Annotated in this window: 53 protein-coding genes and 2 pseudogenes (1 of these 55 cut by a window edge); 49 read left to right on the top strand and 6 right to left on the bottom strand. The window is 35.8% G+C overall.

Annotated elements, in window-relative coordinates; all coding sequences use genetic code 11:
• The 4 genes in view from GCWU000282_RS11665 to GCWU000282_RS11650 are tightly spaced (at most 59 nt apart) and all read left to right on the top strand, a layout consistent with a single transcriptional unit that may run on beyond the window.
• On the top strand, positions 1-1,039 hold the 3' portion of the coding sequence (locus tag GCWU000282_RS11665) for an ABC transporter substrate-binding protein (protein ID WP_035040655.1). Its footprint begins 272 nt before the window's first position; only the last 1,039 of its 1,311 coding nucleotides appear in the window; its start codon lies off the left edge, out of view; it ends in the stop codon at positions 1,037-1,039.
• A gap of 59 nt (positions 1,040-1,098) precedes the next feature.
• Entirely contained in the window at positions 1,099-1,977 is an 879-nt protein-coding gene (locus GCWU000282_RS11660) for a carbohydrate ABC transporter permease (protein ID WP_023355340.1), read from the top strand.
• Between the two features lie 56 nt (positions 1,978-2,033).
• Positions 2,034-2,864 carry a carbohydrate ABC transporter permease gene (locus GCWU000282_RS11655; RefSeq protein ID WP_023355339.1) on the top strand — a complete coding sequence of 277 codons (831 nt, stop codon included), beginning with the start codon at positions 2,034-2,036 and terminating at the stop codon, positions 2,862-2,864.
• 4 nt (positions 2,865-2,868) lie between these two features.
• On the top strand, positions 2,869-4,416 hold the full coding sequence (locus GCWU000282_RS11650; protein ID WP_023355338.1) for a glycoside hydrolase family 5 protein: 1,548 nt from the start codon (positions 2,869-2,871) through the stop codon (positions 4,414-4,416).
• Positions 4,417-5,075: 659 nt separating this feature from the next.
• Here GCWU000282_RS11650 and GCWU000282_RS11640 read toward each other — a convergent pair.
• A complete protein-coding gene (locus tag GCWU000282_RS11640) occupies positions 5,076-5,282 on the bottom strand; it encodes a type II toxin-antitoxin system prevent-host-death family antitoxin (protein ID WP_023355336.1) in 207 nt (68 codons plus the stop codon).
• A 200-nt stretch (positions 5,283-5,482) separates the two neighbouring features.
• Between GCWU000282_RS11640 and GCWU000282_RS11635 the strand changes: the two genes are divergently transcribed.
• Positions 5,483-5,731 (top strand): type II toxin-antitoxin system RelB/DinJ family antitoxin, encoded by a 249-nt coding sequence (locus GCWU000282_RS11635; protein ID WP_023355335.1) that lies wholly within the window; start codon positions 5,483-5,485, stop codon positions 5,729-5,731.
• Positions 5,724-5,987, top strand: coding sequence for a Txe/YoeB family addiction module toxin (locus tag GCWU000282_RS11630; protein ID WP_023355334.1), 264 nt, complete (start codon positions 5,724-5,726; stop codon positions 5,985-5,987). Before GCWU000282_RS11635 ends, GCWU000282_RS11630 begins: the two co-directional genes overlap by 8 nt.
• 140 nt (positions 5,988-6,127) lie before the next feature.
• On the opposite strand, the gene GCWU000282_RS11625 is transcribed toward GCWU000282_RS11630, so the two are convergent.
• From GCWU000282_RS11625 to GCWU000282_RS11605, 4 genes are all read right to left on the bottom strand, one after another.
• Entirely contained in the window at positions 6,128-7,498 is a 1,371-nt protein-coding gene (locus GCWU000282_RS11625; RefSeq protein WP_023355333.1) for an MATE family efflux transporter, read from the bottom strand.
• Between the two features lie 93 nt (positions 7,499-7,591).
• Entirely contained in the window at positions 7,592-8,368 is a 777-nt protein-coding gene (locus tag GCWU000282_RS11620) for a Cof-type HAD-IIB family hydrolase (RefSeq protein ID WP_023355332.1), read from the bottom strand.
• Positions 8,369-8,686: 318 nt separating this feature from the next.
• Positions 8,687-9,766, bottom strand: a complete 1,080-nt coding sequence (locus GCWU000282_RS17145) for a GNAT family N-acetyltransferase (protein ID WP_023355331.1) — start codon at positions 9,764-9,766, stop codon at positions 8,687-8,689.
• A gap of 59 nt (positions 9,767-9,825) precedes the next feature.
• Positions 9,826-10,107 carry a GNAT family N-acetyltransferase gene (locus tag GCWU000282_RS11605; protein ID WP_023355330.1) on the bottom strand — a complete coding sequence of 94 codons (282 nt, stop codon included), beginning with the start codon at positions 10,105-10,107 and terminating at the stop codon, positions 9,826-9,828.
• Positions 10,108-10,415: 308 nt separating this feature from the next.
• Here GCWU000282_RS11605 and GCWU000282_RS11600 point away from each other — a divergent pair, with 308 nt between their 5' ends.
• The 4 genes from GCWU000282_RS11600 to GCWU000282_RS11585 all read left to right on the top strand — a co-directional run bounded on the left by GCWU000282_RS11600 (position 10,416) and on the right by GCWU000282_RS11585 (position 15,945).
• On the top strand, positions 10,416-11,759 hold the full coding sequence (locus GCWU000282_RS11600) for a sugar ABC transporter substrate-binding protein (protein WP_023355329.1): 1,344 nt from the start codon (positions 10,416-10,418) through the stop codon (positions 11,757-11,759).
• An 85-nt stretch (positions 11,760-11,844) separates the two neighbouring features.
• Positions 11,845-12,753 carry a carbohydrate ABC transporter permease gene (locus tag GCWU000282_RS11595; protein WP_023355328.1) on the top strand — a complete coding sequence of 303 codons (909 nt, stop codon included), beginning with the start codon at positions 11,845-11,847 and terminating at the stop codon, positions 12,751-12,753.
• A gap of 13 nt (positions 12,754-12,766) precedes the next feature.
• Positions 12,767-13,615 (top strand): carbohydrate ABC transporter permease, encoded by an 849-nt coding sequence (locus GCWU000282_RS11590; protein WP_023355327.1) that lies wholly within the window; start codon positions 12,767-12,769, stop codon positions 13,613-13,615.
• Positions 13,616-13,713: 98 nt separating this feature from the next.
• Positions 13,714-15,945 carry an alpha-galactosidase gene (locus GCWU000282_RS11585; RefSeq protein ID WP_023355326.1) on the top strand — a complete coding sequence of 744 codons (2,232 nt, stop codon included), beginning with the start codon at positions 13,714-13,716 and terminating at the stop codon, positions 15,943-15,945.
• A gap of 53 nt (positions 15,946-15,998) precedes the next feature.
• On the opposite strand, the gene GCWU000282_RS16020 is transcribed toward GCWU000282_RS11585, so the two are convergent.
• Complete coding sequence (locus tag GCWU000282_RS16020; protein WP_023355325.1) at positions 15,999-18,026, bottom strand: methyl-accepting chemotaxis protein; 2,028 nt, start codon at positions 18,024-18,026, stop codon at positions 15,999-16,001.
• Between the two features lie 777 nt (positions 18,027-18,803).
• Between GCWU000282_RS16020 and GCWU000282_RS16015 the strand changes: the two genes are divergently transcribed.
• The 39 genes and pseudogenes from GCWU000282_RS16015 to GCWU000282_RS11390 all read left to right on the top strand — a co-directional run bounded on the left by GCWU000282_RS16015 (position 18,804) and on the right by GCWU000282_RS11390 (position 57,670).
• The gene (locus GCWU000282_RS16015; protein ID WP_023355324.1) at positions 18,804-19,727 is read left to right on the top strand and encodes a replication initiator protein A; all 924 of its coding nucleotides are present in this window, start codon (positions 18,804-18,806) and stop codon (positions 19,725-19,727) included.
• A 178-nt stretch (positions 19,728-19,905) separates the two neighbouring features.
• Complete coding sequence (locus GCWU000282_RS11570) at positions 19,906-20,268, top strand: DUF6075 family protein (protein WP_023355323.1); 363 nt, start codon at positions 19,906-19,908, stop codon at positions 20,266-20,268.
• A gap of 220 nt (positions 20,269-20,488) precedes the next feature.
• A complete protein-coding gene (locus GCWU000282_RS11565; RefSeq protein ID WP_023355322.1) occupies positions 20,489-20,698 on the top strand; it encodes a hypothetical protein in 210 nt (69 codons plus the stop codon).
• Positions 20,699-20,940: 242 nt separating this feature from the next.
• A complete protein-coding gene (locus GCWU000282_RS11560; RefSeq protein ID WP_035040650.1) occupies positions 20,941-21,714 on the top strand; it encodes a ParA family protein in 774 nt (257 codons plus the stop codon).
• The gene (locus tag GCWU000282_RS11555; RefSeq protein ID WP_023355320.1) at positions 21,711-22,694 is read left to right on the top strand and encodes a ParB N-terminal domain-containing protein; all 984 of its coding nucleotides are present in this window, start codon (positions 21,711-21,713) and stop codon (positions 22,692-22,694) included. Before GCWU000282_RS11560 ends, GCWU000282_RS11555 begins: the two co-directional genes overlap by 4 nt.
• A 118-nt stretch (positions 22,695-22,812) precedes the next feature.
• Positions 22,813-23,226 (top strand): hypothetical protein, encoded by a 414-nt coding sequence (locus GCWU000282_RS11550; protein ID WP_156913140.1) that lies wholly within the window; start codon positions 22,813-22,815, stop codon positions 23,224-23,226.
• A 13-nt stretch (positions 23,227-23,239) separates the two neighbouring features.
• Positions 23,240-23,773: a hypothetical protein gene (locus tag GCWU000282_RS11545; RefSeq protein ID WP_023355318.1), complete on the top strand. Its 534-nt coding sequence runs from the start codon at positions 23,240-23,242 to the stop codon at positions 23,771-23,773.
• Positions 23,774-23,816: 43 nt separating this feature from the next.
• Positions 23,817-24,314 carry a plasmid mobilization protein gene (locus tag GCWU000282_RS11540; protein ID WP_023355317.1) on the top strand — a complete coding sequence of 166 codons (498 nt, stop codon included), beginning with the start codon at positions 23,817-23,819 and terminating at the stop codon, positions 24,312-24,314.
• Positions 24,268-25,323 carry a relaxase/mobilization nuclease domain-containing protein gene (locus GCWU000282_RS11535; protein ID WP_035040647.1) on the top strand — a complete coding sequence of 352 codons (1,056 nt, stop codon included), beginning with the start codon at positions 24,268-24,270 and terminating at the stop codon, positions 25,321-25,323. The genes GCWU000282_RS11540 and GCWU000282_RS11535 overlap by 47 nt, the downstream gene beginning before the upstream one ends.
• Before the next feature lie 21 nt (positions 25,324-25,344).
• Positions 25,345-26,334, top strand: a complete 990-nt coding sequence (locus GCWU000282_RS11530) for a DUF3991 and TOPRIM domain-containing protein (RefSeq protein WP_023355315.1) — start codon at positions 25,345-25,347, stop codon at positions 26,332-26,334.
• A gap of 57 nt (positions 26,335-26,391) precedes the next feature.
• Positions 26,392-26,577, top strand: coding sequence for a hypothetical protein (locus GCWU000282_RS11525; RefSeq protein WP_023355314.1), 186 nt, complete (start codon positions 26,392-26,394; stop codon positions 26,575-26,577).
• Positions 26,578-26,682: 105 nt separating this feature from the next.
• On the top strand, positions 26,683-29,364 hold the full coding sequence (locus GCWU000282_RS17140; RefSeq protein WP_023355313.1) for a VirD4-like conjugal transfer protein, CD1115 family: 2,682 nt from the start codon (positions 26,683-26,685) through the stop codon (positions 29,362-29,364).
• A complete protein-coding gene (locus GCWU000282_RS16010; RefSeq protein WP_051384184.1) occupies positions 29,357-29,788 on the top strand; it encodes a hypothetical protein in 432 nt (143 codons plus the stop codon). Before GCWU000282_RS17140 ends, GCWU000282_RS16010 begins: the two co-directional genes overlap by 8 nt.
• Before the next feature lie 27 nt (positions 29,789-29,815).
• Positions 29,816-30,052 carry a DUF6133 family protein gene (locus tag GCWU000282_RS11510; RefSeq protein ID WP_023355311.1) on the top strand — a complete coding sequence of 79 codons (237 nt, stop codon included), beginning with the start codon at positions 29,816-29,818 and terminating at the stop codon, positions 30,050-30,052.
• 22 nt (positions 30,053-30,074) lie between these two features.
• A complete protein-coding gene (locus GCWU000282_RS11505) occupies positions 30,075-30,926 on the top strand; it encodes a conjugal transfer protein TrbL family protein (RefSeq protein WP_023355310.1) in 852 nt (283 codons plus the stop codon).
• A 12-nt stretch (positions 30,927-30,938) separates the two neighbouring features.
• On the top strand, positions 30,939-31,163 hold the full coding sequence (locus GCWU000282_RS11500) for a hypothetical protein (protein ID WP_023355309.1): 225 nt from the start codon (positions 30,939-30,941) through the stop codon (positions 31,161-31,163).
• A gap of 13 nt (positions 31,164-31,176) precedes the next feature.
• Positions 31,177-31,506 (top strand): hypothetical protein, encoded by a 330-nt coding sequence (locus GCWU000282_RS11495; RefSeq protein WP_023355308.1) that lies wholly within the window; start codon positions 31,177-31,179, stop codon positions 31,504-31,506.
• Positions 31,494-32,006, top strand: coding sequence for a prepilin peptidase (locus tag GCWU000282_RS11490; RefSeq protein WP_023355307.1), 513 nt, complete (start codon positions 31,494-31,496; stop codon positions 32,004-32,006). Before GCWU000282_RS11495 ends, GCWU000282_RS11490 begins: the two co-directional genes overlap by 13 nt.
• An 11-nt stretch (positions 32,007-32,017) precedes the next feature.
• Positions 32,018-32,854, top strand: coding sequence for a Flp pilus assembly protein CpaB (cpaB, locus tag GCWU000282_RS11485; protein ID WP_023355306.1), 837 nt, complete (start codon positions 32,018-32,020; stop codon positions 32,852-32,854).
• A 20-nt stretch (positions 32,855-32,874) separates the two neighbouring features.
• A complete protein-coding gene (locus GCWU000282_RS11480; protein ID WP_023355305.1) occupies positions 32,875-33,720 on the top strand; it encodes a ParA family protein in 846 nt (281 codons plus the stop codon).
• Positions 33,701-35,122: a CpaF/VirB11 family protein gene (locus GCWU000282_RS11475; protein WP_023355304.1), complete on the top strand. Its 1,422-nt coding sequence runs from the start codon at positions 33,701-33,703 to the stop codon at positions 35,120-35,122. Before GCWU000282_RS11480 ends, GCWU000282_RS11475 begins: the two co-directional genes overlap by 20 nt.
• Positions 35,123-35,141: 19 nt before the next feature.
• Entirely contained in the window at positions 35,142-36,074 is a 933-nt protein-coding gene (locus GCWU000282_RS11470; RefSeq protein WP_023355303.1) for a hypothetical protein, read from the top strand.
• A 5-nt stretch (positions 36,075-36,079) separates the two neighbouring features.
• Positions 36,080-36,961 carry a hypothetical protein gene (locus GCWU000282_RS11465; protein WP_023355302.1) on the top strand — a complete coding sequence of 294 codons (882 nt, stop codon included), beginning with the start codon at positions 36,080-36,082 and terminating at the stop codon, positions 36,959-36,961.
• A gap of 15 nt (positions 36,962-36,976) precedes the next feature.
• Positions 36,977-37,396 carry a DUF4320 family protein gene (locus tag GCWU000282_RS11460; protein WP_023355301.1) on the top strand — a complete coding sequence of 140 codons (420 nt, stop codon included), beginning with the start codon at positions 36,977-36,979 and terminating at the stop codon, positions 37,394-37,396.
• Between the two features lie 80 nt (positions 37,397-37,476).
• A complete protein-coding gene (locus GCWU000282_RS11455; RefSeq protein ID WP_156913139.1) occupies positions 37,477-38,001 on the top strand; it encodes a hypothetical protein in 525 nt (174 codons plus the stop codon).
• A 73-nt stretch (positions 38,002-38,074) separates the two neighbouring features.
• Positions 38,075-38,404, top strand: coding sequence for a single-stranded DNA-binding protein (locus GCWU000282_RS11450; protein ID WP_023355299.1), 330 nt, complete (start codon positions 38,075-38,077; stop codon positions 38,402-38,404).
• 25 nt (positions 38,405-38,429) lie between these two features.
• The gene (locus tag GCWU000282_RS16005) at positions 38,430-39,311 is read left to right on the top strand and encodes a C40 family peptidase (RefSeq protein ID WP_023355298.1); all 882 of its coding nucleotides are present in this window, start codon (positions 38,430-38,432) and stop codon (positions 39,309-39,311) included.
• A 19-nt stretch (positions 39,312-39,330) separates the two neighbouring features.
• On the top strand, positions 39,331-39,945 hold the full coding sequence (locus GCWU000282_RS11440) for a hypothetical protein (protein WP_156913138.1): 615 nt from the start codon (positions 39,331-39,333) through the stop codon (positions 39,943-39,945).
• Between the two features lie 192 nt (positions 39,946-40,137).
• The gene (locus GCWU000282_RS11435) at positions 40,138-40,971 is read left to right on the top strand and encodes a hypothetical protein (RefSeq protein WP_023355296.1); all 834 of its coding nucleotides are present in this window, start codon (positions 40,138-40,140) and stop codon (positions 40,969-40,971) included.
• 109 nt (positions 40,972-41,080) lie between these two features.
• Complete coding sequence (locus tag GCWU000282_RS11430) at positions 41,081-43,045, top strand: hypothetical protein (RefSeq protein WP_023355295.1); 1,965 nt, start codon at positions 41,081-41,083, stop codon at positions 43,043-43,045.
• A gap of 72 nt (positions 43,046-43,117) precedes the next feature.
• Positions 43,118-43,651: a hypothetical protein gene (locus tag GCWU000282_RS11425; protein WP_035040642.1), complete on the top strand. Its 534-nt coding sequence runs from the start codon at positions 43,118-43,120 to the stop codon at positions 43,649-43,651.
• A 295-nt stretch (positions 43,652-43,946) separates the two neighbouring features.
• Positions 43,947-44,633, top strand: a complete 687-nt coding sequence (locus GCWU000282_RS11420) for a PBECR4 domain-containing protein (protein WP_023355293.1) — start codon at positions 43,947-43,949, stop codon at positions 44,631-44,633.
• A gap of 94 nt (positions 44,634-44,727) precedes the next feature.
• Entirely contained in the window at positions 44,728-45,510 is a 783-nt protein-coding gene (locus GCWU000282_RS11415) for a hypothetical protein (RefSeq protein ID WP_023355292.1), read from the top strand.
• Between the two features lie 131 nt (positions 45,511-45,641).
• Positions 45,642-46,031, top strand: a pseudogene (locus tag GCWU000282_RS17565) (ArdC-like ssDNA-binding domain-containing protein); the annotation flags it as partial.
• A 903-nt stretch (positions 46,032-46,934) separates the two neighbouring features.
• Positions 46,935-52,286, top strand: a pseudogene (locus tag GCWU000282_RS11410) (helicase-related protein); the annotation flags it as partial.
• Positions 52,287-52,439: 153 nt separating this feature from the next.
• Positions 52,440-53,330 (top strand): hypothetical protein, encoded by an 891-nt coding sequence (locus GCWU000282_RS11405; RefSeq protein ID WP_023355290.1) that lies wholly within the window; start codon positions 52,440-52,442, stop codon positions 53,328-53,330.
• Between the two features lie 34 nt (positions 53,331-53,364).
• Positions 53,365-54,066: a hypothetical protein gene (locus GCWU000282_RS11400; RefSeq protein WP_023355289.1), complete on the top strand. Its 702-nt coding sequence runs from the start codon at positions 53,365-53,367 to the stop codon at positions 54,064-54,066.
• A 10-nt stretch (positions 54,067-54,076) separates the two neighbouring features.
• Positions 54,077-55,894: a VirB4 family type IV secretion system protein gene (locus GCWU000282_RS11395; protein WP_023355288.1), complete on the top strand. Its 1,818-nt coding sequence runs from the start codon at positions 54,077-54,079 to the stop codon at positions 55,892-55,894.
• A gap of 63 nt (positions 55,895-55,957) precedes the next feature.
• A complete protein-coding gene (locus GCWU000282_RS11390; protein ID WP_035040637.1) occupies positions 55,958-57,670 on the top strand; it encodes a hypothetical protein in 1,713 nt (570 codons plus the stop codon).
• Position 57,671: the final 1 nt, after the last annotated feature.

Below are 57,671 nucleotides of genomic sequence, written 5' to 3'. Positions count from 1 at the left end.
AATGCCAAGTTCGGATCAATACGAAAGCGTACTTCAAACTAGGCTGAGCGGCAATGATGCCCCTGATCTTTATACTTTACACTGCAATAATCTTCGAGTTTATAACGATGCCGGGTATTTATCTGATTTATCTAATGAGCCTCTTGCCGATATGATTTATGAAAACGTCAAAAAAACAGTCAGTATTGACGGTAAGCTTATGGCAGTGCCTATCGAAAGTCAGGCATGGGGTGTTCTTTATAACAAAGCCATTTTCAAGGAGTGCAATCTGAGTGCGCCAGAAACTCTTACAGATCTTAAAAACATCTGTAAAACTTTAAAAGAAAAGGGATATACTCCTTTCATGCTGGCTTTTCAGGAACAATGGGTTCCTCAGTTAATGACCAGTCTGACTTTGGGAGATATTGTTTCCGGAAAGATACCTGACTGGCTGGAAAGAATGTACCAAAATAAAGGTTCTTATAAGGAGGTACGGGAAATATTCGATGTTATTGACCTTATTATATCAAATGGCACCGAGCATGCTATGGAACAGGGTTCTGAAACCGGTGCTGCAGACTTTGCTCTTGGTAAAGCCGCTATGTTTGTTCAAGGTACATGGGCTGCCAATACCATAATGACTGCCAATCCTGAAATGGAGTTGGGCGTTTTTGCACTGCCTATTAATGAAGATCCGTCCTGTACCCTGATTAATCTTTCGACCTCTACTACTTTGGCGGTTTATCCGGGTAGTAAAGAGCGTGAACTGGCTCTTAAATTTGCAAATTACGTGTTGGACGAAAATGATTCATCCGCTTTGTTCCAGTCCTGTTCTTTCAATCCTTTAGCAAAATGCCATAAATATGAAGTATTTCCTTGGGTAACTGATGCCTCCGCTTATGTTGCTTCCGGGCATGCATATCAGGATTTGGTCCTCCCTTCTTCCGTTACCGATGAACAAGGGCGTCTGTTGCAGGAGTATTACGTCGGCACTGTAACTGTAGACGAGATTATAGAACGTCTGGATGCTGCTTTTAAGACTGCTAATAAGTTAAAATAACCAACTAAACTCAGCAAATATATATATATTGTTTGTTTTTTATAAGGAGAAGCAACATCGTGAAAAATGTGGGTAAGAAGAATATTATCTTGCTGTTGTTTTGTGCTCCGGCTTTAACGGTTTATATTCTTTTTAAGCTTTATCCTGCCGTCACAGGAATGTTTTACGCCTTGACAAACTGGAACGGTTTGAAGAAAGAATATGAATTTATCGGACTTTTAAATTTCGTTGAGATTTTTTCAGATCATTATTTTTGGAACTCTGTATTGTTTACATTTAAGTATACTATTGCTATGGTGATAGTGTCAAATATTGTGGCTCTTGCCCTGGCGGTGGCTGTTGAAAGTCGCCGTCGGACAAAAGCCCTGTTCAGAACTGTCCTTTATATGCCTAATATGATCAGTCTGGTCATAGGAGGTTATATGTGGATGTTCATTTTGACAAAGGTTTTCTATTACTTGGCCGACAGTTGGGGCTGGAGATTTTTGGAACATTCCTGGATTGGAAATCCGCAATTTTCCTTTTTTGCAATTATTCTTGTATCCTCATGGGGTTCTGTCGGATTTTTAATGATTATATATATGGCAGCATTACAGGGCGTGCCTGCAAACTTAAAAGAGGCTGCAGCCATAGACGGAGCTTCTTCCTGGCAAATATTCCAAAAAATTATCCTTCCCCTTATCAATCACGCTGTAACTATTTGTATTTTCTGGTCTCTAAATGCCGGATTTCAGGTTTTTGACGTAATTTATACCCTGACAGGAGGAGGTCCGGGGCGTGCAACTCAGTCTGTTGCCGTCAATATATATGAGGAAGCTTTCCGCGGAAATATCAGATATGGATATGCGACAGCAAAATCTACGATTTTATTTATAATTGTTTTAATTATAACGGCATTACAGCTTAATATCACGGGAAAAAGGGATGTGGAAATATAAATCAAATCCAAATTGGGGTTAAAGAACATAAAAGTTGGAAACGACGAGGTGATATTATGAAAATAAAAAAACTGCCGGCAAATTTCTTTATATCCGGTTTCCTTATAATAATCGCATTTATCGCCCTTCTGCCACTATTAATGGCTTTTATAAATTCGTTTAAAACAAATCAGGAGCTATTAATAAATGTGATGAGCTGGCCTGAAAAATTCAGTTTTGAAAACTATCTACACACTATTGATAAAATGCATTATGGACGAAGCTTTACCAATACCGCTATACTGGCATTATTTAGCATATTTTTTATTGTTTTATTTTCCTCTTTAGCAGGGTGGAGGCTTTGCCGTACAAAAACAAAGCTTTCACGATTCCTGTTAAGATTATTTATCTTCTCAATGTTGATTCCGTTCAGTTCCATTATGATTCCATTGTACAGAGTTTCTCTGGTACTTAACATCAAAAACTCTTTGATTGGTCTTTCCTTTATATATGCAGGGCTCGGTGTAAGTATGGCCATCTTTCTATACCACGGTTTTGTAAAAGGAATTCCCATAGAAATGGAAGAAGCAGCAGCCATTGACGGAGGTAGCCTTATACAGATTTTTTTTAGAATTGTGTTTCCGATGTTGAAGCCGATTACAGCAACAATTATAATCACAAATGTCCTATGGGTATGGAATGATTTTTTGTTACCTCTAATCATAGTTTCCGATAATAAAAAATATACGCTTCTTCTTTCTACCAATACGCTTTTCGGCCAGTACAGCAGTGATTGGACAGCTATTCTTGGTGCTTTGATTCTGGCTGCATTTCCGGTTATTGTTTTTTATATAATTTTTCAGAAACAGATTTTAAAAGGAATTACTGATGGCGCAATAAAGGGGTAATAAAATGAATTTTTTATATATCAAGCACGGAATTCTGTATAAAGATATAAAGCCGTTTATTCTCCGCGGAATGGGTCTTGGCGGCTGGTTACTTCCCGAGGGTTATATGTGGAAATTTTATACAAAGTGTGATCGTCCACGTCGCATAGAGGCATTAATTGAAAAACTCTGCGGTAAAACTTATGCAGCTTCTTTTTGGGAAAAGTATCGCAGCCTATATATCACAGAATCGGATATTGCATGGATTGCAAAGCAAGGTTTAAACTCAGTTCGTTTACCTTTAAATTCCCGCAATTTATTTAACATAGACATTAATGGCACCGTCCAATTTAACAAAGCTGTCCTTAAGCATGTAGATAATTGTGTTAAATGGTGTAAAAAATATGAGCTTTACCTTTTTTTAGATATGCATGGAGCACCCGGGGGACAAACCGGAGAAAATATTGACGATAGCGAAGCTGACCGCCCGGAATTATTTATCTATCCGGAGAATCAGGCTTTACTGATTAAAATGTGGCATTTATTGGCAGAGCGTTACAACAATGAGCCCTGTATTGGCGGATATGACCTGTTAAATGAACCTCTTACCGAAAAAAATCAATTTTATTATTCTCATCTGCTTCCCCTTTATCGCAGACTTATTACAGCCATCCGTAAGGTTGACCAAAACCATATCATCATACTTGAAGGTGTGCATTGGGCTACCGATTTTTCTGTATTTAAAGGTTTTACTTCGGAAGAAGCAGCTGATAATATAATGCTTGAATTCCACAAATACTGGAGTAATCCTGACAAAGAAAGTCTTTTGCAATATATTGATGTAGGAAAGCGGTTGAATACACCTATCTGGATGGGGGAGGGCGGCGAAAATAATCTTCAGTGGTACACATATATGTTCCCTTTATATGAAAAATTAGGAATAGGCTGGTGTTTTTGGTCATATAAAAAGATGGAAACACACAATTCCCCTGTGTCTTTTTCGCAACCATGCGGATGGGTTCAAATTCTTACATACTTGGACGGCGGTATCAAGCCAAAACCCACTGTTGCAAGAACAATTTTTAACGAATTTCTTTCATGTATTGCTAAACCTACATATTGTTCCAAAATTATAAACGCTATACTTCGCAGACCTCCGTTGGAGATTCCTGCAGCTGCATACGATATTGAGCAGATTATAAGCCATAAACAGGAAAATGTTTATTTTCGTAAAACCGACAAGGCAACTCTTTGCTTTGCAGACGGTCACACAGGATCTCCGAACTGGCAAAGATATGGCGGAGAGCCTCAACCTGATTGCCAAAAAATATTACTATGTTTAAGAACAGGGGATTCTGTGGGATATTATCTGGAACACAACAGCCAGGAAAAAATTGTGGTAAAAGTGATTTTCTTTGGAAACGGAATATTGGCTATGCAGGGTAAAAAAATAACCTGCAACAAATTCTTTACGGTTTCACCAGATATAAAAGGATTTTTGTGGTTAAAATGCTTAGAAGGAAGCCTAAAAATTGATGTTATACAGATTGAAAAAATCCCTTTAATTGAATAAAAAGCGCCATCCCAATCACCGTTTAAGTGATTGGCCGGCGCCTGATTCTTTACTTTTTATAATAGCATTTAAACTTAATAACATTCCTCAATATGACTACAGTTCTGCCACATTCGCCACAACTTCAATCCATCATATATGTAATTATGATTCTGCCTATTTTCTATTTTCTTCTCTTAAAACTAAGAGTTAAGAGGATTCCGACTACGCCTATAATCAAGGAGCCGAACCCTATTCCCCTTGATTCAGTATCTTCAGTAGAGTTAGCAACCATATATTCCTGGCATAATTCTTTCTCCCTAAAAAAATAATGTCCATCTCATTTTATAGATAATATACATTTACTTTAGCACAAAATTTTTTAAGTTTTGTATAAGCTTTACTTACTGTTTTTTTCCTAATACCTAAAGCAAGTCCATTCAGGCTAATAGCTAAAGAAGGCAATAAAGCTGCTAACAACTGAAATCCCAGCTTAGTATCTTTAAAAGCCGTCCAGTCTTCTAAACCTATTAAGATACTTCTATATATAACAACGAAAGACAGTGTGAATACAGCTAAAACTAAACTCTTCTCACAATTTATCTGCATGCTCTGTAACATTTAATTTATAACCCATATTTTGTCCTCATTTCTCCAAGTGCTGCTCTCGCATCTTTCACCTATCCTTGTTCTATCTGTTTTTCAGATATTTCTATATCTCTGTACATTGAAAGCTGTTTCATGGTAGCTTCATAAGTGTCTAAGCTCATAATAACCATATCACCATAACCATTTTTTGTAACATAAATAGGCTCAGTAGCTCTATGACACATTTCAGAAATTTCTGATGTATTTTTCAAATCTTTTATCGGTATTATTTGTGGCATTATTTTCACCTCCTCGTGGTATAATTATACCATTATTATTCCCGTTTTTAAATGGTTATTTTTCACTCCATTTAATAACAATTACTATAACTTTAGTTTCTTATAGCTAAATTGTAATACTTTCTAAGCTCATTTATGCTATAAATCACTTTACATTGAAAAGAAAATAATATACAATACAAGATGAAAGGAGGAAAATTATGGCACAGATTAATTTTAGGGTAGATGATACAGTTAAAGCAAAGGCTGAACGTGCTTGTGCAGCTATGGGCTTAACAATGTCAACTGCTATAAACATATTTCTTACTAAGCTTGCAAACGAACAAAGAATACCGTTTGAGGTAGCTGTTGATCCATTTTATTCCGAAGAAAATATGGAAAGACTTAAAAAATCCATTGCAGACCTTAATGCAGGTAAAGGAAAAGTGCATGAGGTAAAGTATGAATAAAGTATGGCAGGATGAAGCATGGGAAGATTTTGAGTATTGGACAAAACAAGATAGAAAAACTCTCAAAAGAATTCTACAGCTTTTACAAGATATTGACAGAAATGGCTATGACGGAATAGGCAAACCCGAACCTTTAAAAGGCGATTTAAGTGGTTTTTGGAGCCGTAGAATAGACGATGTTAACCGTCTTGTATATCGCATAAGAAATGGCAATATAGAGATAGCACAGTGTGGCTCTCACTACAGAGACAAGTAGGAACGATTATTTTATACCGCCAATAATATTACTAAATTAAATAATATTATTGGCGGTATTTTGTTTCTTGGTTTGATATTAGTATTTTGCAAGCCCTTATTCATATAAATTTAGCTTAATTCTTATTTTACTTTGATATTTCACTCCAACTCCCTTGTTATATTCTGAAGCCACTTAAAACTCTTATAATGCTTATAAACAACAGGAATTTTCCAGAATTCATCCAGACATAAAATAAAATATACAACCATAGGCGGCAGCTTTAGTACAAAGGCACTTAAAAATCCAAGCGGAACTGCAACTACCCACATTGTTATTGTATCACAGATAAGACCAAATCTTGAATCTCCTCCTGCCCTGAAAATCCCCGCTATCAGCAAGGTATTCATAGCCTGTCCTATTACATAATAAGAACTGATAATCAGCATAATATCCAGATAATTATAAGCCTGTTCGCTAAGCGTAAAACTCATAAATACTATAGGACGGACTGCCAGAATTATTAACCCCGTAAGAACTCCAAGTCCAAGGGTTGCGTGACAGGAACGGGTAGCATATTCTTTTGCCTCCTCCATCTTCCCCTCGCCTATTTTAATGCCAAGAAGCACCGAAGCCCCTCCTGCCATGGCAAAGCAGGCGATTGAGCATAGGTTACGCACTGTAGATGCAACAGAGCCAGCTGCGACCACATCTTCATTCATATGTCCCATAATAATTGAATAGGTAGAGAAAGCTACTGTCCACAGAAAGTCATTTGCCAAAGCAGGCGTTGCGTATTTTACAAAATCTTTGAATAAAAGTTTGTGATGACCAAACATAAGTTTTAAATCTATCTTAAATATCTTTGCTTTAGCGGCATCAGCCACACATAGAGATACTTCCACCACTCTTGAAATAAGTGTTGCAATCCCCACTCCGACTACGCCAAGCTTAGGCATTCCAAGTAAGCCAAAGATGAAGACTGCATTCAGTGCTACGTTTAATCCAAGTGCAACCGAGCTGATAGCTGTGCTTAATTTCACCCTCTCCATACTTCTTATCGTACAGAGATAAACCTGTGAAAAGCTTAACAACAGGTAAGATATTCCTATGATTCTTAAATAAGATGCACCTATCTGCCTAAGCAGGTCATCGTTTGTATATATTGTCATTAGCTGCTTTGGAAACAGAATTGCACAGATTGAAAGGAGGGCTGTAACAACCACCGAAATCTTAATCGCAATTCCCATGACAGCCTGAATAGAGTCCGTATCCCTCTTACCCCAGTACTGGCTTGCAAGTATAGTAACTCCTGAAGTTACTCCGAAGAAAAATCCCCAGAGCAGAAACTGAAACTGATTGGCAAGTGAAACCGCCGCCAGTTCGGACTGCCCTACATAGCCAAGCATAAGCACATCGGCAGAGTTTACGGCACTACTGATAAAATTCTGGATGGTAATCGGAATAACCAATGCAAAAAGTGCCTTGTAAAATTTTTTCTGCTCCTTTGATATATTAAATCCTATTTTCATAAATCCTCATTTTCTGTATTTTTTACAAAATAAACTTACAGGCAAGTTCAAACTATCTTATGTGAAATATTTAACATTTTCATATAATCACACTTATATAAGTCTCTTTCCTTTAAGATAATGGAAAATTCCATCTTCCTCAACACTTCCACAAACTTCATTGGCTGCTGCCTTCACGTTATCCGTAGCATTTCCCATAGCTACACCTGTACCGACAACCTGTAACATGTCCACATCATTGCCACCGTCTCCGAAAGCAAGGGCTTCATCTTCAGAAAAATTAAAATGCTCGAGCACCTTCTTTATGGCGTTTCCTTTACCGCTGCCCTTCGGTATAATATCAATTGCACAATCCCACCAGGCAGCTATGGCTACATTTTCAGTGCCTTCAAGCACCCTGTCCCATTCGCTTCTTTCACAGCCCATCATAAACTGATAGACTTCTTCCTCGATTGCATTTTCAAATTCCTCCGAAGGAGTAGCATCGAGGCTCGCTACTTCAAAATATTCTTTCAGGGCGTCATCGCAGCCATTCGTCACTATACGGCTTTTAGTTGCTACACCTACAGGTCTGCCCATTCCTGCTGCATTGTTTATCACCCTGTAGACTTCCTCGGCAGGTATCGCCTGCTCTATAATTATCTCGTCCCCCTTCATACAGAGTGAACCGTTGAAGGAAATTATCATATCAAAGTCAATGCCTTCAAACTTAGGAACATTTATAATCGGACGGCCTGTGGCTATACATATTTTCACTCCGTTTTCTTTAAGCCCCAACAGGGCTTTTCTGGTTTTTTCCGTAATATCAGGCTTGCCAAACTCTAAAATTGTACCGTCTATATCAAAAAATGCTATTTTAACTTTACTCATATTATACCTGCTTTCGTTGATTCTAAATTTCTCGAAAAAATTTTTTATAAAGAGCACACAGAATTGCTACAGCTTTGTTTCTCGCAACCCTTGCAAAAATAATAAATTCTCTGGCTAGTAAGCTTACATTGAATCTTTATACTTTTGGCAATTGTATCCTATAAATAAAAAAGACTGTACTCATTCTATCTTAATCCGGATAAAAAGTACAGCCTTTAGGCATTATTCATTATTTTGTTTTATTCTTGTTTTATTCTTCGTCTTTGTCATTTAATATAAAAAATCAGTATTTAAAAAGTGATAATCCGTTCTGACTCTTTATGCCTCTGCCTCTGCCTTCGGGGTTATATAGGGCAGATATCTAAGTCTTATGCTTTCATTAAAATCTTCTTTAGTAAGCAACATATAATGCTCTTTTTTTGTCTCTCCGAGAGCCTCCACCCTGACTTCTTCCGCAAAGTGATTGTAAGTGAAACCAAGCTTCTCAGCTACTCTCTTCGATTTGTTGTTACCATCAAAATATGCAATCCAGATCTGGTTTAATTCCAACTCCAAAAAGCCGAATTCTATCAATGGTCTTGCCGCCTCAGGAACAAGCCCTCTTCCCCAGTAAGGCTTTGCAATCCAATAGCCCACTTCCGCCTGAAGCTCATCAGAACCCAGACCTCTGTTGCTCTTATCTCCTGCGTGCAGACCTATGCTACCGATAACTTCATTGGTTTCTTTATATACAATTGCATATACACCCGGCTTCATAAATATATTTTCAATGACTTCAAGGCTTTCTTCCATATTTTTATGCGGTTTCCAGCCTGCTGAAAGTCCTATATCCGGCTCTGTAGCGTACTTATGCAAATCTTCAACATCATCTATGCACCATGGCCTAAGAATGAGTCTCTCAGTTATGAAACAAGGAACCGTATCATAAATAGCTTCTATCAGTCTGCCGTTTACATAGCTGAGCTTCATTGAAAAGAATTGCCTGCTGCCATTCCTTATTATTGAAAGAAAAAGTTCATCACCTTTCCAATGTGGCAGGGAAAGAAGTTTTTCCTTTTCTACCCATACCAGTTCCCCTTCATTACAGACTTTTAATTCGCCCTCAAACTCTGTTACCTTAAATAAATGCATATATTCCGTTTCATTTTTCTCCGGACTTACAAGATCTTCCGAAACAAAGGTAACTATACCACAATAAAAATATCCTACAGGAATCAGCCCTGTTTCTTCAAAGACTTCCCTTTCCATACAGTCTTCAGGACTTTCACCAAATTCAAACTTACCCCCAACACCTATCCATTTACCTTCGCTTATATCATTAGCTTTCTTATTGCGATGCAACATAAGATATTTTCCGTCTTTTTCTATATAAACAAGGGTTGTATTGTATATTTTCATATATAATCCCTCTTTCTCTGAAAATACCTGATTCAGATCTAAGTCTTTATCTCCTCATACTATTTTTTAGTATCGGCAAGTACATTTTCATGCCCTTTATTTTTCTCAAACCAATCTATGGCATAAGAACAGGTAAGTTCAAGCTTCCTGCCTTCTTTCTCCATCTTTTCCACAAGAGCTGTCAGCAGCTTACCGGCTATTCCCTGTCCCCTAAGCGACTTATCCACCACAGTATGCATAACATTTGCCACACCGTTTATCTCAGGGAATTCAACATAAGCAACAACTTTTCCTTCTTCATTCTCCAGCCATATTTTTTCTGAATTTTCTTTAAAATCCATAATTACCTCCAATAATTTACACTTAATATAGTATATTCGGACAATTTAATTGTATAACATTTTTATAAAATTGTCTACAATAAAACTAAAATTATTATTCTATATTAAAATTGAATGTATATTGTTAAAAAATTGTATTTTTGTAGAAATTGATTATAATAATTAATATCCTTCCAAAGCTATATATGGTATAAATACTTAATGAAATTAATATGATCATAATTTTAGTATTTTTATATTGTATATTTTTTACATTTTTATTATAATATTACTTGAACTTATTGTTTAATTTAAAGGAGGAATGACCCATGAAAATGAAAAAAGTTCTATCATTACTTTTAGCAGGTGCCATGACCTTTTCCCTTACAGCTTGTGGTGGGGGTGGAAGTACCACAAGCACAAAAAGTTCTGCAAAATCAGGCAGCGCTGCACAAACAAGTTCTACAAGCACAAAAAGTTCTACAAGCAACACAGGTTCTGATGTAACTCTTAATGTTTCTATCTGGGATAACAATCAGGAACCCGGCCTCAAAGAAATTATGGCTGATTTCACAGCAAAAACCGGAATTAAAACAAGCATTTCCGTAGTAGGATGGAATGAATACTGGACCATGCTTGAAGCCGGTGCCCAGGGCGGTTCTTTACCTGATGTATTCTGGATGCATTCAAATGAGAGCCAGAGATATATGTCAAATGATATGCTTCTTGACCTCACAGATAAGATTAAAGAAAGCGACGTAATAAAACCTGAAAACTATCCGGATGATATATGGAGCCTTTACACATATGACAGCAAATATTATGCAGTACCAAAGGATATAGATACTATTGCTCTCTGGTACAATAAGAAAATGTTTGACGAAGCTAAGATGGACTATCCTACTGCTGACTGGACCTGGGAGGATATGTTTGCTGCAGCAAAGAAGCTTACAAAGGCTGACGGAAGCCAGCATGGTATTGTTATTCGAAATGATAATAACCAGGCAGGCTACTACAACATGATTTACGGAAACAACGGTTATGTAATTTCTGATGATAAGAAGAAATCAGGCTGGGATGATCCTAAGACCATAGAGGCAATGAAGCTTCTTGAGGGAGCTATAAAGGATGGCTCAATGCCTTCTCTTCAGACTATGTCAGAAAACGGTGAAGATGTTCTATTATCATCAGGCAAGGTTGCTATGGCTATGCAGGGTTCATGGATGATAGCGGCTTTCAGAGATAATGAGTATACAGCCGCTAACTGCGATGTAGTTGAACTTCCTAAGAATAAGGCTACCGGAAGAAGAGTTTCAATTTACAACGGTCTTGGATGGGCGGCTTCCGCTAACGGGGCTCATACAGAAGAAGCTTGGAAACTCATCGAATACCTTGGCTCTAAAGAAGCACAGGAAAAGCAGGCAAAGCTTGGTGTAACTATGTCTGCTTATAAAGGAACCTCCGAAGCCTGGACAGGTTCAGCCAAATTCAACCTTCAGGCTTATATAAATATGACTCAGGATATGGTTATCAGACCTTTCTCAAAGAACACTATAACCTGGGAAAATGCTGACAATGCAGCCCTTCAGGCTGTATACAACGGCGAAAAGAGCATGGAGGATGTATGCAAGGAAATGGCTGCTAAGATGAACGAAGTTCTTGCAGAAGAGTAATTATTCCAAATCCGGCTCTTAACTAAATCTTGACAGGTATATGTGTTTTCACTATACCTGTCAACCTATATAAGGAGGGATATTCGTGGGAAGCACAACAAAAAAAGGTCTTACTCCAAGAGAGAAAAGCGAATTCCTATGGGGTTGGCTATTTATCTTACCTACAATTACAGGTCTTATTATTTTAAATATTATTCCAATATTTCAGACTATCTACCAAAGCTTTTTTAAGACAGGTGATTTTGGTAAAGGAAATAAATTTGTAGGATTTAGTAACTATATAAAGGTATTTAGTGATTCAGAAGTATGGCAGGCACTTTTAAATACTTTTAAATATGCTATAGTTGAAGTCCCTTTTTCCATAGCAATTTCACTGGTAATAGCGGTATTGTTAAACAGGAAAATGAAAGGTCGTTCTCTCTATCGTACTATCATCTTTTTACCTATGGTAGCTGCACCTGCTGCTATAGCCATGGTATGGAGATGGCTGTATAATGCAGACTTCGGCCTTATTAACAATATACTCGGCACAAAAGTTAACTGGGTTTCAAATCCGGGTATTGCTATATTCTCCATTGCTATTATAGGTATATGGTCAGTACTGGGCTACAATATGGTCCTCTTTCTTGCAGGACTTCAGGAAATTCCTAAAGATTATTATGAAGCTGCATCCCTTGACGGAGCGACCGGAATAGCTGCATTCTTTAATGTTACCCTGCCTTTACTTTCACCAACCATCTTCTTTGTGTGTGTAACGAGGGTTATTGCAGCTATGCAGGTATTTGATCTTATCTTTATGATTATGGCAGGCGGAGTAAACTCAAACCCTGCGCTTCCTAAAACCCAGTCCTTAGTATACCTTTTTTATAAATACTCATTTACGCAGAAGAATCTTGGATATGGTTCTACAATAGTAGTCCTCTTACTTGTGATAATTTTACTTATTACAGTATTCCAGATGAAAGCACAGAAGAAGTGGGTATTCTATAATTAGAAAGGAGATTACAATGGATAAAAAAAGCAGTATAGAAAGAAACGAACGAATAAATGCGGCTATAGTTCAGGTGTTTCTTATCTTAATTTCAATAACCATGCTGGTACCTTTTATATGGATGATACTTACCTCTTTTAAAACTGTTACGGAGGCTACCCAGGTAAATCCTTTTGTGATTTTTCCAAAGGTATGGCGTACTGATGCATTTAAGTCAGTAATGGAAAACATGAACTTCATATTATTATATAAGAATACCTTGCTTATGATAGTTTTCAGAGTTCTCTGTGCTGTTGTAACTGCAACTACAGCCGGTTACGCTTTTGCAAGACTGAATTTTAAGGGTAAAAACTTTGCTTTTTCCCTTGTGCTTTTCCAGATGATGGTACCAAGCCAGATATTCTTAATTCCTCAGTATCTTATGATAAGTAAGATGAACATGCTTGATACAATGTTTGCCCTTGTATTCCCGGGACTTGTAACAGCCTTTGGTACCTTCCTTTTAAAGCAGGCATTTATGAGCCTTCCACGCGACCTCGAAGAAGCTGCAAGGCTGGATGGCTGCAATATTGGACAGACCTTCCTCTTTGTAATGCTTCCGCTTGCAAAGTCAAGTATGGTAGCTCTTGGTATATTTACATCACTTTTTGCTTACAAAGAGCTTATGTGGCCTATGATAGTAAACAAGGATAAAAACCTTCTGGTGCTTTCTTCTGCCCTCGCTCAGATGCAGGGACAGTATGTAACCAAGTTCCCTGAACTTATGGCAGCATCCTTAATAGCCTGTGTACCTATGATAATCATATTTTTGATATTCCAAAAACAATTTATTCAGGGTATTGCAACCAGTGGTGGTAAGCTTTAATACAAATTATTTTATCAACATTTTTCAAAAGGTTGTCACAGTTTTACATTATAAGTTATTCTGTAGCAGCTCTTTTAATAAATCTAAAGGAGGATTTTATGTCAGTAGTTTTTCATGAAGCTTCAAAAACCTTTCACTTATTCAACAAGGAAGTAAGCTATGTAATCAGCGTACTTGCAAACGGAGGAATCGAAAATCTTTATTACGGAAAGGTTATTAAAGACAGAGATAGTTTTGCACACCATCATGAAGAGGTAGGACGCTCACATATGGCGGTTTGCGTGGAAGAACCCGGCATACTTGCAAGACATTATGTAAGAGATGAATATCCAAGCTACGGTACGGGAGATTTCAGAAGCCCTGCCTACACCGTACTTCAGGAAAATGGAAGCAGAATCAGTGAATATAAATATGTAAGCCACAATATAACAAAAGGCAAGCCAAGTCTTGCTCCACTTCCTTCTACTTATGTAGAAAACGACTCCGAAGCGGAAACCCTTGAAATTACCTTAACGGACTGTGTAACAAGTACCGACATGGTGCTTTCCTACACCATTTACGCTGATTATCCGGTAATTACAAGACATACACGCTTTAATCACAAGGGCGAGAAACCTGTAGTTCTTCAAAGAGCTCTCAGTTTTGCTGTAGACTTCCTTGATATGAACTATGAAATGCTTCACTTCTCCGGTGCCTGGGCAAGAGAGCGTTATATTAAAAAAAGAAAGCTTGAAATGGGTATTCAATCAGTAGGTACTGCTACAGGTACAGGCTCAGGTGCAGACCATAATCCTTTTATCGCACTCAGCCGTCCTGAAACTACAGAGAGTTCAGGTGAAGTTTATGGCTTTAATCTTGTGTACAGCGGCAACTTCCTTGCTCAGGTTGAGGTTTCCACCTTTGATATGACCAGGGTAATGCTTGGCATCCATCCTGAAGGTTTCTCCTGGAAACTTGAAACCGGAGAAAGTTTTGTGACTCCTGAGGCTGTGCTCGTGTATAGCAATAATGGCTACAACGCTATGAGCCAGGCTTTCCATGACCTGTATAGAAAGCATCTCATGCAGGGTGAATGGAAGGATAAGGCACGTCCAATCCTCCTTAATAACTGGGAAGCTACCTATTTTAATTTTAATGAAGAAAAACTTATAAAAATAGCCTCAAAAGCTAAAGAAGTCGGTGTGGAACTCTTCGTCCTTGATGACGGCTGGTTCGGTGCAAGAGATGATGATTACAGAGGACTCGGAGACTGGTTTGTAAATACCAAGAAACTTCCAAGCGGAGTGTCCGGGCTTGCCGATAAAATAGAGGCTATGGGGCTTAAGTTTGGTATCTGGGTAGAGCTTGAGATGGTAAATAAGGACAGCGACCTCTACAGAAACCATCCTGACTGGCTGATTGGTACACCAGACAGATTCGAATGCCATTCAAGACACCAGCATGTATTGGATATGACACGTGATGATGTTGTTGATTATCTCTACGATTGTATGGATAAGCTTTTATCCGGTGCTAAGATTTCCTATATTAAATGGGATATGAACCGCTATATGACAGAACCTTTCGGCAGACAGCTTCCTGCAGACAGGCAGGGTGAATTTATGCACCGCTACATCCTCGGTGTCTATAAGCTTTATGATAAACTGACAAAGAAATTCCCTCATGTACTCTTTGAGTCCTGTGCAAGCGGCGGTGCCAGATTTGATCCGGGCATACTTCACTATGCACCTCAGACCTGGACCAGTGACGATACCGATGCAAACGAGAGAACCAAGATACAGTATGGTACTTCTTATATGTATCCGGTTGTATCAATGGGTTCACATGTATCTGCCGTTCCTAACCATCAGATGCATAGGAATACTCCAATCTCTACCAGAGCGGCTGTAGCCTACTTTGGAACCTTTGGCTATGAGCTCGATCTCAACCTCTTAAGTGATGAGGAAATCGAAGCTGTTAAGTCCCAGGTTAAGTTTATGAAGGAGCATAGAGAGCTTATCCAGATGAAGGGTGACTTCTACAGAATACTCAGTCCGTTTGAACATAATGATACAGCCTGGACTGTGGTAGCCAAGGATAAGAGTGAAGCTGTTGCAATGTACTATCAGAGACTTAATAAGATAAATGCTTCCTTCCTCAGATTTAAGCTTCTCGGGCTTTGTCCTGATACACACTACGAAGTAACTTATGAGATAGCGGGTAAAACCAAATCCTTTAAGGCTTACGGTGATGAACTGATGTATATGGGAATACCTGTAGACAGAGAAGACTTAAATGCTATGGGCGGTGATTTTGCAGCTATTATTTATGTAATTAAGAAAATTGATTAATTGATTAAGGGGCTGTCTTTTATGGCAGCCCCATTTAACTCAGTAAATTTGTTCTATACAATGAATTTGGCTACTTCTTCCTGCAATCCTGTTGCTATATCAGCTAAGTTTTCACTTGCCTTTGTAATATCTTCTATGGATTGAACCTGAGTAGATACAGCAGCAGATGTTTCTTCTGTAGTTGCCGCATTTTCTTCGGCTATGGCTGATAAGTTCTCTACAACCAGGGTTATCGCCTCATTGTTTTTAACTATTTTTTTAGTACTTGATTCTATTTCTGTAACTATATTTTCACTCTCTTCCAAAGCCTCGGATATCTGTCTGAATTTCTCTCCTGTTTCCTCAAGCTTTTCTTCCTGTTCAGACACAAAACCACTAGCCATATCCATCGTAACAACGGCTTTTTCAGTCTTTTCTTTCAGTCCCTGTATAATAGCCTTTATCTCTCCCGTAAAGCCTGCTGACTGTTCTGCAAGTTTTCTGATTTCCTCCGCAACTACTGCAAAGCCTTTACCTGCTTCTCCTGCTCTTGCCGCCTCAATAGCCGCATTTAATGCCAGCAGGTTGGTCTGATCCGATATAGACTGTATCATATTGCTGGCATCCTGTATCTGCTCTGCGCTGTCATTGGTCTGTAATATGATTTCAGAAATCTCTTTTGCAGAATTGGTAGATTTATTTGTAACAGCGACTAATTCACTTAAACTCTTGCTTCCTTCTTCCTTCCTTTTGTTTATAAGTTCAGTTATCTTACGTAATTCTTCAGAGATGGCACTCATATTGTTTAATAATACATTGGACTTATCAATATTTTCAGCCACACTCTGTGTATCCTGAGCCTGTCCTGTAGCTCCCTCAGCTATATTAAACACAGCCTGTGATACCTCGTTAGCGGCAGATGCCGTAGACTGAGCTGTTGCAGTAAGCTCTTCGGCAGTTGTTGCCGTATTTTGGGCATGTTCAGATATACCTGATATTATTGAGGTAATATTTTCTTTTAACTTAAGAGTGGCATTATAGATATCACCAATTTCATCTCTTCTGTAAGAATAGTCTTTTGTAGGATTTTGGGTTAAATCATAGTTTGATATATATTCCAAATCAGTTTTTAAATTATTAAATGCACGTGACAAAAGCCTTGCAAATCTGATGTAAATGAGTACAACGCCTAATAATGCCAGGATAATTGTAACCAAAACAAGACTTAACTGTAATTTATTTAAAGAACCGTATATCTCAGACTCGTCTATGGCAACAATGGCAACATAATTCCTCTCAGGTATGTTGCAGGCTGCACCAACCCTTTTTGTACTTCCCAACTCATAAGTGCCTATTCCATCCGTACCGGTGTCAATATGATGTTTCAAAAATTCTGCAGCCTCTTTATATGCCGTATCACTGCCTGCCTTCTCCAGAATATTAAGCCCGTTCTCAACCGAACTGTAATCTATGGCTCCAATCACATTGGTCTTCTCATCATATACAGCTACATTTCCTGAGTTTCCCCATTTAAAATCCTTACATATATTTGAAATTAAATCCGCACTTTTTATTCCGGCAAAAACTCCCAAAAACTCTCCATTATAAACATCGTAATACGGAGTAGCTATAACTATTATTTTACCGCCTTCTACCTTGTTTTCCAATATTGAGCTGGTATAAGTTTTCCCCTGCATAGCCTGTTTAAAATATTCTTCATCCGCTACATCAAAGGTAGCGCCGGATTTATCCAGGTTTGTTCCCTTTCCGTTTTTATCAATCTTTAAAAACATTTTAAAATTAGACTCTGATGCCCTTTTTTCAAAGAAATTTGTTACATCTTCCTGTGTAAATTCATCATCGGACAGTATAGGATTGTGTGCCAGCTCTTCTACAAGACTTTCTGTGGTTTCTAAATCTGATACAATTTTTGCCGAAACCTGCTTTGCAATAAAAAGCATATCTGATTCAATCTGCGATTTAAATGCCTTCTTTGTCATAGTGGAGCTTATCAGCAAAATAATCAGACAGACTAAGCTTATAATTAAAAATCCGCCTAATGCAATTATAGTTTTAATACTCTTAAATCCTTTTTTCTTCATTCTTAAAAATTCCCTCCCATGGTTTACTTATTAAAAATTGCCCACATTTAGTTGTCAATGTGGGCAATCCTTAATAGTCAAGATTCAATTTTAATAATATTTACAAAAAATTTAAGCTAAGTCATACTTACTCAGCTTACAATTATCAGGTCATAAGCTTTAAGTTTGAACTTCACCTTTAAGCTTATCGGCGTATTTTTTCACATTATAACACTTTTCTATTGTTTTTCAATACCAATATTGAATTTTTTTTATTTTTTCATATTTCCTTATTTTTATTCAGTTTAAATTTTCTCCCCATATTAGGTGTATACAATGATAAACCCAATTTTGGGGATAAAATATTGATAGTGTAAAATAAACGTAGGCATTGAAGATATTCAATCCTCAATGCCTACGTTCTTTGATAACAGAATAATATTTGCCATAAGGTAAACTACCATTTACCTAGCCGAATATTAGTTGTCTGCCAAGACGCATTCTGCTATAACATCGCATTCATAACTCAATTCTTATTTTAGGGGATTTGTAGAGATATGTCAAGTGTTATAGTCAAAAATTTTTACATAAGGGTGAGGAGCAAGTAAAAACAACTGAATATTACATCTGACATAAGCAATCAGATGAGCCGAGACGTAAATGGATAAGAAGCTCCAACAAGTTAAGGTCTGCTAAGCTGGAAATAGGCAGAGGGTGAGAGTCCCAGATGTTTGCTTAAACACTTATGGCATTTATGTTATATCCTTTATAAGAATAATATAAAGGAGACAGAAAACTATGTTTTTTCTTAAGGTTGATTTGGAGCCACTTACAAATGGAGCGTTAAGTACTAAGGCAGTAATGTTATACTCTTATTTAAAAGGACTTAGAAGGCTGTCAGAACAGAATGATATTAAAGATAAAAATGGAAAAGTTATTGTGTTCTGTGCAACTGCTAAAGTTATGGATATATTAGGTATAAGCAAACCAACAGCCATAAAAATATTTAAAGAACTAGAAGCAATAAACTACATACAGAGAGTAAGAAGGGGGCAGGGGAAAGCCTCCTATATTTATGTGAACTTACAAGAACAGGGGTTTGAAAATGTGAATACTACTCTTGCTAAGCAATACAAAGAACATATAGAAGCTCAAGAAAGTCATGAAGAAAATTCAGACGAGAATAACAATGCAGTTAAACCTGAAATGGAAGCTTTTACAGAAACAAAAGTGGCATGCACGAAAAGTGATACAGAAGCAGAAAACAGCTTAAAAGCTGAAAGAATTTCGACAGTAATGAAGGAAATCATCAGGCAAAAAAACATTAATATTCCCTCATCTGTTGTAAAAATGATTATATACAAGATACAACTTAATAATTATAAGATTTACAACATATACAGATATGTCTTGAAGTGTATAGAAAACTATATTGCAAATCCATTCAGCATTTCGAGTACAGCCCCGAATAGTATTACAGTTCGAAGACCTATACCCGTAATTAATCGTTTTACAGACTTTGAGCAACGACATTATACAGATGAAGAAATGAAAGAAATAACAGATAGATGGATTATGAAATCTTCAGAATCTGTGACTAATCCAAGCCCCATACCAGTAATTAACCGCTTTAATAATTTTGAACAGCGACATTATACATTTGAAGAAATGGATAAAATTACAAAAAATCTTTTAAGAAAATTAATTTTTTTTATCTTATAAGGTAAACTTTTTTAACTTCATAAAGTAAAGTATTTTTACTTCCAGAAGTAAAGTATTTTTACCCAAATATATATAAATTAATAAAAGATATAAAAATATTTGTATATTATCATCAGTCTTAATTATGAACAGGACTGATGATTTTTTATGTCCAAAATCAGAATAAGGAGTGATTGTTATGGATATTATATTTAATTCAAAAGAACACAAGAAGTTCTTTTTTGAATATTTAGATAAGTGCAAAGTAAATGATGAATATCACAGGGCATTCTTTTATGTGATAGGACTATCTGATGAAGCAAGGCAGAATATTAACAGACTGTTCGACTTCAAGGAGGACTGTATAAAGCTGGAAGGGCTACATGGTGGCTGGCAGACAAGTGGCTCTATCAAAGCCTGCCTTTTGGCATTTAACTTGTGGGGTGGATATACTGACGAAGATGGAGGGAGCTACATTACTCCTGATAATTTGTTTGCTTGCAGCTATGCAAAATATTTTGTGGAAGGAATAAAATTAAGGCATCCGGACTATTTCTCTTAGTAATTTTGTTGAAAATAGTAGAAAATATTACAAAGTAACACAATGATATGAAGTTTAGGTAATGTACAGGACAATATGACATACCGGATTAGACTGATAATATCACTAAATAACATGGTGATACTAAGTTGAAATAGGAAACCTGATATTATGGATGTCAGATTAAACTGACACATTACCTAATAATACAATGATATGAAGTGAGATTAAAGGGGGGTTAATGAACAAAAATGCATTTAAAGTAATCAGCACAATAATGTCGGCATGCGCAGATGTAAGTTATAAAGTAAGTGTGTTGATTTTTCTGTTTATGTATGTAGGCAGGAGTGGCATAAAATTATTCATAAGAACTGCGGAGTCTTACATTTATTACCGTTCCGGAGAGTTTGGATGTTTAATCTATGTTCCAGGAGGAAGGCATAGATATTAAAAATGAACACTCAAAACAGCTAGATTCGAGAGATTGATTAGATTTCTTTTTTCAGTATCAGGCTCTTTAAAATTTGGGATAAAGACAAAACTTAGTTAAGTTTTGCAAGCTACCTATTGATGGAAATTTGTGCGTACACGCACAAATTTCCATCAATAGAGCTTGCAAGGTTGCACCTTGACGGCAGAAGTGGGAAGTATCCCACACCCTCTAAAAACAAAGTAGAAAGAAGGAAAAATAAAATGGCAAAAATAATAGCAGTGGCAAACCAAAAGGGAGGAGTTGGTAAAACAACAACTTCGTTAAACCTAGCAGCAGGACTTGCAAAAGAAAATGGTAGTAAGATATTGTTAATAGATTTTGACCCACAGGCTTCACTTACGGTTGCTTCAGGATGGGATAATCCGGATGAGCTGGAAACAACAATTGCGACATTAATGTACGAAAGCATTAACGAAAAAGATGTAGATGTAGAAAAGGCAATAGTACATAAGGAAGAATTTGATATAATTCCAAGTAACATATTACTGTCATCAGTTGAGACAATGCTTGTCACGGCTGTTTCAAGAGAATACAGACTGAGAGAGATACTGGAAGAAATTAAGGATGAATATGATTATATAATACTTGACTGTTCACCAAGCCTTGGAATGCTTACGGTAAATGCACTTACAGCAAGTGGAAGTGTGATTATACCGGTTACGGCTGAGTATCTTTCCGCAAAAGGTTTGGAGCTTCTTTTAAACACTATTGTCCAGGTTAAGAAAAGGACAAACAGGGAACTGATTATAGATGGAATATTAATTACCATGTATTCTGAAAATACAAACGTGTCAAAATATGTAGATAAGCTACTTTCAGATACTTATTCAGGTAAGATAAAAATATATAAAACCAAGATACCGAGGACTATTAAGGTGGGAGAAAGTATTCTTTATAACAGACCGGTTGTATATGAGAGCAATAAGGCAGGAACTGCCTATGCAGACTTTGCAAGAGAGGTGTGTGAAGAATGAAAGACTTTGGGAAAAAACTGAGCAGTACAGAGAAATTAGGAATTGATTCAATATTTCGTTCTGGAGCAAATGATACCGGAATGTCAGATGAAAATGAAGCAGGAACAACAGAAGTAAGTATTTATGAACTTATACCATACAGCAGAAATCCATTTAAACTTTATGAGGGAGAGAGACTGGAAGAAATGGAAAAAAGTATATTAAGATATGGGATATTACAGCCTATACTTGTAAGGGAGATAGAAGGAAGTTCTAAGTATGAGATACTTGCAGGACATAACAGGTATAATGTTGCAAAGATACTCTCTGAAACAGATAAAAGGTTCCTGAAAGTTCCGGTCAGGATATTAAGAGGAATTGATGATGAGACAGCAGAACTTATAGTATCAGAAAGTAATATGATGCAGCGTTCATTAAATGACCTGCTTCCAAGCGAAAAAGCATTTGTTATTGCGACATATTATAAGGCTGAAAAGAGACAGGGAAAGAGAACAGACCTGATAAATAAGGTTAGTGAGATACTGGGACAGGAAAATACAGAAGAAATTATTTCAGGCAAGGAAAAAGCTGCAATAGAATTTAACCTTTCTCCAATGTCAATTGCACGATATAGCAAAATAGACACTTTGGATGAAAATCTTAAAGAAAAGCTGAATGAAGGTCTGATTGATTTAGTGGCAGCATACAACCTTTCATTCAGGACAGCAGATGAGCAGTCCGTTATATGCAAATATCAGGAAGAAAAGAAGTCAAAAATTGACAGGAAGAAAAGTCTGGAAATAAAAAAGCTTAGTGAAGTTACTGAAGAAAACTTAGATAAAATATTTACAAAAAATAAGTCATCGTCAGATAACAGCATTGATAAGACAGTAAAGAAATATTTTCCTGATAAAAATAAAGATGAAATAATTTTAATCCTGAACGAGTTACTTAAGAAATATTCAGAAGAATATAATACAGAGTCACAAAATGAAGACTAAATAACATTGTGATATGAAGTTGGAAATGTCAACAAAGTAACACAGTGATATGAAGTTAAGGTCGGATGAGGAAAGGGGTGTATTAATATGCTTTTTGCTGGAAAGAAGGGAAATATCTATGGAAATTATGGCAATATTTTGTATACATACAATGGTATTTTTTTTGACGCATATAGTATCGATTTATATAATAAAAATTGTTATTGACAGAGAAAACGAATCAATTGTTCATAAAATTTTTTTAAAAAATATTTTATATAAAAGTAATTATGAGGATTATTTTACTATAGGACACAGAAGAATTGATAGGAATGATTATTATTTGTCATATCAGATACTGGATGATGGAGGAGTTAAATTAATAAAATTTGATGCTGAAAAAACTATTATTTATAAAACACTTAAAACAGATGATGAAGCATATGCAGAAATTATTAAAGACGGCTTTGAAGATATTAAAAAAATTAAATTATATGTACCTAAGAACACAATTAAGGTTGAATATGATTTTGACATAAAAACTGAGGATTAGGAGAAAATACAATATGAGAGAATGGACATTTACAGACACTATGCTAGTCATTGCTTCATTACTATTATTATTAAATATTTGCACATTTGGCTTGCCTAGATATCATTTCTATAAAATGAGAAAATATAATGAGAAATTAAAGAAGTTAAAGGAGTCTGAGTACAAAGGGTATAAAACAGAAATACTCACAGACTGGAGCGGACTTACAGATTTAGATATGACGAAGTTCAAAGAAGAATTAATTGGAGATTTGCATATAGTGCTAAGAAATATATTTACATATGACTTTGAGCAGTATCTTGGCATGGAAAGAGAAGAAATTTTTTATATTGATAAAGAAGCTAACCTGCTAAAATATCTGGCTTTACCGATAAAAAATGAAAATGACAGAATTATGGTAAATATGATTTTTTCCAGAATAAGCATTATATTATTCAAAATAAACCATCATCAGAGACATTATTATGATTTATGGAAAAATAATGGATGGACTTTAATAAAAGAGTTTAAAGATGAATGGTATTATAATTTTTTCAGAGAATATTAAGCACATTGAATAGAATGATATAAGCAGCCTTAAAAGGAGCAGAATGAAAACAGACCGTATATACTTAAGGATAACTGAAGAAGAAAAAAAGAAAATTTCAGAGACTGCAAAAAGTAAGGGACTGAGCCTCTCTTCTTATTGTATTATGAAGGCTTTAGAAGAATGCAGCTCTAATGATGATAATTACATTTATAAGGAGAGTGTGGATATTCACATAAAACTTGATAGGGAAATTCTTAAGAAGATAGACACTAATGCAAGAAAAAGCCTTATGTCAAGAAGTGCCTACATAGCAAAGGCAGTTATCAGTAATACAATCATTATTGATGGTCTCAAAGACTTTACCAAAGAAATAAATAGACTTGGAAGCAATATAAACCAGATAGTAATGCTTGCCAATCAGGGTATTATGAAAACAGTAGACTTTGGAGAGTTTAATGAACTGATTGCTAAAGTCATAAGCTACCTTATAGAAATAAAAGGAGGGCAGGAACGTGCCTATAATAGAAAGGGTGGTAGGAAAGAAAGAGAAAAAAGGTAAGCGTATATCATATAAGACCACAGCACACATGAAAAATGCTATAAAGTATATACTGGAGGAGGGAAAAACAGATGACAGTCTTATAGGAAGTATAAATCTTATCAATAAAAACAATGCTTTCAATGAGTTTGTGCTTAACAAGATGACATATAATAAAATGCCAAAATCAAAACTGGATACAAGCAAAAGAATGATAGTACATTTTGTACAGAGCTTTGATCCAAAGGATCCTAACATAACTCCGGAGCTTGCAAAAAAAATCGCTGATGAATTTGCAAGCTCTATTTATTTTAAAGAATATCAGGTTGTTTATGCAGTTCATACGGACGCAGGGCATATACATACACACTTTATAATCAATACTACAAATGTGACAAATGGAAAAGCATGGCAGCAAACAGCTAATGAGCTTGAGGCGATGAAGCAGTTATCAGATAAGATTGCATTAAGTTATGGCATCAGCATAATAAATGACAGAAGTAAGGAAAAGGGAAAGCATGTTGAAAATGCTGAGTATCAGGCAGAAAAGAGAGGAGCAGGCTGGAAAAAAGAAATATTTCATATTTGTAAGGAAGCTAAAGAAGCTTCGTCATCAATGGAAGAGTTTGTAAAGTTACTTAACGAAAATGGAGTGAAGGTTAGACTTTCAGAATCAAGAAAAGACATAACGTATATGTTTAATGATAAAAAGATAAACAGTGATAAGCTTGGTTTTCCTAAAAGGGGGTTTACTCCGTTTACCAAAGAGGCACTTGCAAAGTATTTTGCGGAAAAAGCTCTTAATAAACAAAATCAGAATCTAATAAATAATAAAGAAGAAAGCAATATTAATAAGGATGATAAGTATAATACTAATAAACAATATTTATATGCGTTAGATAATATAGAAAAATTACTTGAAACAGATGATATTAAAAATGATGGTGGCTCTGTAGGACACTCTGATGGCAGCATGGCAAAGATGTTTTATAAGGAAGAATCTAAAAAATCTAAAGGAATTGAGAGATAATTTTTTTTGGAGGGTGAGATAATGTTTAGTAATGAAGAAATCAATGCAGCTGATTCAGTAGGATTAAAAGAGTTAGTGGAGGATCTAGGATATCAGCCTAAAAAAATTGGGTTGAATGAGTATAAAATTGAAGGATATGGTGGATTATTCTTTAATTCGGATAAAAACAAATGGCATTGTTTTAGCAATTCAAGCGGCGGAGGTGTAATACAGTTTTTAATGAATGTGGAGGGTAAGACTTGGAAAGACAGTGTTAAATACCTGTTAGATAATTTTGTTAATGCAGCCAATTCTGATAATTCAATAAAGAATTATAAAGAAATATCTAATTATAAAAATCAGGATACTGAAGAAGAAGTAAAAGGAGAGATAAAACTTCCGCAAAAAACAGCTCAATTTAAAAGACTATACGCTTATCTTATCAAAACAAGAAAAATAGGTAAGCAAACAGTCGATTTTTTTGTAAAAAGAGGTGAGCTTTATGAAAATGATAAAGGTGGAATGGTTTTTATAGGTAAGGCAAAGGATGGTTCAGTAAAATATGCAATGATACGTGGAACGGCTGAAAACAAACCTTTCAAAGCTGAAGCTAAGAACAGTGATAAATCATTTGGCTTTAAAGTTGCTAATCCAAGAAGCAATAAGTTGGTTGTATTTGAATCAGCAATAGACCTTATGAGCTATATGACTTTGAAGCAAGAAGCTGAAGAGGGATATATCTTAAATCCAGATAATTTATTATCACTTGGAGGTGTAGGAGAAAAGGCACTGCATAGAATGCTTGATGAAAATTCACAAATCAAAAGCATAGAATTTGCCCTTGATAATGATGAGGCAGGAGAAATTGCAAGAGAAAAATTTGTAAACAAATATGAAAATAGCTTTATGCTAAGCAGACTTATATTTAGAGGTAAAGATGTAAATGAACATCTAAAAAAACTTGTTGAGGAAAATGCTGTTCATGAAGAGTTATATGAGGAAATACTCAATGATAGCTATGAAATGGGTTAGTAATAAAACAATTTAACATGTAGACAAGAGTTGAAATAAACTTTGGAGGTAAATAATATGAGGGATAAAATTATTAACAATGTGTCTGGAAATGTATTTAATGGAAATGTTAATATAGTTTCTGTAACCAATAATAATGAAGAACATGAGGAAAAAACAGTGGGTGAATATACAGCAAAACAAATGAGAGAGTCACGATTTTACGACAGTGAAAAAGAAGATGATGACGAAGATGATGAATAGGGGTAGTAAGCTCAATACTTGCTACTTACATAAAGGTATGGGAAAAGCTGGTGAGAAATAATCATCAAGTTATCAATTAGTAATATAAACTTAAAAGGATGGTAAATGATGAAGCTTAGAATAGTTAGAGGCAAGGCAGCTAAAATAAGAGTATATACTTCCATTTTAGTATTTTTTCTTATTAGTTTAGTAATTCACTTAATGTTTCCTCTATTTATTGGACTTTTGAAACATAAATTGCCAGACCTTAAATCTATGGTATTCCATTTTATGGAATTTAAACATCTTAAAATGTGGTTTTACAGCGAAGTTTTAGCATTAATAATCAGTGTGTATGTATGGTTAATAGGTGATAAACAATATGTAAGTGATTTGATAGAGGTTACAGATAAAATTCGTATACCGGTACCGGCAGGTCAAGGACAATATGGAAGTGCTAGATTTGCAACAGAAAAGGAAGTTGAAGAATTTCTTGATTATGTAGATTTTAAATTGACAGATTATGATAGTGAATTCTACCAGGTATATAAAAACAATGAGGCTGAAGATGGAGAGATTTCTAAAATAACGGATACGGAAATGGATGTTTATGAGAACCAAGAACAAAATATTGGTATTATTTTAGATAGCGAAAAAGATGCATATAAAAAAGATAAGAATATAGATGAAATAATAAAGTTTTTAGGAAACAGAAAAGATATTAGATATATTCTTAAATCTAATTTATCACTTGATGACTTAAAGCGAAGTGAAATAAAGGATATTGAATTTGATGAATATTATGCAAAGTTATCACCAATTGAATTTAATGAAGTAGTGATAGCTGTCAACAAGGTGAGTAATACATTAAAAAGAAATTTGATATATGAATATATGGTAAAGGTTCGTTATGAAAGCATAGAGCAACTGAGAGAAATAAGATATGCAATAGAAGATGGAATATCCGGAGGTCATATTCAGCTTTTTGCAAACAATACATATAGTGCAGATAAGTTAAAGCAGATAAGACTTGCGTATAAAAGTGAAAAAATACGGAATAAGAGACTTGTAGAAAAGTATTTGCTTAATCCGAGACTTACAAGAAATCAGATGGAAGAAATCAGAAAAGCTTTAATTCAGGATGTAAATAATATTGAAGGAATTGCACATGATGAAATTCCGGAAGAACTTATGAGGAAATTAAGAGAAATCGGATTAAGCCATTCAGGAAAAGAAAGACAGTTTAGCAGCAAACAAGAGACTGTAGTTAACGGGCATAAAGCTGCTTACGATATAAAATCAAAATCAAAGGAGGTGGTGCAGCTATTTGACAGAGGAGGACTGGTACTGGGAAAGGAAAATTTACCAAATGGAAAGGAGAGAATTTACTCTGTAAATGAAGATTTACATACTTTGACCATAGGAGAAACCGGAAGTGGTAAGACAAGAACTATGGTATTACAAAGCATTGTAAGTTTGGGACTTGCTGGTGAAAACATGGTGATTACAGACATAAAAGGTGAGCTTAGCGAGTTTACAGCAAAATTTCTAAAAAGCATTGGATATGAAGTGGTGTACCTTGATTTCAAAAATCCGCTTAAAAGCACGAGGTTTAATTTCCTAAAGCCTGTAATTGATGCTGTTAATAAGGACGATATTGACAGTGCAGTGGAGCTTGTATGGGATATAACGTCACAGCTTGTAGGTGAAATAAAAGGTGAGCCAATATGGCAGAATGGTGAAGCATCAATAATAGCAGGTGCCATAATGTCTGTAGTATATGACAACAGAAACAGACCAGAATATCAGAATTTTGCTAATGTTTATAATTTCCTGGCTGAAATGTGTAAGCCTATTCAGATAGGAAAAGAAATGATACTTCCGGTGAATGAATACTCAAAAAGCCTTAATGAGACTCATCCGGCAAAAAGTCTTTTTGCTATAGGTGAAATAGCACCAAGCAGAACACGAGGAAGTTTTTACACATCTGCTCTAACTACATTAAAGTTATTTACATCACAAAGACTGGCGGATATGACAAGTCAGGCTGAGTTTGAGCTTAAAGACCTTGGAATAAAGAGAATGGCAGTATTTATAATACTGCCAGAGGATCGTGACACATATAATCAAATTGCAGCTCTTTATGTAGGGTTACAATACCAAGCACTATCTAAAATGGCTGATTTGGTTGGAGGAAGGCTAAAGATAAGGTGTAATTATCTTCTGGATGAATTTGGTAATTATCCTGCAATTCCTAATTTTCTACAAATGATTACAGTATCAAGAGGAAAAGGAGTGAGATTTAATCTATTCCTTCAAGACCTTTCTCAGTTAATTAGAATTTACGAAAAAGAGGGGGCTGATACCATTTACGGAAACTGCCAGATATGGATATATTTAAGAACCGGAAATAAAGAAACATTGGAGCTTCTTTCAGCAAAGCTCTCACAGTATACAGTATCGTCATATTCATTGTCGGGTTCAACAGAATTTAATAAGAATCCAAGTTCTTCATTCAGCAAACAACTAAGTGGAAGAAATCTTTTACAGGTAAATGAACTTGCACTGTTTAATTCTCCATATTTACTTATGATAAGTAAAATAAATCCAGCTGTGATGAAGTCAGATGATTTTTCGAAGTGGCAATATGTAAGACTTCTTAATATGGGAACAAAGGAAAAAGATAGGAAAGTGAGGTATTACAGGCAGAAGATGAGAAAGGAAAGGCTTCCAAGGAGACAGGAGTATTGGAACATAAAAGATGAAACAATAAGTATTTTGATGACAGGAGGACATGAATATGCATAATGTATCCACAAAAAATATGCAGTTAAGAAGGTTGTTTATCAGGGCAGTGCTTATATTTACTGTAATATGGCTATCAGGCTCATTATTTACTGTAAGTAGTTATGCCGATGGAGAAAAAGGTAAAAAAGGCAATAAGGCAGATACAACTGCAGAAATAAAAAATAACAATGATGGCGGAAATCTTGCAAATGATAAAGTAGTGACAGGGACAAAGAAACTTGTGCAGGATGCAACGGTTGCGATACAGGCTATAGGTGCTCTTGTATGTGTTTTATTTGCAATATACTTTCTTGCAAGAAAGGCAGGTGCAGATGAACAGGATCAGAAGATATGGAAAAACAGGCTAACCATAAGTATTGTTTCAGCTGTAGGAATAGTGACGATAGCAGGAATAATAGGAACGATAGTATCCTACTATGTATAAAAATAAAAAAGGAAAGAGGAAAATATCATGAAAAATTATGTAAACAGATTAGTAGCAGGAATGGCAGTTAAGACAGGAATTTTTAACGAAAAGCTTAAAAATAAGCTTAAAGACAATAACGGAAACTGGATTGACGAAGCCATAAAGTATATTGGCGGTGTTGTCATAGGACTTATTGTAATAGGGGCATTAATACTCTTGTTCAAGACTAAAATTATACAGGGCTTAGAGGCTAAAATTACAGAAATATTTAATATAAAGTAAATGTCTATGAAAGAAAAAATAAATGGATAAAATAATAGAAGATTTTTTTGGTGGGATGGTAAAAAAGACACTTGAAAATATGACTGAGTTTGGGCAGGATACATTCAGCTACTACCTTAATCTTGACAAGGCAATAAACTCTGTCTCACCATCTTTTTCATTTGACACACTGTACCAATACGTGGCAGCTCTTTCACTTGGAATTGCTATAATGCTGTTTCTGAAGAAAGGTTTTGAGATTTATATCTTGTGGAACGATGGAGACAGTGACCTTGATCCTCTGGTATTCCTTGCTTCATTCATTAAAATGACTGTAGTCATTGTATGGTTTAACTCTGCGTATGGGTATGGAATAGAAATAGCAACAAAACTCTTTAATAGGCTGTTAGAAGCAATCACAGGAAATGTAACAGGAAAGGACTTCCTTTCGGGACTTATAAATCTTGTGGATTTGAACAATGGAATTTTATTTGTGGTGTTTATAATAGTACTTCTTGTAAATTCCATCAGGCTTGTAATACAGTTTTTTGGAAGGGGAATTGAGCTGTTTATTCTGAGGATTGGAATTCCTCTTGCAGCACTTGACATGCTAAATGCTGACTCAGTTGCCTGGAGGGCATATATAAAGAAGCTTACACAGCTGATTCTTACGCTTACACTTCAAATTTTCCTGTATTTTCTTTCACTTTTGATACCGATAAATGGGCTAAAGAACTTTATATTTGCAATTGCTATACAACTTACAGCAATAAAACTTCCGGGATTTCTTTCGGAACTGCTTGTCGTAAGTGCAGGAAATGGAGGACTTATAAGCAAGGCAAGCACAGGTGCACATCTTGTAAGTTCAATAAAGAGCATACTAGGAAAGAGATAGGAGGATACATAAATGAGTGTGGATGATTCCGGGATAGTAGGACAGCTTACTGCTGTAATACTGACACTTATAAATTCCGGAGCAGGATTAAGGGCAATACTTATGCTGATTCACATCGCGCATGCTGAAGAAGACAGGGCAGCTTACAAAAAGAAAATGAAAAACTTATTGCTGTTTGTAATAATTGCAAACAGTATTACAGGTTTGTTGGCAACAATATTATCATACATAAGTTAAGGAGTTTATAAACATGGAAGAAAACAATAAAAAGGAAGAAATGGTTTATATCCCTTATGGAATAAAGAACAGAAGGGAATTTTTTGATGGATTTGGAGTTAGTGAACTTAAATACACCCTGATGTCACTTCCGCTTACAGCTGCTCTTGCATTTTTTGTAAGGGTGGTACTTGGAAATGTACTTATAAGCTCACTTCTTATTATTCTAATACCGGCAGGAACAGTAATGCTTGTGATAAAGGATAAATGTAATCTGTCAGTAGTTGGATACCTTATGATAATGATGAGATTTTCGTGGGCTAGGAAGTATTATCCCTATAAGGGGGAAAAATGGGTAATCTAAGCTTAACTCCCATAGGGTTGGTAATCTTCCTGCTATACATTATACTTTCAGTAAAGGCATCCATATATGACATTAAATACAGACTGGTGAAGAATGAAACCTACATCAGTCTGATTTTTTTGTCAGTATCTAATATCATAAGAATGATAGTTGAAACAGAAGAAATAGACTGGTTTATATGTTTTATCAGATTTTTAACATATTCAATGTTAATTATGTCGGTGGCAGTTGTAATTATTATATTTGTGATAGTAACAAACGCTATGGGCGGAGGAGATGTAAAATACATCTTCTGCAGCATGCTTTTTTTAGTACCGGAAAGAGAAGTGAGCGTTCTTATTTTATGGTTTTTGATTATGTTCACACTAATGCTTATATACGGTATTGTCGTACAGTATACGAAGCCGGATAAAAGAAAAAATGGAATACCGATGATACCTTTTATATCCGGTGCTGGGATAATAATGGTAATCATATCAGATTTTATATTAAAGTTATAACGGAGGAATTGATGAAAAAGACAAAAAATCATGCACTAATTGGGATAATATCAATCATAATAGGGCTTCTTACTGCCTTCGTGCTCACGCCGCTTTATGGCGGAATTCTTGAAAAGCAGGAAGAAGTCGTGAGGGTAAAGGAAAAAATAACAGAAGGTGAACTTATTACAGCGGATAAGCTTGAAACCGTAAATGTTGGAGCATACGGATTAAGTCCTGACGTAGTAAAGAGTATTGATGGCATAACAGGGAAATATGCGAAGACTGATTTTTATAAGGGCAGCTATATAACAGGTGAAGGTCTTTCAGATGTGGCACTTGAAGAAGACACATATCTTAATGATATACCTGAAGATAAATATGCAATATCCATAACAATACAGTCATTTGCAGCAGGGCTTTCATCAAAGCTTCTTAAAGGGGATATCGTTACCATAATAACCAAAAAAGGTGAAGGTGATGAAGCTGTGACAGAGATACCAAGGGAACTGACTTATGTTGAAGTTTTAAGTACCACAGAGGAAGATGGTGAGGATAAGGAAAATAATGGGAAAGAAGTAAAAAAGGAAGATGATACTAAAGCGAAGAAAAAGCTTGCAACAATAACCTTGCTTGTTAACAGCTTACAAGCAGAAGAACTTGCTTCTTTTGAAAATCAAAGAGGTATACATGTAGCATTAAAATGTAGAAATAATGAGAAGTTAAAAAAAGAACTGCTTGATGAACAGGATAAAATATTTAAGGAAATGGAAGAAAGTGCAGACGGAACGGATAAAAATACTGACATAGAATCTGCCGGAGAGCAGTCAGGTGAAATTAAAAAAGAAGTAGATAAAAAAAATAAATAGGAAGTGGAGGCATTACAGATATGTTGATAAGCGTATGGGGAAGCCAGAATGCCGGCAAATCACTTTTTTCAACGGTTATGGGCAGGATACTTGCAGAAGCAGGTAAGCGTACACTCATAGTATATGCAGGATTACAGAGCAATGATACTCCCTGTTTTTATCCTGATGAGAAAGAAATGACATCTATGGGTAACCTATGGCAGACGGATCCAGAAGATGATGAAATGCTTGCATTTATGATGGCAACAGATAATGACAATCTTGCCTACCTGTCATATTCACCAGGAGAAAGTATATATTCATATCCTGTATTTACTAAATATAATATAGTAAATGTATTTTCGAGACTTTCTACATTTTTTGAATATATAATTGTGGATTGTTCATCAGACCTAAATGGAGGAGTAATAACCCTTACAGCACTTGAAATGAGCGACAGGGTAATAAGGCTTATGGGAGCTTCAGGAAAAGCATGGTTATATTTTAATGCCAACCTTTCCATAATATCAGACAGCAGGTTCAACCTTGATGACCATATATGTGTACTTTCTGATATAAAGCCTGCCGAACCATCGGAAATATATGAGAAAAGTTATGAGAATATAGCATACAGGTTGTATCATGATGACAAAATATATATGGCATATCTTGAGGGAAGACTTCTTAAAGATACAGGTTCGGCTTATGAAGATACGGTAAAAAGAATTATATCTGAAAATATATGTGAAGATATAAAGGTTAAAGGCAAAAAACAGAAAAAGAACAGGCAGGTAAGGAAGTCTGACGGAGACAAGGAAGTCAAGAAAAAGAAAAAGGGAATATTTAGGGGGAAGGAGGAAGATTCAGATGGAAGATATGATGAATGATGAACAGCCGACTGTAGCAAAAAGTAACGAAAGCCCAGGAAGCGAAGTTAAAGAAAAAGAAAATATAGAACATCATAAAAATGACGGACTTAAGAGCATGGACTTTGAGACATTATATAATTCGATTCAGAAACATGTGAGTAGTCATTTTGCAGGACTTCTTGGTGGAAAAGCAGATGATTCGGTAGTAAAGGAACAGCTCATAAATATAATAACAAGGTATATAAAGGATGGGAAAATAAAGGTAGAAGGCTACAGCCTTACGGGACTTGTTGAAAAGCTGTATCAGGAAATGGCGGAACTTTCTATCCTTACTCCGCTTCTTGACATACACAGGACAGACATCGAAGAAATCAATATAAACAGGTGGGATGATATAAAAGTACACTATGACAATGGTGAAATAATAAGTTATCCGGAAACGTTTAGGAGTCCTGAGCATGCTCTTGATGTTATGAAAAGGATGTTAAAAAAAGAAAGCAGCCTGATACTTGATAAGTCAAGACCTATAGTAAGAGGACATCTTCATAACAGAATAAGACTTACTATACTTGGAGATGGGGTAATAGATAAGGGAATAGGAACAAGTGCTTCACTTCGTATAATTAACCCAAAGCAGTTTAAAGGCGATGATTTTGTTAAAAGAGGCACAGCAACGAAAGAAATGCTTGAAGTACTTTCTCTGCTTACGAGGTACGGTGTTTCAATCTGCATTACCGGCGAGACGGGAAGCGGTAAAACTACGCTTCTTATGTATCTTGCAGGAAATATAGACAACAATAAGCGTATATTCTGTATAGAAGAAGATGTAAGGGAGTTTGACCTTACAAAAAGAGATGATAAAGGCAGGGTAATAAATAATGTGGTGCATACACATACAAGAAAAAGTGGAGATGACAGGCAGAGCATTGATCAGGATAAGTTACTTGAGACAGCACTTACAATGAATCCTGATGTAATAGTTGTATCAGAAATGAAGGGAAAGGAAGCTAACGCAGCACAGGAAGCAAGCAGGACAGCACACTCAGTACTTACTACCACACATGCCGGAAGCTGTAGAGCAACATATAAAAGAATGGTTACATTATGCAAAAAAGCCATATCAATGGATGAAAAGGAACTACTTGAACTTGTTAAAGAAGCCTTCCCTATAGTTGTTTTCATACAGAAAGATGATGATAACATAAGAAGGGTAAAGGAGATAACAGAATGTTTCCTTGATGAAAATGATAACTATCAGATTAATACACTTTACCGGCATGTTGTAGAAAGTAATGAAGAAATAAGCGGTAAAATAGTAATAAAGGGATACTATGAAAAAGTAAATGGTATAAGTAAGCAGCTTCAGGAGAGACTAATAAATAAAAACATAACAAATGAGCTTTTAAGCAGGCTTACCTGACAGGCGGTGAGGAGAAAAGATGAATTTAATATTGGAACTGGCAGTATTTTTTCTAGTGGTTTATGGTCTTTTCAGACTGTTTGGAGTAGAAATTACAGGCATGAGAAAGGAAATAACAGGCATATTTGCACGACAGGAGTACACTCTTAAAAGAAAGATACTGATTGCCAAAGGAAAGAAAAAGGAAAATAAGTTCATAAGGCTTATAAATGATACAAAGAAACTTCTGATACTTACCAACAGGTATGAAAAGTTTGAAATAATTTGTTTTAGTGCAGTGGCTGGAAGTGCAGGAGGTGTTGTGTTTTCTTTTGCAATAGGAAATCCATATCTTGCAATCCCCCTTTCGATATCCGTACTTGTTGCTCCATTTATATATGTAAAATTCAGTTCAGGCAGGATTGAAAAAAAGATAAGCGAGGAGCTGGAGACTGCACTTTCAATCATAACAAACAGTTACATAAGAAGTGAAAACATAATACTTGCCGTAGAGGAAAACATAAACTATATAAATGAGCCGGTAAAGGGAATATTTCAGAGTTTCCTAAATGAATGTAATTATATAAATCCTGATATTAAAAGCAATCTTGCAACGCTAAGGGGAAGGCTTTCGGATCCTGTATTTGTGGAATACTGCAATGCACTTATACAATGTCAGAATGATATTACTTTAAAATCAACCCTTTATGGAATAGTAAAGAAACTTTCAAATATAAGGATTGTTACTGCAAGGCTTGACGGACTTATATATGCCCCGGTAAAGGAATTTTTTATGATGGTGACCATATACCTTGTAAACCTTCCTGCGTTCTACCTACTAAACAAGGAATGGTACAGAATAGTAACAGATACTACCACAGGACATATAATGGTTGCCACTTCAGCAGGAATAATAGTCTTTGCAGCACTTAACGTATTAAGACTTACAAGACCTATAACATACAGGAGGTAGCAAAAGTGTATGTAATCTATTTTTTAGAGATTATTACTGTAATATGCGTAATAACAGGCATATACAGGCTTCTTCTCTTTATAACCGGAAGGGCATCAGGAAAGGCATATAAGACAGCTGCAAAAATTGTAGGAATTAAGGATAAAGAAAGTGCCATTGCAAGACTTGCAGATGATCTTGCAATCAAGCTTTCAAAATACATAAAGCTTGATGATATGAGACAGACAAGGCTCAGGGATATGCTAAGGTATAATGCAGGTAGTATGTCAAGGGAGCCTAAGGTATTTGTGGCAGAGAATATAATAAAGTCAGTACTGATATTTATTCCCGGTATCCTGCTTATGCCATTCCTGCCTATGCTGACATTTGGCTTTGCAGTTCTTGCAGCATTTTCATATTATGCAACAGAAAGTTTACTGTATAAGAATTACCTTAATAAAAAGAGGGAAATAGAGTATGAACTTCCAAGATTCTGCTCAGTAATAGGACAGGAAGTAAAGGCGACAAAAGATGTAATTGGTATACTTGGAAGATATATGCCTACTGCAAACAGGGCGTTAAGAGAAGAATTAAAGGTACTTATAGCAGACATGAATTCAAGCAACTATGAGTCAGCTCTTAAAAGATTTGAGGTAAGACTTGGCATTGATAAAATGGCAGAGATAGTAAGGGGGCTTATAGGAACGGTTAGAGGAGATGATACGGTCACATACTTTGAAATGCTTTCAAGAGACCTTGACCAACTGGAACTCCAAAGGCTTAATGACATAGCTTCAATGCAGCCTAGGAAGGTGGGCAAATACCAGCTTATAGTTCTTGCAGTAATGATAGCAAATTATGTGGTAATAATGATTCTTTACGTAATGGGGCTGGACAGACCATTTTAGAAAGGACATCTGATAATGAGAAATAAGGTTATAAAGTTAATAAAGGATAATAGGGGTGGTACTTATATTGAGCTTAGCTTTGTGGTACTTGTATTTGCGTGGCTTCTTGCAATTGCCGTAGGAATATTCCCTGTATTTGTAAAAATAAAAGCTTTAAATGATTATGCAAGTTTTACAGCAAGAATGATTGCGCTTGAAGGCGGAATAAATGATAAAGTACGGGAAGGAATGGCAAAATACAGGGATACGGAGCAACTTACTACTGTGACAGAAGATTTTAGCGAATGTGAGTTTTATCGGGATAAGGATATACAGTTAAATTCACTTGTATCGGTAAAGGTGAAAGATGAGTACAGGATGAATATAATAGGGGTTCCCTTTAATGTGCCTATTTCAGCAAAGGCACTTTCAAGAAGCGAGGTGTACCATAAGTGATAAACTGCATAAAAGTCATTTTAAGAAGATTTTTAAACAAGGCAGGAAGGAAACTTAGAGAAAATGATGGGAGCGCATATATGAATCTGATGTGGCTTATGTTTGCTATAATGCTGATGGTAGCAGTTTATATTGAGTATAATCGTATAAACCATATACTTAAAACTGTAGATATGGCTTATGAAAGAGCCCTTACAGCCGTTGCAGTAAACAATTATGATGAAATATATGAAAATGTAAGGGAAGAAGAAGCTTACGGTGGAGCTTTTACCGGAGGCAATGAAGGAGAATATGAAGAAGATGAAAAACCGGTATTTTTCGATGACAGTGACTATGGTGACATTGAAGATGAACTTGTAAGTCTTTTAGGACTTACAAAACTCTCTGACAGCGATGTTATATCAAAGATATCGTCAGGAAGTGTGAATGAGTTCTCCCTAAGTGATTTTCATGCTGAAATAAGGCAGGACGGAGCAGATATTGATGGCAAGTACAGGGTTGATGGGAAGTTAAAAGTGAGAGTTCCCATATACTTTATGGGAAAAGAGCTAACAGCCCTAGACCTGGAGGTAAAAAGTAAGGCAACATGGAGAACAAGATGGTAACTATTAATCTAAGTATTCTGTGAAATATCAGGAAGAAGAATGAAAAACTAATAGAATTTTTAAGGAGGACTTTATGAACAGAATAACGCTTATGGGAAGAATTACAGTTACTCCTGAACTTAAAGAAGGAAATGGGACAAAATATTGTAATTTTTCACTTGCAGTAGACAGGGTTAAAAAGAGTGGGAACGAGCCTGTAACAGACTTCTTTAACTGTACTGCATTCGGACAAAGTGCGGAATTTGTTTCGGGATATATGATAAAAGGACAGAGGATACTTGTAAGCGGTTCAGTCCATATAGACAGCTATGTTTCAAAAACAGGAGAAAAGAAGATGGCAGTAAATGTAATTACCGATACAGTTGAAAATGCTGATGCAAGAAGGAATAACAGCAATGAATGAAAATTAATAAGAAAGGAATTTAGTTATGGCGGTATTTGGCAAGATATTATTGCAGTTTGCAAAAAATGCAGCCTTTGATAAACTTACAAAAAAAGACGAAGACGGTAACAGTCCTGTTCTTATAGCTGTAGGAGTGCTTATAGGAAGTATATTTTTAATAGCAGCCTTTTTACAATATGTAGTCGAAAATCCCATAGATGCACTCAGGGCTTATTTTACAGAGGAAGAAATAGTAACGGTTGAGCAGTTCCAAAAATCAGAGCGAAGAACTGATATGACAGTATATCCGGTTCTCCCTCCGGGAATTGATGAAAATATGCTCCTTCCTTTTGGTACTGACAGCGTACTTGCTGACAAATTAATAAAAGAAGCATATAAGCATATAGGTAAGCCTTATGTGTGGGCTGCATTTGGTCCTGACAGGTTTGACTGCTCAGGCTATGTTGCATATTGCCTTAGGACCAGCGGAGTACAGCAGGTACCTGCAAGACCTACTTGCCGAACGCTATGGGCAAATGATATAATAGCTGTAAAAAAAGGAGAAGAAAGACCGGGAGATTTGATATTCTTTGATGGAACACAGCCTACAGTGGCAGGGGCAACCCATATAGGAATATATCTTGGCGGAAATAAGTTTATAGAAGCCAATTCTGATATTGGAGTGACGGTAAGCAATTCAAATTCAGCCTGGGCAATAAAACATTTTTATGGCTTTGGGAGACCAAAAGCACTTGTAAATGCAGCTAAAAAAGAAAAGCCTGTCGAAACAGATAAGAATAAAACTGGGACGGTACAGAAAAAAGGAGCGGGCGGAGAAGGAAATAAGCCAGATATTAAGGATGAAAAGAATAAAAATCCAGATAAGAAGAAAGTAAAAAAGAAAAAAGGCGGAAACAAGAAAAAATAAAGGAATGGATGGTATTAAGATGGAATATGGGACAATAAGGGAAATATGTGAGAAGGAAGTGCTGACAGTGACAGAAACAGCTGAAATGTTGGGACTTACGAGGCAACGCATACATGACTTTATCAAAGATGGTACATACAAGCCTTTTAAATATGTGAAATATGTCGGGGGAAAAGGTGAAATACCTCTTCTCATAAGGTCAGAGATTCTTGATACTGAAAAAAGAAAAATGGAAGAGAAAAGGGACTTTAGGGAAAACTATATCACTACATCTCTTGCAAAGAAGATAATGAAAAAAAGGCTTTCTGAATTCATAGAAGATTTGGATAACTGCATAATAGAGGAATATAATAGTGTTAAGGAAATTCAAGATAACGGAGGATATATAAACCTTAAGGAGTTTATGGATTATGCGAAAATTTATGGAATAAACCTTGATGGATTGATAACAACAGGTACGGTAGAGTATAAGCTTTTAAAAAATGGAATATCTCTCAGGTTGAATGATTTCTTAAATAAGCATAGTATTAAGCCGACTTATGACCTTGTAAGGGACAGAAGGTATGCACTCTTTAATGGTAAAGATATTGAAAACGCAATAAAAGAGGAACTTTTAGGGGAGAAGAGAACATAAGGGGAAGGCATTAAAACAAAGTATTTAGCAGATAAAAATATAATAAAATATTAGCAGAGAAATGCTTAAAATGTTTGTAAATGCAAGGGTTTTGTGGTATAATTAAAATGAAAGATAATATATTGAATCAAATCTGAAGATAAGTGAAAACCAGGTCGATAATACCTTAATTTTACAGAAAGGAAGACAGTTATGAATAAGAAAAATGTAATAATCGGAAGTGCGATACTGGCTGCTACATTTGGCATACTGATTTCAGGTTCATTATACTGGACAAAGTATAATGAGAATAAAAATAAAGTAATGGCAGAGGAGCTTAAGGAAAGGGAAATTGCTAAAGCCCAAGCAACAGCTATGGTTAAGCCGGCAGTTCAGAAAGAAGCAACAGCTTCACACAATCCGGCAATAGCAATTAAGCCCGGTAAAAGCTATACAGCTAAGAAAGCTGAGCTTAAAGAAAAGATAGCCAAGAAAAAGGTTACTGAAAAGAAAAAGAATAAAGCAAAGGCAAAGAAGAATAAAGAGTATGTGGTTGACGGTATAGACTACTCAGGACTTTTTAATAATGACACTAAGAAAGTAAGTGAGGATGACAGATATGCAGCCACCCTTAGTACTGATGAGAGAAAGGCTTATAAGGCTAAGATTAAGAAAAACAAGAAGAAAAAGCTGAAAGCAGACAAGAATACCGTACCTAACAGCTATAAGGAACAGACTCAGGGAAACACTGTTAAGGTTGACAAGGGGGTTGTAAAGGATAAGAACGGCAAGACTGTTAAGAATAAAAAAGCAAAAGCCGACTGGAATGACATAATAAATTCCTGTCTTAAGGATAAAAACGGTAAACTTATAGATAATAGTGAGGAAGCTTCTAATAAGAGATATGCTAAAGAGCATGGACTTACAGTTGAAGAAGTTGAGAAAATGGTAAAGGATGGGTATTTTAATAATGGTGAGAGTCAAACAAGTTTTGGTTCAGTAGGCGATGGCTCACCTGAAGATGATGCAGGAATGGATTTCCAGTAATACTATAATATAGATTTATTAAGACAGATAAAAAAATAAATATGTTAATTAAAGAGAATGGGTAGCCTCATTCTCTTTTTTCGTAAAGAAATGGAGTAAATTTGTAGAGATGAATATAAGAAAGATAATAAAGCCTGTTATATTTCTTTTTTCAGTAACCATACTTATGTTTAGTTTTATGGCTCAAACAAAAGCAGCGGACATAAATCTTGGTTCTCAATCTTCACAAGATATGGGAAAAGGTGGTAAGAAAGGAACTTGGTGGAAAGCTGGAGACTATGGTATAAGGTTTACTGTGGTAAATCGTAAAACTGGAGTAAGGATAGCAAGGAGTATTGACTATTTTAAGTTAAATGATTTTAAAAATAAGGAAGTATGGCATACTGGAGGAGATAATAAGCTAGAATACATATACCTTAAAAATAAGAAATTCTCAGTTGACCATAAACAGCCTTATGCCTCTAAAGATAGCGGGTATGCCTATTTGCGAGGTAATGACCTTTGGAATGTAATAAGCGTAGGTAGTTCAAGGAAAACAAGCCTTAAGGATATAAAGCGTAAGTATCTAAGCAGTGATACTTTCCTTAAAAGGATAGCAAAGGACATGGGAGGAGGTGTTACCCTAGATAAGATAAAGAGTAAGGAAAACACACTTGTATTTGAGCCGATATACTACTTTCACTTAGATGGCAAGTACTATGCACTCACATCTACAGAAATAGCCCTGTATGATGCTGAAGCAAGGATGAAAGGCAAAGGCACCATATATAACGGACATTTTTCCTTCTCACACAAGGCAATTCCCCTTGCAGCCTACCTTAAAAAAGACAGGTATGGAATCGAACCTTACAAGGGAAGTGTAAGGGTTTTTACAAATGCAGAGATAGCCACACAGATGGGTGTAGGAATGCTTGGGGGAAAAGGTGGAGAAAAGAAGATTCCACCTAAACTTAGGGTACCTGATTATACATACAGGGTGGATACTGATGTATATACCTCAGTAATAGTAACAGCAGGCAATGACGCAACACCAGATAATCCAATCCGTGTAAACTTTGACATTCCGGGAGTGGGAAGACTTAATTCAGGAGATGTATATGTGCCCAAAGGAAGAAACCAACTCGTATGGGTAAGGTGGCATACACCCAAAGAGCCTGTAGAGATGGAGATTACAGCAACAGTAACCCATTCGGGGAAAAGTGAAGTGAAGGTTATATCAACAGATATTGAGAAAAAATCTCTGTGGGAACCGCTTAATCCTAAGGCGGATGATAAGAAGCCCATAAATCTTACTGATTTCGATGTGAATTTTAGACCATCAGAGTCAAAAATAACGGATACTGAAAAGAAAGAAGAACAGTCATGGAGTATCTGGGAGACTACATATCATCCTAACGGTGATTTTATAGGTTGGGGAAGTGTAGTGTATAGGGATACCAAAGGAAATATAACCGGAGTAAGTTACTACCCTGAATATGACAATGATGCATATTACAGCTTTGGTAAGCATAAATACAGGACTTCATATGCACCGAATGGAAGCAGTGTGAGATATATAGTAAATGGGAGGATACCTACAAACCCAAAGAAGTTTTCAGTAAAACTAGAAGAAAGTAACATGGATGTACACCCGGCAAGTACTGCTTCAAGGGCAAATCCTGATAAAAACTATGTAAAAAGCGGATATGGAATAGGTGCAGATATCTCCATGAAGATAAAGGGAAGTGGAATAGGAGCTGCTACAGGATTTCAGACTTCAAGATATTTCTTTCCTGAGTTTAATTATAAAAAATACTGGAGATGGGGAGACAGGATTGAACAGACGAACGGATTTCAGGAGCTGACTGATAAATTTACCCTTCCTAAGAACAATTACAGCTACACTGGCTATAAGGGAACCTCAGACGGAAGGTTCCACTTCCTCCCAATATGGTATCCTGATGGGATATATGACATCTATGCTGAAGTAACCGACTGCTGGACTCCTGCAGGAGAACTTAAGACCAATCTTATGGGTGAGATAAGCTGCAGGGGGGCATTATGGGATGACTGGCATATACAGCCGGGAAAATAATCTCAGCAATAAAAAAAACTGAAGGAATCTGATAAGAACAAAGCATTTAATACTAAACGGGAGGACATGTTTATGTTTAATCAACTTAATGTTCAATCAGAGAAGGAAAGACAAATAGCTATCAATCTGTCTGAATCTGATTGTAATTATCTTATTTATCTATGTGGCGAAGTTGGAATAAGTATAGGGAATTTAATTGAAACTTTCTTATGTGATTTGATTAGTAATGAAAAAGCTCAAGGTAGCGATGAAAGCAAACTTGTGAGAAATTGGTTTGACAGATGTGACTTTTCAAGACTGCCAAATAATTATTTATTAAGTCATTTGATTGAGACTGAGTATGATCCGAAAGAATATGTAGAATATTTAGAGCTTATTGAAGAAAGTGAATATGATAAGGAATACTCTGAATTACATCCGGATGAAATAGATAAAGAGGAAGGAGAACTTATTGAAGCTGATATAGAAACTTGGAATGAGAAATTAAATGAAATGAAGGATGGATGGCATCCTGGAAGAATTACTGATATGGTTAAGGAGCATGAAATTATTAAGGAATGGATAAAAAATAAGGAAAACCTTCTTTCTGGGAAGTTATGTAAATAGTAGACAATATAGCAAAAAAATAATCTTTTTAAAGCATATATTGCCATAGAAAAGACATAATTAAGAACTATACTGTAGTTGAGAAATAAGCTCAGGGGTAATGCTTACCTTGTCCCTGTGCAAGGGGTTAGAAATATTGCACCTAGCGAAAAGCATTGCCATTAGGGTTTGTGGCAGACCAAAGCGTGGGGGAAGTGAGCTGTAAACCCAGCCGAAACACGTTAAAAGCCCAATGTAAAAGGAAATTTGATGTTATATCAGATTTCCTTTTATGCATTATATATAAGGAGAAGACATGAAGAGAGTTCAGGAAATATTACAGTGGGGAAAGAGAATTGCAAATATAGATTTATTAATAGAAACAAATGGAATGAAATTTAACGTTAAGATAGACAGAAATGTTTTGCCACATTTGTTGGGATTACATTACACAAATCCTTCAAATGGAGCTATTAATGGTATAAGGCTTTTCAATAAAATCAGAAAAGAAAAACTGACAGATGAGGAAATATACGAAAAAATAAATAATAATAATCCTGAACAGTTAGAAAATGTTAAGAATCGAATATATTATTTTAAAGAGTTCATGTTTAATCTTGATAAAGCCAAAATAGTTGAGATGACCAATCCTCAGACTAAGATAAAAAGTCATCACTTAATTTTACAAAGTGTTGATGAAAAATATCTTCAGCTTGGGATAGCAAAAGGAGATATTTCGGATTACTTTGAAACATTTTTGGTCAGAAAAAATGATGATTATTTTCATGAAACTACAGTAAGTGAAGAAGTAACCGGAATATACCGGTATGATGAAGAATGTAACCTGATACCATTTTCATTTGATCCGGTAAAGGCTGAAAAGCTCGAGAAAGAATATAATGAGCAGAAGGATAAAGAAAATGAACAAACAGATGGTATTGAAATAGAAGACTTACTTAGTATTAACGGTATAGATGAAGATGAATGGGATGTTGAAATTTAATATAAAAGAGCTGTAAATTCAAGGGATAACGGATAAAATTGTTATCCCTTTTGTCATAAAAAGGATAAATATAAAAACCGGAAAGGAGTTTTTTATGTACGATGAGAACATGCTTATTGATTTAGGAGGGGAAAATTATGGGGAGCAGATTATAAGGACGGTATCAGAGCCTGATTCTTATTTTCCCGAAAGCCTTACACTATATGATGATATAGTTTCAGCAAATATTGTGGCTACTGATGATTATGGTTACAGACCGGATGAATATGAAATATCAGTACCGGCATTGGGATATGCTTTTATCCACGCACCTTATAACATTGAGATTTCAGGCGGAGGAACAATGATACTGTATAATCCGCCAAGACTTCTGAAGATAAGCCTGAAAAATGGAGATGTTCATTACTTCCCATTTTCCGGAGCAGACAGAGAAGATACAAAAACCAGCTATGAAAAAGAAGTAGCTGACCTCTTTGATGATAAGTATAAGGACATTAAAATCCTAAGGGAAGCAGCAAAGGCAATGAAGCTGATAGAAGGACTTTCAGAGGATGTTGAGGAGTATGAGTATGATAAGCTTGGCAGAATTAATCTGCATTTTGAACAGGGAAATGGCTTTATTGACTACCTTGACCAAATAGCATACGCAAATCAGATAAGATATTACTTTTTTGAAGACATTCCGATTGATTTTTTTCCTGCAAGTCCTGAAGGTGACAGAATACCGGAATTTGAAAAAGAAGGTGAAACAAGAATTAAATCATTTATGAATGCAATGAAATGGCTGGCGGAAAGCAACAGAAAGAGGTTTATTAAAAGGACGACTGAATTTATCAAGTATGTTTCAGAAGAAGATAAGGCTGAAGATAACCTTTGATTTTAACAAACCGCTTTTTAATTGCAATAAATATATAAATTTAATATGAGAAAACAAGTAAAGGCTGTTACATAAGTGATAGTCTTTACTTGTTTTAAAACAATATTTAGCTTAAAGGGGTGGATAAGAAGATGGGCATTAAATACGAAAAAGATCCTCAAGCCTATTATGAAGAAATAATAGGTGGGCTGATGGAAGTGATGAATGAAGCATACAGAAATTTTTTCAGGCTGGAGAGCCTAAATGGGTTTCTTGATGTTGCGAAAAAGGCAGACAGTCTTTCGTTTTCAAACCAGCTTATACTGTGGCAAAAAAAGATAAATTTTACCAGGTTTGAAACATATACAAAATGGCAGGCTCTTGGCAGACAGGTCAGGTATGGTTCAAAGTCAACAAAATTTCTTATGGGAAATTACAGAAAACCTCGGGTGATATACATGTTTGACAGGTCTGTAACATCAGGCAGAGAAAACAAAGATGAAAAACATATAGCTGAGCATAAAAATGAGATTCTTCAATACATGAAAAGTTATCCATTAACTGGCAATACAATAAATGAAAATATCTATAAAGGTTTTGACATAGCAAGGGCTTACAGAGAAGGACTGGGACAGGACATTGAAGAAAGTATGTTTGATGAACTGGAAACATTGGTAAGAAATGCTGCATTGACAGATAATGAATTCTATCACAGCTATAAATCAAGACAGGTACAGAAAGAAGAAATCCTTAATGCCATAAAGAAAATAAGCTCTATCCTTATTGCTTCAAAGCTTGGTGAAGATGTGGACAGCATTTATGGAAAGGATGGCATAAAGGAGATTTTCAGAGTTCTTAATAACAGTACAAGGCTTTTCGCAGCCTGGACACATGCTTTAGAACTTACGGACGGCTTTATCAGAGAAATGGAAGAGAGATTTGAAAAAGAAGCTGAGCCCAAAACAGGCAGGTTTCAGGATAAAGCCATAGAAAAAAGCAAAGGTTCTGAAAAAGAAATAACTAAAGAAGCTGAACCATCTAAAAAGATTGGGAATAATGAGGATATTGTATTGCTAAGCATTAAAGATTATGACCTTGAAGGACTCCCGGTAATATATCAGAACGAAGAATATAAAATATCAGGAAACGTATACAGCCCTAATTCCTTTACAGGAAGTATAATGAGGCTTTCATCGGTTAATGAAGGCTCTGCTTCACTTACCAAGTATTATAGTGATGTGCACCCTGTTGCAGAGCTTTATGCAAGGAAGATAGACCTTGAAAAGTTTAGACAATCTATAGCTGAAGAAGAAAAGCTTCAGCATGAAAAACAGCCATTACCGGAAGAAGAAATACAGGCTGAATATACCAAAAAAGAAAACTTACAAGAAGATGATACTGAAAAAGAAACTGTTGAACCTACAAAATTCATAATTCCAGGCAATACCGGCGAAGGACAGATTGTATTTAATATAGAAAATGCCATAGAAAGCATAGAGCCTGTAACAGACGTTAAACCTATTGTAAAGGCAGACAATATAAGCAACTATAAAATAACAGCAGATACGCTTCCTGAAACGCTTGAACCAAGTAAACGGCTTGTAAACAATGTTGATGCAATAATCATGTTAAAGAGCATTGAAGAAGGAGAAAGAGAACTTAATACCGAAGCACAGGTGGTACTTGCAAAGTATGTAGGCTGGGGTGGTCTTGCTGATGTATTTGATGAGACTAAATTGGGACAATGGGAAGCTGTACGAAACTTTTTGAAAGAAAACCTCACGCAGCATGAATATGAAGCTGCAAGACAGTCAACACTTACAGGATTTTACACACCCAAACCGGTAATAGATGGCATGTATAAGATACTTTCGGGTATGGGCTTAAGAAAAGGAAATGTACTTGAGCCTTCTATGGGTATTGGCAATTTTATAGGAAATCTTCCTAATGAAATGCAGGGTGTTAAGTTTTACGGAGTTGAGCAAGACAGCATAAGTGGAAGGATTGCGAAACTTCTTTATCCGGAGAGTAATATACAGATTAAGGGCTTTGAAGAAACCACATTCTCAAACAACTTCTTTGATGCTTCAATAGGAAATGTGCCATTTGGAGATTTTAAGCTAAATGACAGAGACTATGACAGGAATAATTTTCTTATACATGATTACTTTTTTGCAAAATCCATAGACAAGGTAAGAAATGGCGGAATAATAGCATTTATCACTTCATCCGGAACTATGGATAAAAAGGATGAAAGCGTAAGAAAGTATATTGCTGCAAGAGCAGAGTTTTTAGGTGCAATAAGACTTCCAAACAACACTTTTAAGGGGATGGCAGGAACAGAGGTAACATCTGACATTATCTTCTTTAAAAAGAGGGACAGCGTAATGGAGCGAGATGAGGACTGGATACATCTCTCAAGTGATGATAAAGGGCTTACTTATAATAAATACTTTGTAGATAACCCTGAAATGGTAATTGGAACTATGGAAGAAGTATCCGGAAGGTTTGGCAATACGATTACCTGTTCTCCTGTTCTTTCTACAGTATCCGGTGAAATGAGTGGAAAGAGCCTTGGGAAGAGGATTGAAATCATCGGGGAGAAGATATCCGGAAAAACAAGGTATGAAGAAGCAGAGATACTGAAAGAAGAAAAAGAAGCAATTCCTGCAACTGATGATGTCAGAAACTTTTCATATACTGTAATTGATGGAGAAGTTTATTACAGGGAAAATTCACTTTTTATGAAAAACTGGATGTGGAAAGCTGTGACAGAAACCGATGAGAAAGGCAAGGAACATACCATACACGTAAGAAGGGAGCCTGTGAAAAGTGAAAAAGAAAAAGTCATAGCATATATAGGTGTAAGAAATGCCCTTGATGATGTAATAAAATCCCAGAAGGAAAACGTAAGTGATGAAGCTGTAAAAGCGGCTCAAGACAGGTTAAATGAAGTCTATGATACATTTTCAAAAAAATATGGTTTTATAAATGGACAGGGGAATACAAGACTGTTCAGGCAGGATGCTGCCTTCCCGCTTGTATCATCAGCAGAGGTGCTTGATGAAGACAGGAAGTTTGTGTCAAAGGGCGATATATTTACAAAAAGAACAATAGCAGTAGCAAAGCCTATAGAGCATGTGGACACATCACCTGAAGCTCTTGTTCTTTCGGTGTCACAGAAGGGTAAAATTGATTTTTCCTATATGGAAAGGCTTACGGGAAAGGACAGGAAGACTCTTATAGAAGAATTGAAGGGAGAAATATTCCTTAATCTTACAGACATGCAGAAACGATATGAAACAGTATCGTTAATGCCTGAAAACGGAGCCCTTCCATTTATAAATGCAGCTGTTACTGACATCCCTAAGTATGAATATGTGACAAAAGACGAGTATCTCTCCGGGAATATAAGGGAAAAGACAGGTATTGTTGACAGCTATATTTCAAAATTGAAGTATACTGAAAGTATGTCTGCAGAAAGAATAACCGAACAGGAAAAGGAAGTCTTAAAAAATGAGGTCAGATTATTAGAATATCAGAGAGCAGAGCTTATGAAGGCAATGCCAAAAGAACTTATTGCCTCTGAAATAAATGTAAAGCTTGGAACTGCATGGATACCGGCAGAGGATATAAATGACTTTGTATTCAAAACATTAAAACCTTCAGCATGGGTACAGCCTGATATAAAGGTAAGGTTTTCAGAAGAAACAGGTGCATGGAATATTGAAGGGAAGAGTGCGGACAAAGGAAATACCCTTGCTGAAATGGCATTTGGAACCGGTAGAGTAAATGCCTATAAGATTATTGAAAATGCCTTAAACCTTAAGGACACAAAGGTATATGACAGAAAGAAAGGTCCTGATGGTGAGGAAGTTTCGGTATTGAATAAGAAAGAAACAATGCTTGCAGGACAGAAACAGGAGCTTCTTAACAATGAATTCAAGAACTGGATATTTAATGACAGGGACAGGAGAGAGAGGCTTGTAAAGCTTTACAATGAGCGTTTTAACTCAGTACGTAACAGGGAATATGACGGAAGCAGCCTTACATTTGAAGGAATGAATGCTTCTATAGAGCTAAAGCCACATCAGAAAAATGCGGTTGCAAGAATACTATATGGAGGAAACACCCTGCTTGCACATGTGGTAGGAGCAGGAAAAACCTTTGAGATGGTAGCCGCTGCAATGGAAAGTAAAAGACTTGGATTATGTACTAAATCACTTATTGTTGTACCTAACCATATAACAGGACAGATAGGAAGCGAATTTATGCAGCTTTATCCTGGAGCAAACATAATGGTTGCAGACAAAAAAGACTTTGAGATGAGGAACAGGAAACGCTTTCTGGGAAGAATTGCAACAGGGGAGTATGATGCAGTGATAATCGGGCATACGCAGTTTGAAAAAATTCCAATGTCAAAGGAATATCAGGAAAAACACATAAAGAGTCAGATACAGGGAATAATAAAAAGCATTGAAGACTATAAGTATAACATAAATCAGAAATTCAGTGTAAAGGAGCTTGAAAAGACAAAAAAGAAGCTTGAGACAAGGCTTGAGAAATTAAACAGTACATTTAATAAGGATTATGTAGCGATATTTGAGGAACTTGGAGTGGACAGGCTGTTCATTGATGAGGCACATGAATTTAAGAATCTTTATCTTTATACCAAAATGCAGAATGTTGCAGGAATAGGTACATCAGAGGCACTTAAATCATCAGACATGTTTATGAAGTGCAGATATATGGATGAGCTTACAGGTGGAAAGGGTGTAGTTTTTGCAACAGGAACACCGGTTTCAAACTCGATGACAGAACTTTATACCATGCAGCGTTATCTCCAGTATGACAACCTCAGGAAAAGCGGATTACTAAACTTTGACAGTTGGGCTTCAACCTTTGGGGAAACTACAACAGATTTTGAGCTTTCTCCTGAGGGAATAGGATACAGGGTAAAGACAAGGTTTTCAAAGTTCTTCAATCTGCCTGAACTTATGACGATGTTTAAGGAAACGGCAGACATACAGACTGCAGATATGCTTAGTCTTCCTAAACCTGAGGCACATTATGAGGTTATTAAAACAAAGCCTACACCTGAACAGAAAGAGATACTAAAAGCACTTTCTGACAGGGCTGATAATGTAAGAGGGGGAGATATAGATCCTAAAATAGATAATATGTTAAGGATTACTAATGACGGCAGAAAACTTGCACTTGACCAGAGGCTGATTAATCCAATGCTTCCTGATAATCCTGACAGTAAGGTAAATATGTGTGTAAGAAAGATTTTTGAAATATGGGAGAATACAAGGGAAAAGAAGTTAGCGCAGCTTGTCTTTTCTGATATGTCAACACCTAATGGAAAATCTAAATTTAACATATATGATGACATAAGAAAGAAACTTGTGACACTTGGAGTACCTGATAAAGAGATAGCATTTATCCATGATGCAGGAAACGACATACAGAAAGAAAAAGTATTTTCAAAGGTAAGAACAGGAGAAGTCCGCATACTTATGGGTTCAACACATAAGATGGGTGCCGGAACAAATGTACAGAATAAACTGATTGCACTCCATGACCTTGATGTACCCTGGAGACCTTCAGATCTTGAACAGAGGGCAGGAAGAATAGTACGACAGGGCAACGAGAACTCTGATGTATATATTTACAGGTATGTTACTGAAAATACTTTTGATGCCTACCTTTGGCAGACAATAGAAAATAAACAGAAATTCATATCACAGATAATGACAAGCAAAACACCTGTAAGAGCCGTTGAAGATGTGGATGAGAGTTCACTAAGTTACGCAGAAATTAAAGCGCTTGCAACAGGAAATCCTATGATTAAGGAGAAAATGGACTTAGACAATGAAGTTACAAAACTTAAGATGCTTGAGGCAGATTACAGGGCTAATCGTTACAGGCTGGAGGAACAGCTTACAAAAGAATATCCGGGAGAAATAGAAAGAACAGAAAAACTTATAACTGCTGTGAAAGAAGATATTGCAGATATAGAGTACAGAAAGGAGGATGGTGACAAGTTTACTTTTATCATATTAAATGGTGAAAAAATAGAGGATAAGAAAACAGCAGGTGAAAAATTATTAGAAACCATTAAAAATATCCCAATTTATGAAAGAAAAGAAATAGGAAATTACAGAAATTTTGTACTAGAAGCAGGATACAGTTTTATGAGGAATGAATATACTTTTACGCTGAAAGGTAAGGCATTACACAAAGGTGCATTTGGAAACAGTTCAGATGGAAATATTACAAGACTTGACAACGTTATTGATAAAATTCCTGAAAGCCTTAAGAAGCTTAGTGAAAAACTGGAAACAGCAAAAGAACAGCTTGTTTTGGCTAAAGCTGAGTTTGATAAGCCTTTCCATAAAGCAGAGGAACTTAAGGAAAAGTCAACAAGGCTGGCAGAACTTAACAGTATTCTTGAGATGGGAGATGAGATTAAAAAAAGTGGATATCACATATCAGACAGGCTTGCAGAGAAGATTGTAAGGTTTATGGAGAATTATGACAGTTCTTTTGAATACAGCAAGGATATAAAAGGACATTCTAATAGAGGAGAGTATATACAGACTGTAAAAGAAGATTTCCTTAATGGAAATGATGAAAAATACAGCATTAAAATGGATAAACTCAAGAATGAGACTTCATCTGCACTAAAAGAAGCCACTAATATTGAAACAGAGCTTCATATGTATAAAGAACCGGGAAATATAAGTGAAGCTACCAGTAATTCAAGAGAAACTTGCATAGACTTAGAAAGATAAATATAAGAAAGTCCAAAAGATTACTGGTTTAACAAGCAGTAGTCTTTTGTTTATGTCGGATAACGAATGATGAAGTGGCAATAAGAAACTATTGGTTAAGAAATTGCAATGTAATAAAAATAAGTTGTATTTTATGGAAAAGAGGGAAAAGATATGGAAGGAAATTTACCTGATAAAAGAGCATTTGCAAGGTGGTATATTGAAAAAAGCTTGTTTTTAAAGGACAAAGATATGATTTTTCTTTCAGTATCCCATAAAGAGTTGGACAAAGTAAAAGAGATATTTGCAGACTTTAAGTTTGAAGATGGTAAATCTTTTATGGAAAGCAGCTCCTTTTTTGATACTGAAAAAGAAAATATATTAATGAAGTTCTCTACAGATGTATCGAAAGAGGAGTATAGGGTAGAAGTTACTACAGAATATATCGATAAAAGAAATGTAAATGAAGTAGAGGATATAATAGAAGATATAGACTGGCACTATGAAAATGGAAGTGCAATTAAAGAGTTTGAAAAATCCTTTGATGAATCGACAACAGGTATAAAAGTAGGTGATACCATTAAATATAATGGTGAGCTTTATAAGGCTGCCTGGATGGTTGATGATATTGTGAGCAGTACAGGGCGGATTGGTCTTATATCAGAAGAACAAGGTAAACCGCAGCAAGTTGTAAGATTTATTGGAAGCTATAATCTTTTTGATAAGATTGAAAAAGTCCAGGATAAAACAATAGAAGTCCCAAGAAATATAAGTATTTCATTAGCTAAAGATATAGTTGATTTTATGGAAAATTATGATAGGGCATTTGGATATATGGATGATATAAAGGGAAAGTCTAACAAGGAGGAGTGGATACAGACGGTTAAAGATGCTTTTCTGCAAGGCGAAGGCAAGGCTTATGTGGAAACTGTATCAAGACTTAAGGAAGAAACCACAAGGGCAATGAAACAGGCAATAAGGATTGAAACAGAACTTATGAAGTGTAATGAAGGACAGGAGCAGGTATTAGTTATTGAAAAAACTGAGGAAGTTTTTGAAAGATAGAACATAAGAATAAAAAATATTTAAGGAGAATGGCATGGAAAGACTGATAGTACCAATTATAAGTACAGTAGTATTAATTCTCATAGGGATAGCAGGTTATATCATATTTACAAAAATAACTGCAAAGGAAAAGGAAAAGGCAAAAGCAGAGGACAGAGGCGAAAGCTCACAAGACTTTACAAATGTGCTTGATATAGATGCTGATAATGAAATATTATATACAGCTGACGGAAACATACTAAGCATTATAAGGATAGAACCTGTATCACTTGATCTTATGTCTGATGCTGAAAAGAAGGCTACCGCCGAAGCAATTACAGCTGCATTAGGCAAATATGATGGAACTTGGAAATTTATAGCAGTAAGTCGCCCGGTAGACATTAAACCTCTTATTGATAAATATAACAATATGTATACACAGGCTGACAGCGATATAAAAAAGAAACTGCTTAGGAATGCAGCAAGGACAATGGAAGGACTCTCTCTTGGCGGAGAGGTAACGGAAAGGCAGTTTTATTTCATTCTATGGAGCAGGTATAAAGATAATTCATCAATTGGAAATTTCTTAAAGAAAAGAGGACTTTTTGTAAGTTCAATGAATGAAGCAAAAGCACAGGTTACTGTTATTGGAAAATCTGAAATGATAAGGGTTTTTAATCTTTATTTTAACCCATCATCACTAAGCTATGAGGATTATGAAACAGAAGAGCATAAAGTAGCATTTTTAAAGGCATAAGGAGAAAAAAATGGAAAAAAACAGGGCATTGCTTGATGTAATAGCGCCAATGAATGTAAAAATCAAAAAAGACAGTCTGATACTGGGTGAGAACAATGCACAGTGCTTTGGAGTAATAAGCTATCCCCAGTCAGCAAAATATGGCTGGCTGTCTGAAATTACAAATATACCGGGAACAGTTGCTTCGATAAGTTTTGAAACGGTAAACTCCGGAGAATTTCTGGAACATCTTAATAAAAACATATCAGTATATGCCTCTGAGGCAAGGGATGCAAAAAATGAGCTTGAAAGGCTCAGGGCAGAACAGGCAGAAAAAAGCGGAAAACAGTTGCTTAAAAGAATTGATATAGGAGGAGAACAGGTAGGACTTGTAAGTACAGCCATTATGAGTGTTGCAGGAGATAATGAGACAATTGGTAAAATATCAAGAAGGCAGAAAAGTGCAGCAAGCCTTATTAAATGCAAGGAAAGACTGCTTTCATTCAGGCAGCTTGATGCATTTTCGCAAATAAGTCCAACATCAGGAAAAAATAAAAACATATCTTCAATGATTGACAGGGTTATGCCATTATCATCTGTTGTATATGGATTTCCGCATTCCCATGGAGGCTATACCGATGATGACGGTTACTACCTTGGAATGGATGGAGCAGGCGGTCTTGTGATACTTGATACATGGAAAAGGTCAGGAGACAGGACAAATTCAAATATGGTAGTATTGGGAATTAATGGAACGGGGAAATCGACAGCAGTTAAGCACATCATATTAAATGAGTTTATGCTTGGAAAAAGAATAATAATCATAGATCCCGAACGGGAGTATAAGGATATGTGCAAAGCCTGTGGCGGTGACTGGATAAATGCAGCCGGAGGAAAAGGAAAGATTAATCCTTTACAGATAAAGGTTTCATCAAAAGATACTCAGGATGATGACAGTTATGAAGATAATGAAGAAGATACTGAAGAAGAAAAATTAAGCGAGCTGGCAATACACTTGAAAAATCTTGAAGTATTCTTCAGTCTTTACATAAACAGCCTGACTGATACAAAACTTGCAATTATAAAGAGGAGCTTAATAGAATTGTATAAAATATTTAATATAGACTGGGATACGGATAACAGTAAGCTAAAAGCCGAAGACTACCCTATAATGGAAGATTTATATAATTATATACTGTCAGAAGCTGAAAGGATGAAAGATGAAGGTGATGACCAGTTTAAGGAATATGAAGATATTGCAAGGCTATTTGAAGATGTGGCAAAGGGTGGTGATAGCTTTCTTTGGAACGGACACACCACATTAAATTCGGATGCTCAGTTTGTGGTACTTGATACAAAAGACCTTCAGGACAGCTCTGAAAGGATAAAGGGTACAGAATACTATCTTCTTTCAACTTGGATGTGGGCTGAAATGAGTAGAGACAGGACAGAAAAGGTTGTAGGTGTATTTGATGAAGCATATCTTCTTATTGATAAAAGAGTGCCACAGACGCTTGCCTTCTTAAGGAATGCCAGTAAAAGATGCAGGAAGTATGAAGGCTCAATGATAATAATAAGTCATTCTGTGGTTGATTTTCTAGATGAAAGTGTGAAAATGTATGGACAGGCACTCCTTGACCTTCCAACATATAAATTTATATTCGGGTGTGATGGCGAAAACCTTAAACAGACTAAACAGTTATATAACCTGAATGATTCAGAAGAAGAACTTCTGCTATCAAAGAATAGAGGACATGCATTATTCTTCGCAGGGAGTAAGCGCATGCACCTTAATTTTAAAATTCCTGAATATGAAAAGGAGTATATGGGAAATGCCGGTGGAAGATAATATAAAGCAAAACAGTACTAAAACTTCAAATATTGCGGCTAGGGAATACGGGGGGTGATTATAGTGAATATAGTAAACTGCTACAACAAAAACAATGATTATTACATAGACTTCAGACAGCTGCTTGAAGAAGATGAATTTGCTTATTATGATGAAAAACTAAAAGATAAGGATATAACCTTTACGGATATGGCAAAGGAGCCTTCATCGGTAAATGAGATAATATCAAGGACTGTACATAACTATGTTATAAATCCTGATGATTTGAAATATTTGATATTAGACAAAACAGTAATCCTTGATGCAACATCAGATAATCTCATAAGGCTAAAAAATGCAATTAAAGAATATGCCAGGCATTTTAATAATATGATTATTATGGAGCAGGGAGGTGACCCGGTTGGAGAACTTAAGAGAGAAGCCGGAAATGGAAGAAATTTTTATCTTTTCACCGAGTCAGACAGGAATAAGCTGATAAGGGAAGTACTTGATAAGATTATTGAACTTGAGGATAATCCAGATGGCAAAATTCAAAAACAGGCAAAAGTTAATATACCCAAGTTAAAGGACCGACAAGAAACTAGAGATGATCTGGAAAAAGTTAAGGATGATATTTTTAATAATTCTTCTGAGGAAAAAGAAATCGAAGAAGCGGTAATGCCTTATGAATATAATCAGGCTGAAGAAGACACCAATATAGAAGAAAGCCATTTGGAAGCAGCTGATTATATTCCGGATGAAGAAAGTATTCATAAAGAGCCTAAAAAGAAGCTTACTGAGAAATTTGTTAATGGATTAAAGGGAAAAACAAAAAAAGAAACTGAAAAGAAAAATAAGAAAGAGAAAAGTAAAGAAAATGTGAAGCCTGAAAAGAGTCCGGAAGCAAACATAAAATTTCCCCAAACATCTGTAAAGCCAGTAAAAATAGTAGATACATCACAGGATGTAAGGATAAATAGACAGGAAGAAGTTACTGTAAAGGAAATATTAAGGCGGGGTACTGTTACCAATAATATGGATAAATCTACACTTTATACAGTTAACAATGAACCGGTAAGAAATAGATTTACAGAGGAAAGGCTAAGTCAGGCAGTAAAGATGGAACACCTGCTTGAAAAAAGTAAGGTGTGGAACAGCATAGATAATGTAATAATTATGAGAGGGCTGTATGGCAATATATCAGCCACATATCTTTCGTTAGTTATTGCAAATATTCTTCAAAGTAATAATGCAAGCGTTGCCTACATAAATGATTCGCATTATGACTTTTTATATACTGTACAAAACTATGGACTTAAAAAGACCGGGAATTTTTATGTCAGGGATAACATAGTGTTTATGGAAAACTTTATGGCAATTCCTGATGTGAATTTTTATATAATAGACAGTAAGGAAGCATATTATGGAAAAAAGGAAGCACTTCTAGCAAATGGCTTTACACCTTTTTATTTTGCGGTGGCAAATGGTGATGCCAAAGGGATAAGTTTCCTTAAAAATGAAGAAGGCATGCTGAAGGCTAATGGTATAGATAATTATAGGATTATTGTAAAAGATGTAAATACTGAGATGTACAATATACTTTATAAAGAGCTTAATGCCGATAAAATAATTGAGTACAGACACATAGATGATGAACCATTTGGAAGTCTGGCTAAAAACAGTAGTATTGCAAATGATGTATACAGGCTTTTTGATGAGATTGATGAAAATATAAATGTTAAAGAACAGGAGAGAGTAGAAGAACAGGATATATTTGAAGAAGAAAATGAGATGTAAA

Origin of the sequence: Catonella morbi ATCC 51271, from assembly GCF_000160035.2 — a bacterium.
Taxonomy (GTDB): Bacteria; Bacillota; Clostridia; order Lachnospirales; family Lachnospiraceae; genus Catonella; species Catonella morbi.
The sequence above is the reverse complement of the archived record's forward strand: the minus strand, read 5'-3'. Positions and strand labels throughout refer to the sequence as shown.

Excerpts from the sequence above, each read along its gene's own strand:
- GCWU000282_RS11655 (WP_023355339.1), top strand. The coding sequence starts at position 2,034 with ATGAAAATAAAAAAACTGCCGGCAAATTTCTTTATATCCGGTTTCCTT.
- GCWU000282_RS11650 (WP_023355338.1), top strand. The coding sequence starts at position 2,869 with ATGAATTTTTTATATATCAAGCACGGAATTCTGTATAAAGATATAAAG.
- GCWU000282_RS11640 (WP_023355336.1), bottom strand. The coding sequence starts at position 5,282 with ATGCCACAAATAATACCGATAAAAGATTTGAAAAATACATCAGAAATT.
- GCWU000282_RS11635 (WP_023355335.1), top strand. The coding sequence starts at position 5,483 with ATGGCACAGATTAATTTTAGGGTAGATGATACAGTTAAAGCAAAGGCT.
- GCWU000282_RS11630 (WP_023355334.1), top strand. The coding sequence starts at position 5,724 with ATGAATAAAGTATGGCAGGATGAAGCATGGGAAGATTTTGAGTATTGG.
- GCWU000282_RS11625 (WP_023355333.1), bottom strand. The coding sequence starts at position 7,498 with ATGAAAATAGGATTTAATATATCAAAGGAGCAGAAAAAATTTTACAAG.
- GCWU000282_RS11620 (WP_023355332.1), bottom strand. The coding sequence starts at position 8,368 with ATGAGTAAAGTTAAAATAGCATTTTTTGATATAGACGGTACAATTTTA.
- GCWU000282_RS17145 (WP_023355331.1), bottom strand. The coding sequence starts at position 9,766 with ATGAAAATATACAATACAACCCTTGTTTATATAGAAAAAGACGGAAAA.
- GCWU000282_RS11605 (WP_023355330.1), bottom strand. The coding sequence starts at position 10,107 with ATGGATTTTAAAGAAAATTCAGAAAAAATATGGCTGGAGAATGAAGAA.
- GCWU000282_RS11600 (WP_023355329.1), top strand. The coding sequence starts at position 10,416 with ATGAAAATGAAAAAAGTTCTATCATTACTTTTAGCAGGTGCCATGACC.
- GCWU000282_RS11590 (WP_023355327.1), top strand. The coding sequence starts at position 12,767 with ATGGATAAAAAAAGCAGTATAGAAAGAAACGAACGAATAAATGCGGCT.
- GCWU000282_RS11585 (WP_023355326.1), top strand. The coding sequence starts at position 13,714 with ATGTCAGTAGTTTTTCATGAAGCTTCAAAAACCTTTCACTTATTCAAC.
- GCWU000282_RS16020 (WP_023355325.1), bottom strand. The coding sequence starts at position 18,026 with ATGAAGAAAAAAGGATTTAAGAGTATTAAAACTATAATTGCATTAGGC.
- GCWU000282_RS16015 (WP_023355324.1), top strand. The coding sequence starts at position 18,804 with ATGTTTTTTCTTAAGGTTGATTTGGAGCCACTTACAAATGGAGCGTTA.
- GCWU000282_RS11570 (WP_023355323.1), top strand. The coding sequence starts at position 19,906 with ATGGATATTATATTTAATTCAAAAGAACACAAGAAGTTCTTTTTTGAA.
- GCWU000282_RS11565 (WP_023355322.1), top strand. The coding sequence starts at position 20,489 with ATGAACAAAAATGCATTTAAAGTAATCAGCACAATAATGTCGGCATGC.
- GCWU000282_RS11560 (WP_035040650.1), top strand. The coding sequence starts at position 20,941 with ATGGCAAAAATAATAGCAGTGGCAAACCAAAAGGGAGGAGTTGGTAAA.
- GCWU000282_RS11555 (WP_023355320.1), top strand. The coding sequence starts at position 21,711 with ATGAAAGACTTTGGGAAAAAACTGAGCAGTACAGAGAAATTAGGAATT.
- GCWU000282_RS11550 (WP_156913140.1), top strand. The coding sequence starts at position 22,813 with ATGGAAATTATGGCAATATTTTGTATACATACAATGGTATTTTTTTTG.
- GCWU000282_RS11545 (WP_023355318.1), top strand. The coding sequence starts at position 23,240 with ATGAGAGAATGGACATTTACAGACACTATGCTAGTCATTGCTTCATTA.
- GCWU000282_RS11540 (WP_023355317.1), top strand. The coding sequence starts at position 23,817 with ATGAAAACAGACCGTATATACTTAAGGATAACTGAAGAAGAAAAAAAG.
- GCWU000282_RS11530 (WP_023355315.1), top strand. The coding sequence starts at position 25,345 with ATGTTTAGTAATGAAGAAATCAATGCAGCTGATTCAGTAGGATTAAAA.
- GCWU000282_RS11525 (WP_023355314.1), top strand. The coding sequence starts at position 26,392 with ATGAGGGATAAAATTATTAACAATGTGTCTGGAAATGTATTTAATGGA.
- GCWU000282_RS17140 (WP_023355313.1), top strand. The coding sequence starts at position 26,683 with ATGATGAAGCTTAGAATAGTTAGAGGCAAGGCAGCTAAAATAAGAGTA.
- GCWU000282_RS16010 (WP_051384184.1), top strand. The coding sequence starts at position 29,357 with ATGCATAATGTATCCACAAAAAATATGCAGTTAAGAAGGTTGTTTATC.
- GCWU000282_RS11510 (WP_023355311.1), top strand. The coding sequence starts at position 29,816 with ATGAAAAATTATGTAAACAGATTAGTAGCAGGAATGGCAGTTAAGACA.
- GCWU000282_RS11505 (WP_023355310.1), top strand. The coding sequence starts at position 30,075 with ATGGATAAAATAATAGAAGATTTTTTTGGTGGGATGGTAAAAAAGACA.
- GCWU000282_RS11500 (WP_023355309.1), top strand. The coding sequence starts at position 30,939 with ATGAGTGTGGATGATTCCGGGATAGTAGGACAGCTTACTGCTGTAATA.
- GCWU000282_RS11495 (WP_023355308.1), top strand. The coding sequence starts at position 31,177 with ATGGAAGAAAACAATAAAAAGGAAGAAATGGTTTATATCCCTTATGGA.
- GCWU000282_RS11490 (WP_023355307.1), top strand. The coding sequence starts at position 31,494 with ATGGGTAATCTAAGCTTAACTCCCATAGGGTTGGTAATCTTCCTGCTA.
- cpaB (WP_023355306.1), top strand. The coding sequence starts at position 32,018 with ATGAAAAAGACAAAAAATCATGCACTAATTGGGATAATATCAATCATA.
- GCWU000282_RS11480 (WP_023355305.1), top strand. The coding sequence starts at position 32,875 with ATGTTGATAAGCGTATGGGGAAGCCAGAATGCCGGCAAATCACTTTTT.
- GCWU000282_RS11475 (WP_023355304.1), top strand. The coding sequence starts at position 33,701 with ATGGAAGATATGATGAATGATGAACAGCCGACTGTAGCAAAAAGTAAC.
- GCWU000282_RS11470 (WP_023355303.1), top strand. The coding sequence starts at position 35,142 with ATGAATTTAATATTGGAACTGGCAGTATTTTTTCTAGTGGTTTATGGT.
- GCWU000282_RS11460 (WP_023355301.1), top strand. The coding sequence starts at position 36,977 with ATGAGAAATAAGGTTATAAAGTTAATAAAGGATAATAGGGGTGGTACT.
- GCWU000282_RS11455 (WP_156913139.1), top strand. The coding sequence starts at position 37,477 with ATGAATCTGATGTGGCTTATGTTTGCTATAATGCTGATGGTAGCAGTT.
- GCWU000282_RS11450 (WP_023355299.1), top strand. The coding sequence starts at position 38,075 with ATGAACAGAATAACGCTTATGGGAAGAATTACAGTTACTCCTGAACTT.
- GCWU000282_RS16005 (WP_023355298.1), top strand. The coding sequence starts at position 38,430 with ATGGCGGTATTTGGCAAGATATTATTGCAGTTTGCAAAAAATGCAGCC.
- GCWU000282_RS11440 (WP_156913138.1), top strand. The coding sequence starts at position 39,331 with ATGGAATATGGGACAATAAGGGAAATATGTGAGAAGGAAGTGCTGACA.
- GCWU000282_RS11435 (WP_023355296.1), top strand. The coding sequence starts at position 40,138 with ATGAATAAGAAAAATGTAATAATCGGAAGTGCGATACTGGCTGCTACA.
- GCWU000282_RS11430 (WP_023355295.1), top strand. The coding sequence starts at position 41,081 with ATGAATATAAGAAAGATAATAAAGCCTGTTATATTTCTTTTTTCAGTA.
- GCWU000282_RS11425 (WP_035040642.1), top strand. The coding sequence starts at position 43,118 with ATGTTTAATCAACTTAATGTTCAATCAGAGAAGGAAAGACAAATAGCT.
- GCWU000282_RS11420 (WP_023355293.1), top strand. The coding sequence starts at position 43,947 with ATGAAGAGAGTTCAGGAAATATTACAGTGGGGAAAGAGAATTGCAAAT.
- GCWU000282_RS11415 (WP_023355292.1), top strand. The coding sequence starts at position 44,728 with ATGTACGATGAGAACATGCTTATTGATTTAGGAGGGGAAAATTATGGG.
- GCWU000282_RS11405 (WP_023355290.1), top strand. The coding sequence starts at position 52,440 with ATGGAAGGAAATTTACCTGATAAAAGAGCATTTGCAAGGTGGTATATT.
- GCWU000282_RS11400 (WP_023355289.1), top strand. The coding sequence starts at position 53,365 with ATGGAAAGACTGATAGTACCAATTATAAGTACAGTAGTATTAATTCTC.
- GCWU000282_RS11395 (WP_023355288.1), top strand. The coding sequence starts at position 54,077 with ATGGAAAAAAACAGGGCATTGCTTGATGTAATAGCGCCAATGAATGTA.